Origin of the sequence: Klenkia terrae (genome assembly GCF_900491935.1) — a bacterium.
Classification (GTDB): Bacteria; Actinomycetota; Actinomycetes; order Mycobacteriales; family Geodermatophilaceae; genus Klenkia; species Klenkia terrae.
The window spans coordinates 617,389-675,059 of the sequence record NZ_UEXK01000004.1 but is presented as its reverse complement, the minus strand read 5'-3'; the positions used below and the strand labels follow the sequence as shown (position 1 = coordinate 675,059).

Here is a 57,671-nt window from a genome sequence, read left to right as displayed (position 1 = left end):
CCAGGGATCCACCGGCAACAGCACCGGTGTCCACCTGCACTTCGAGGTCCGCCAGGACGGCGCGCCGCTCGACCCGGTTCCGTGGCTGGCCGATCGCGGCGTGGACCTGAATGCGTCCAACCCGGGCTGACCTGCTCGTGCCCCCTTTTCCGACCCACAGGAGGAGCCATGCACCGGACGCCGTACGGACGGCGGCGATGACCGGCGTCGGCGCGCGCGCAGACGTGGGCCCGGCGAGCTGGGAGGTCCCGGCTGCAGCCGTCAGCGCCTGGCTGGCCGCTGCTGCGCTGCTGCTGCCTGTCGGCCGCGGAGTGGCCGCGGTGCTCGACGGCGGCGGCTGGGTCTGGCCGACCGACGGCGCCGCCCTGACCGCCTCGATCGGCGGCCTGCTGGTCGGGGATCCGGACACCGGCCTCGACGCGAGCCAGGCGGCGGCGCTGCCCGGCACCCCCGCCGTCTACGCCGTCATCGCGGTCCTGCTCGTCGCCTTCCTCGTCGCCAGCGGAGGTGCCGTCTGGGCCGGACGGCGGTTGCTCGGGACGCCGAGCGGAATGGCCGACCGCAGCCAAGTCGAGCAGGTGCTTGGCCGCTCCCGGCTGCGTCGCGCCGCTGCCGTGGTCCGGCCCGACTTTCCCACTTCCGCGGGTCGAGGCGGGCGGTCCCCCGAGTCGGATGGCGTGGGCTGGCGGCTGGGCGTCTGCGCCGTCCCCGCCGGTGGAGAGCTGTGGGTGCCCTTCGACCGGACCACCGGCATCTACGGCCCGCAGGGTTCGGGCAAGACCCTTGACCTGCTCGCACCGGCGCTCCTGGACGCGCCCGGCGCGGCGCTGGTGACGCTGACCAAGGCCGAGGACCTGCTGCTCACCCTCGACGCCCGCGCCGACGGCGGGCGGCCGGTCGCCGTGTGCGATCCGTTCGGCTCGGTCCCGGGCGTGCCGGAGCTGGTGTGGGACCCGGTCGCCGGTTGCGGAGATCCGATGGTCGCCGAGCGTCGGGCGAAGGCGTTCACCGCCGGCACCGTCGCCGGCGCGGTCACCGGGGGGATCTCCGACGGCGCGGCCCGCTTCTACGCCTTCGAGGCGGCCAAGGTGCTGCAGGCCTACTTCCACGCCGCCGCGCTGACCGGTGGCACCGTCGAGCACGTCCTCGAGTGGGCGGCCCATCCGCAGGCCGCGACCGCCCCGGCCGACATCCTGCGGGGCCACCCGCAGGCCGCGCCGTTGTGGGACGGGCTGCTGCACGGCGCCATGCAGGGCGACCCGCGCACCGCCGGGAACACCGCCACGACCGTCCAGCAGGCGCTGGCCTTGTTCTTCCAGGCCGACATCCGCCGCCGCTGCACTCCCGGGCCCGGCCGGCCGGCCACCGAGGTTGCCGGTCTCCTCGCTGCCGGCGGCACCGTCTACCTGCTCGGGCGCGACGACCCCTACGCCTCCGCGTCCCCGCTGCTGACCGCGCTGGCCGAGCACGTCCTCGATACCGCGCTCCAACTCGCCGCCGGCTCGCGGACCGGCCGGCTGTGCCCGCCGCTGCTGGCCTGTCTGGACGAGCTGCCGTCCACCGCGCCGCTGCCCACTCTGCGCACTCGCATGGCCAACGACCGGGCCCTGGGCGTGAGCTACATCTACGCCGCCCAGACCTGGCGGCAGCTGGTGTTGCTCTACGGCGAGCACGAGGCCCGGGCCCTGTTCGGCCTCACCAACGTCGTGATCGCTTTCGGCGGCGGCAAGGACGGCGATTTCTACCGCGAGCTCTCCGAGCTGATCGGCCGGACCCGCGTGCGCCGCTCCTCCTACAGCTACCGGGGCGCCGGCTGGGCGCGGTCCACCCACGGCGAGGACACCCCGGTGCTGCGGCCGGAGGAGATCCGCTTGTTGCCGCCCGGCCGGGCGCTGGTGCTCGCAGAGAACGCGCCGCCGCTGATCGCCCGTCTGACCCGGTGCCTCACGGGGCGCCGGGGCGCCACGCTCTTGGCCGCCCAGGCGGCCGCCCGCGACCGGGTTATGGCCGCCCGCGGCCGCGGCACCGGGGGAGGGGAGCGCCCCCGCCGCCCCTCCGAGCCGACGGCTGAAGCCGCAGGGACCATGCCCGCGAGTTGGGAGGTGTCGTGACCGAGATCCTCCTGGCGCCCCCGTTTCCGCGACCGCCGCGCTGGGTCCGGCACGCGCTGGAGATGCTGCGGCAGGCCGAGGTGTCCGGGCTCGAGCCATCGGCCTACGGGCTGCTAGACCGGCCGTGGGACCCGGCGACCTGCTCTCCCCAAGTGCGCCGGGAGCTGTGGTCGTGGATCGACGACGTCGCCGGCTGGCTCAACCACACCTACGCCTGGCAAACCGCGCACTTCGTCCCCTCCTGCTGGCCGGCCCACCCGGCACTGGTCCGCGAGCTGGCAGTCCTCGCGTGCATGCGGGCCGCGGCGGCCGACGCCACGGTTCCCCATCCGATGGAGGAGTGGCACCGCTACGCCCTGCCCGGCTTCTACGCCCGCATGAACGAGCGACAGGGCCTCGGCTGCCCACCCGGCCGACATGTCGACTGGCCGGCCCGCTCCTGGGACGCCGACTACCGCACTCCGTCCGCCGTCGCGGAGCGGCGCCGCCGCTTCGACGCCGACACCGGGGCCCAGTCATCTGACGGGGCACCGGACACAGTCACACTGGACGACGGCGAGGGAGCTACCCGATGAGTGCTGCTCCGCGCCCTGACCGGTCCGACGACTGGGTCGCGCTGCTCGGCGGCGTCCGGGTCAGCCGGCAGTGGATGACTCGCCACACTCCGGAACTGCTGGCCGCGTGGTGCGAGGCCATGCCCGAGGCCCGGCGGCGCGCCATCGCGGCCGAGATCGTGCGCGTCGCCGCCGAGATGGAGAGCGAGCCGGTCGGCCGCCGGGACGACGAGCCTGCAGACCCGGCGTGGGAGGCCGTCGCCCGGCGGATCGATCCGCGCCTCCTGGACGGCCCGGACTGGTGGCCTCTGTCCGCCGCCCTCACCCGCGCCGCGGCCGCCGGCTACGACGTTGCCGCCGGGCTGCCCGGCCTCGCCGCCGCCCCGCTTCCCGACCGGCATCCGGCGCGGGAGTTGCACTGGCGACTGCTCGACGACTGCCCGGCCGCCTTGCCCGTTCCCGATGCGGACGGCGGCCCAGCCACGCCGCCGCCCAGATGACCGGTCGTAAACAGCCCCGCCGCGATCCACAGGTTGATCGCCACATCCCCACTCACCGGCCGCGGCGACCCAGCCTCGGTGCAGTCCACCAAGTGAAGGAGAGCCGCCGTGACCGTCGAGGCGAGCATCGACCCGCTCAGCTACGCCGCCTCCCTGCTCGACGCCGTCGGCGCCGACCGAGAGCAAGTCCCCGCACACATCGCCCTGGAGTGCATGCAGGCCGCGGAGCTCCTCGAGCTGGCCGGTGGGCACGCCGAGCCTGTCCCACTGGTCGACGACGACCCCCGCGCCAGCATCCGCGCGGCTATGGGCGCGCTCGGCCTCGTCGACCAGGAGGCCTTCGCGACTCGCTACGTCATCGACGCGGCCCGCGCAGCCCGCCGCGCCCTGCGACAGCTGCGTTGATCATGGCCACCAGCCTGCAGCAGCTGCTCGACGCGCTCGCCGAACGCACCGCGGCGCCGACCAGCGTCGCGGCGATCGAGGACGTCACCGGAGCGATGGCCCACCTCGGCCGCGCCATCGCTGGCATGACCCAGGACGGGCTCACTGCTGGCGTCAGCCGTCGGCAGCAGACCGCCGCCCAGATGACCGCTGCCTGCACGACGGTGGGCCGGCTCTGGCCGCGCACCGGAGGACCGCTGACCGACCTGGCCGGCGCCGCCGCCGACGTGATCGGCCGCGACCGCGCCAGCATGGGTCGCGGCCACCGGTGGGCGGTCACCGTCGAACTTGCCGAAGCTGCCGACCACTGCGCCCGGCTGGCGCACCGGCTGCTGCCGCAGGCTGCGGTCGCCGAGCTGGCCGTCGTCCGGAGGCTGGCCGCAGCCGTCGAGCGCGACGCCCAGGCCGACCCGCCGACGGCCAACGGCGCGGCCGTCCTCGATCGCCTGGTGCCGGTGTCCGGCCTGCCACGAGCCGGCGAGAGGCTGACCGCAGTCGATGCCGCAGCGGCGCTGACCGCGGCGGTCGACCGATCCCTGCGCAGCGAAGGCCTGACCTTGCGCGACTTTCGCGCCGCTGTGGCCGCCGCCGAGATCACCAGCGACTGCGCCTCGTCCGTGCTAGCTGCCGCCTCGGGCGACGAAGGCATGCGGCCCCTGCTGGCAGCCGTCGCATGGGAACTCACGGGCCGACTCAGCATGACCTTCGACGACGGCCACCGAGTCGGGCCCACTGACCCCCACGGCGTCGTTCCTTGGGCACGCGCCCTCGCCGACACGCTGCGCAACGACCTCGGGTCCAACGCCGACCGCGGCGCGCTCCGCGACCGGGGCGACCTCCCTCGACTGACTGTGAGGCTGGCAGGGTCGGCTCATCGGTGATGGGCTGATGGCTGGCAGCAGTGGGCGTGACCCTTCGCCTGACTGGCTTCGTGCCTTCGACGGGACTTGTCCGTCTGCTGCTGCCGGCACCGGCCCGGCCGGAGACGTTGGCCTGATCAGGAGCTTGACCGCCAGTTGACGCTGGCGTGTCTCATCACAGTCCTGCCATCTCCGCACCGGACCGGGACCTGCACGCGTCGCCCCGGTCAAGGAGAACAACGCATGTCCATGTTGGCAGAACTGGTCGAGGTCGTCATCGGCGTCGACACCCACAGCCAGACCCACACCGCCGCCGTTGTCGAGGTGGCCACCGGCGGGGTGCTGGCCCGGGCCACGGTGCCCGCCGACCCCGACGGCTACGCCGAACTGCTCGCCCTGGCCGAGCAGCACCCGGGCCTGCGGGCCTGGGCGATGGAAGGAGCCGGCGGCTACGGCGCCGGCCTGGCCCGCCACCTGGCCGAGGTCGGTGAGTGGGTGGTGGAGCTGGACCGCCCCAAGCGCCCGGCGCGGCGTGCCGGGGCCAAGTCCGACCCCATCGACGCCGAGCGCGCCGCCCGGGACGCGCTGGCCCGTACCCAGCTGGCCGCACCCAAGACCGGCCCCGAGCGGGCCGCGCTGCAGATGCGGCTGACCGCCCGACGGATGGCAGTCCAAGCCGCCACCGACGCCGGCCGGCAACTGCTTGCCATGGTCATCACCGCACCAGAGGTCGTGCGCGCCCGGTTCCGCGGCCAGTCCACTCGCACCATGATCACCACCGCCGCAGCGCTACGACCAGGTGCCAGCAGTGGCGCCATCGACGTGCTCACCGCGCTGACGGTGCTGCGGGACCTGGCCCGCCGCGTCCGGTTCCTCGAAGCCGAAGCGCTCGAGCACGAGAAGGCGATCCGGGCCGTCGTGCGCTCCTGGCGACCGGACCTGCTCGAGGTCAGCGGGGTCGGCCCCATCGTGGCCGCCACAGTGCTCACCGCCTGGTCCCACCCGGGGCGTTGCCGCAGCGACGCCGCCTTCGCGATGCTCGCCGGCACCGCACCGATCCCCGCGTCTTCGGGCAAGACGGTGCGCTACCGGCTCAACCGCTCCGGGGACCGCCAACTCAACCGCGCCCTGCACACCGTGGCCCTCAGCCGCCTGCAACGGGACGAGCGCACCCGCGCCTACGCCGACCGCCGCCGAGCCCAAGGCAAGACCGACCGGGAGATCAAACGCTGCCTCAAGCGCTACATCGCCCGAGAACTCTTCCGACGCCTGGAATCAGCACCGGCTGCGGCTTGACGAACCATAGGAGCGACCNCCTACGCCGACCGCCGCCGAGCCCAAGGCAAGACCGACCGGGAGATCAAACGCTGCCTCAAGCGCTACATCGCCCGAGAACTCTTCCGACGCCTGGAATCAGCACCGGCTGCGGCTTGACGAACCATAGGAGCGACCCGCACGGTCCAGCAGGTGACCAACCAGCTTCCCGTCCTCGCCGACCGACTCGCCGCGGCCGTCGACCGTTGGTCACGCACCGGTCAGCTCTACGCCGCCGCCCGCGACCTGCCCCGCATGGACAACATGCCCGACGACCGGGTGCGGGACGTCATCGCCGGCCGCCGCGTACAGGCCCGCGGCGCCGACCTTGACCGCCTCGGTCGCGCGGTCGCCTCGGCCACCGCGCTGTCGAGCAGCCTGGCCGACGCCGTGAACCGTGCTGCACCCGCCGCACCTACGAGCCAGCGCCACCTCGCCGGGCTCTACGCGCAGCGCGCTCGAGCGCCCGGCCCGGGCGAGCGACTGCTCAGCCACGCCGACGACGTGGCCAAGGCAGTCGCACGAGCCCGCTGTGCGCAAGGGATCAACACCCCGGCGCCGGGCGCAGGCGGCCCTGGCCGCTACTGACTAGTGAGAGCTCCGCGAATACGCGCCCACAGCTTTCTGCGGGGCGGTTCGGGTGCGGAGGGGCCTTCGTCGTCGCATCGGTACTCCGCGGCGGTATGGCTGCCGTGTTCCCCCTGTATCGACGTGGGCAGGAGCGGCATCTTGATTGCCAGGCGCGTCGCGCTCTCCTCAGTCCGACGCCCGGGATCGGGGGGCTCGACCACCCTGATGCCGGCGTTCGTGAGGATGCCCAGGTCGAGCCGCCACTCATGGGTCGACCGCTTCTCCCAGAGTGCGAAGGCGCGGTCGATGTGGGCGTCAGCTTCGCCGGGTGACCAGCCGTTGACCGCCCGAAGGTGGGCGGTCGCTTCGGCGGAGGTGCCGGTGACCTCGGCGAAGCCAAAATGCGTCGCCCGATGGCAGGACCAACACAGGGCGATCAGGCGCCGCAGCGTCTGCGTGTAGGTGCTCTCGTCGTACTGCCAGCGCTCGTGGGCTTCCAGTCGCTGACGGTCAGTGCCGCGTGGAGCGCCGCAGGCCTCGCAGCGGTGCCCGGCCCGGCGGTAGACCATGGACCGGAGCGCGTCCCACTGGCCTTCGTCGACGCAACTGCGGACGTTGGTGAACCAGCAAGTCGACGGCACCAGGTCGACAAACAGACCTTGGCCGAAGCTGCGGTCCTCCCCGGGCAAGAGCTCGGGTATCCGTGATTCCCAGCGCGCGAGCTTCGGGAGCAGTGCCACCTGAGGCGCATACCAGCGGCGAACGTCGGGATCCCATCGGGCACCGGCTGCCTTGGCAGCGTCCTTCTCGGCGTACGGCACGTCGAGCCACAAGCGATCCGGCATCGGTACTCCGTACTTACTCGGGGTGCCCTGACTATGCAGCCGGGTACCGACATGACGGTTGCCCCCATTCGGCGGGGGCTTCTCAAGCCAAAGGCAACTCCCTTACTGACCGTTCGGTGATGACGTACCACCATGGCCCTGGGCCCCTGGTGTCAACGATCTCCTCGATGTCGTCCCACCGGCGAACCATCCACGTCAGCCAACCCCACGTCGTTTCATCCCGCTTGCCGCCGATCCGGAAGACACGCAGGCCCGACTCCCGGATCAAGTGCACTTCGGCCGGCCGGGTACGCATTCGCCTGTCCCGGCCAATGGCGATGAGGCCTCGCGCCGCCACAGCTGGCATCCAGTCGGGGTCCAGCGTGCCGTATGGGCATTCGGGGATCAGTGGATGGCCGACATGAACGGTGTCAAAGCGCGCGGCGGTGAGAGCCTTGCCGAGCCCGAGCGCGCTCTCGTCCACGTAGAAGCGCAGACGTTCGCGATCGGCCACCACGAGACGTCAGGCGGCCGCGCGCTTCAGCTCGTACCGGACCGCGGCGTCGACGAGCGAGCGATTCAGCTCGTACATGTCTGCCACAGAGTCAGGCGTTTCTCCCGCACGGATCAGCTCTGCGATGACCTCAGTAGGGACGTTGCGAACAACTGGCTCCCCGTAGCCGCGAAGCGGATCGACCTGTACCTCAGCGATGTCCGGCATGGGATGCAGTAGTCGGGGCTCAGGAACATCGCCGTCTGTCCACTCGAGCGACCCCCGGAACGACTCGGCATGCTGAGACCAGAGAAGACGCTGGTTGCTCCTCACCACGACGAGCTGCAACGCGCTGTCGAGGCCGACCTCGTCTTGCACCGCTCGGACCAGTTCCTGACCCTCCGCGTACAGCCAGGTCCGCGCTGAGGCCAGCGGATACGGCGTTTCGAGCTCTCGGCGCAGGCGTTCCACCGCTGGCCGCATCCGGATCATCGGCACCCCGGCGTCACGGAACTCCGCGAGCAACCGAGTCTCTACAAACTCGCCCCACGTGGCGGTGTCCTCGTTGGTCCGCTCCTGCCTGATGACCGGCGGATACGACTTGGCTCCGCGGTTGTAGCCGTCGATCCACCGGCGGGCTGTCCCGCCATGAAGACCGAGGATGCGATCGACCTGGGCCATCGAGTACACCGGGCGGTCCACCAGCCGGGCGACTCGGTTCATGAGCGCATCTTGTCAGGGAGGTATGACCGAGCGCTGGACAAGCGGCATGCGGCGCAGGACTGTCACCCGACAGTGATGGGACCCAGACCGTGGCGCGTCCTCCCGGCTGCCGGGAGTGAACGCGTCCCGGAAGCCGAACCTCTACCGGGGTTGGTGCAGCTCAGGTGGCGTGCTGTGGGACGGCCGTCCCGTCTGACCCGGCCGCTGAGGATCCGCGTATGGGGGCGTTGAGCGGTGCGCCCGGTGTGGACCAGTCGGGGTCCTGCGAGGCGCCGAGGTGATCGGTTCGGTGTCGAGCACGGCCTTGTGGACGGTGCCAGGCGGCACGCCGAGAGCCTCGGTGACCCGGTCGATGTGTGCCAGCCACCGGCTGGGTGGCAGGGCGACGATGGTGGCGCTGACGTCGTGCAGTGCTGCGCGGAGAGCTGCGGGGCTCCTGTCGGAGAGCGCGGCGGTAAGGCGGGCGTCGAGAAGGTTGTCGGCGAGGCTGCTCGAGGCGTCGATGGCCCTCCGTAGCGCGGTGGCCCCCTCGCGGTGGAAGAGGTCGGCGGGATCGAGCCCGTCGAACAGGGCGAGTCGGCGCGGGTCGTCCCCACGGGTGGAGAGCTGCCAGAAGATGCGCTCTGCGGCCTGCTGTCCGGCGGTGTCGTCGTCGGTGGCCACGAGAATGCCGGGGCCGTGGAGGCGTATGTAGGGGCCGAGGAGGTCTGCTTGTCGGTCGGTCAGGGCGGTCCCGAGGGCGGCGACGCCGACGGTCTGTTCGCCACCGGCCAGAGTGAGGGCGATGGCGTCCAGCGGTCCCTCGACGAGAGCCGGGGTGGCTCCCGCGGCCAGCGCAGCTCGGCTCTCATGGAGCCCGAACAGGTGCTCGCCCTTGCGGTACAGGTCGGTGCCCGGGGTGTTGAGGTACTTGGGTCCGGCGCGTCCGTCGTCGGGTGCGGTGGGGTTGCGGCGGGCGACGAAGCCGACGATGACGCCGTCGCGGCTAAAGATGGGGAAGGTGAGCCGGTCGCGAAACCGATCGATCAGCGCTCCGGTGCGAGCGCGGAGGGCGAGGCCTGCGGCGAGCAGCTCTTGGTCGCTGGCGCCGAGGCCGCGCAGGTGGTCGACGAGCGCGGTCCAGCCGGCGGGGGCGTAGCCCGCGGTGAACCGGGGATCGGCGGTGAGGTCGGTGCCCAGCCGGTCGTGCAGGTAGCCCGCTGCCCAGGAGTGGCGGTAGTGGTCGCTGGAGAAGGCGGCGGCCTGGGCGTTGAGCTCGATGAGCCGGTCGCGGCCAACGATGGCGGTGGCCCAGAAGTGTTGCTCGAGGAGGTAGTCGGCGTCGTCGGCGACATCGACCCCGCCGGTGACGGTGAAGGGGTCCGGCGTGCGATACCGCGGCGGCCACGCCGGCGGAGGGGTGTCGTAGTTGGGGTCGAATGGCGCGTCCTCGTCGCAGGGCAGCCCGTCCGCCGGGTCAGTGGTGGCGGTCTTGGGTGCGTGCACGGGGGCCGGGTCGGTGAGGGCGGCGATCTGGAAGACCAGCGCCTCGGCCAGCCCAACCGCGTCGTCGGTCACTGCGGGCGGCAGGCCGGTGAGTGCGGCGGTGAGCAGGTCGGCGGGACGCCATCCGTTGCGGGTGCCGGTGGTGACCGCGGTGACCAGCGCCGGCCACGCCGGGTCGGCCAGCACACCTTGGGCCTGCTGGTCTGGGAGCAGGTCCAGCAGGGTGGTGCACCAGTCGGGGCGCGGTCCGGCCGTGCCCGGCCCAGCGGGAACGCTGGCCGGGGCGACGTGGGGTGCCATCCGCCACCACAGGGCCGCGGCGGGCAGGTCGTCGGGCAGGGGACGTTGTGCAGCAACGGCGGCGAGCATGCCGGCGGCATCTAGACCGGCACGGTCGGCGGCGGCCAGCCGGTCGCGGAGTGCCGGCCAGTGCTCGTCGCGGCGGATGCGGGGGGCGATGCCGTCGGCGAGGGCGGACCACACGGAGCTGTCCCGGGTGGGGCCGGTAGCGGTTACGGCCTCGTCCAGGCGTGTCTGAGATTGGCGTTCCGCAGCCTGCCGCCGGGGCGGTCCGGTGGGGCGCCGGTCGCTGTCGGGAACACTGAGCGCGGCGCGCCAGACGGCGAGGTCCGCACGCAGCGACCCGTGATCCGGGCCCAGCAGCGGTCTCGCCCAGGTGGGCGCGGTGGCCGCGGTCATGCCGGCGCTGTTCTCTCCGACCCGTGCCGCGCAGGCGATGACGTGATTGGCGCGGGCGGTCAGATAGGGCCCCCAACGCGGATCGTCGACCAGTGCCGCCGGTATCCCGGATAGCCACCGCAGCGGACCTGCCGGACCCGACACGGGCAGCCGGTGATCGAGGACGGCAGCGGGGTCGGTCGCCGTCTCCAGTTCCCGCGCTTCGACCGTCGTCCTCAGTACGGCGGCAGGGTCGCAGCCTTTGAGTGCGAGCAGCGCCAGGTGTCCGCGCAGCGTCGGCCACGCCGGCGCGGCGGTCAACCCGGCGTGCAGGCGCTCGGCGGCGTTCTCCAGTTCTTCTGCAGTCACGGCACCCAGGCGGTGGTCGGCGGCGACGTGTAGCGCGTCGGCGTACCGGGTGGCGGCCTCGTGCAGCAGCTCGGCCGGGTCAGCCAGTGCCCGGCGGGCGCCGGCCGCGGAGGTCTGGGCGCCGTCGCGGGCGAGCATGCCGACCAGCAGGTCGGTGGCCGTGGGCGGGGACACGGCGGCGGGGGTGACGATGCTGTGCGGATCACCGTCGCCGATGGTGGCCAGGTATAGGTGGTTCGCGGCGCGCCCCCGGGACAGCGCCACATAGAGCAGCTGCCGGGACTCGGTGCCGCCGAGAACGGTGTGGCAGACCTCGGCGGTGACGCCCTGGGCGCCGTGCACCGTAGTCGCGTAGCCGAGCTGCACGTGCTCGGCGACGTAGCCCGCCGGCAGGCTGATCCGCCGTCCGGTGTCCGTGTGCACGACGTCGAGGGAGCCGTCGCCGCCGACGGCCCGGACGGCGAACCGGTCACCGTTCTTCACCCACTCGGTGGCAGTGATCGGCAAATGCCGGTTGTTGGTGCGGGTGATGATGGGGTCCCCAGCGCCGACCCGGGTGCCGTCTGCCAGCTCGACCTCCGCACCCGGCGAGGAGGCGGCGCGGGTCAGCCGGTCAGCCCGCGCCCGCTGGTTCAGCTGCGCGACCAGCTCCCGGGTCGCGGCCAGCAGCAGCGCGTCCACACCGCGGTCGCGGTCGGCGGCCCAGGCGGCGTAGGCCTGCTCGGCGCAGGTGGACCGGTCCCCGACGTGGACCCGGCCGGAGTCGAGATAGAAGCCCAGCCCGAGGGTGTCGCCCTCCCGGACGGCGACGGTCGCCGCGGCCTCCGCCGGGTCATCGAAGCGCACCAACTGGGTGAGGGTGACCGCGCCATGGGTGGCGGCGATCTCGGCCAGCAGGCCGCCGGCGGCAACCGAGGTCAGCTGCTGGTGATCGCCGACCAGGCGCACCGATCCGCCCCGCCCCAAGACGTACTCGGCCGCGCGGGCCAGCTCGACAGTGCCGGCCATGCCGGCTTCGTCGAGGACCACCAGCGTCGTCGGCCCGATGCCGGCCACCCAGTCGGGTGCTTGTCCGGCCTCGAGGCACCAGACGAGCTTGGTAAGCGTCTCGCAAGGTGCACCAAGACAAGCCCGCAGCCCGGCGGTGGCCACGGCGGAGGGCGCTAACCCGAGCACCGTCCCGCCGTCGGCGGTCCAGGTGCGGGCCAGGGTGGCCAGCGCGGTCGTCTTACCAGCGCCGGCCGGGGCGAGGGCCAGCTGCATTCGGGCACCGCTGCAGGCCAGCTCACGGACCAGCTGCGCCTGGCCGGGATTGAGCTCCGCGCCGTTGGCCGTCGACTCAAGCAGCGCCAGCTCCACCGTGGCCGGATCGGCGCGGCGTCCCTCACCGCGCCCCGCGGCCGCCAGCAGCAGCGCCTCGGCGTCAAGCACCGCCCGGCTGGTGTAGAGCCGGGATCCGGCGACGGTATAGACGCTGGCCCCGTCCGAGCGGCGCAGCTCCGCCGGCTCGACTACCGGATCCGACTCACCAAGCGGAACGGAAAGAGCGAGGGAGAGCACCCCCTCCGTGACCCGGGTGACCGCCACGTCCACGTCCTCCGGTGCCAGGGCGGCGGCCCGCACCACCCGCTCCGCCTCTGCGCGTACGTGCCAGACCTGCCAGGTGGCCCGCGCTTCCGAGACGGTGTCCAGCACCCGGACGGCGGCCGCCCGGACCCAGGCCTCGGTGGCCTGTGGGCGTGGGGACTCTCGAGCTCCCAGTACGCGGCCGAACATCCGGGTGATGCGGTCGGGGCCGCCGAGGACGGCGGCGGCCTCCCGCCGCCAGGTGGCCCGCTGCTCGGCCAAGGAGCGCGGCTCGTGCTTGGGGCCGCGGGTCTCCAACGTCGCCTGCTGCGCCAGTGCGATCGCCTCCACCGCCGTCGGCGGCCGACCGTGGTCGCGCTGGAAGTCGCCGGCCAGCACAGCGCGGCGGGCGTCGATATCCCGGCGCCGCGACGACCACGCAGTCAGGAGTCCCTGGTCCATGCCGGCGATCTCTCGCACCGTCCGCCGTCCTGGAGCGGGGCCAGGCCGGTCGGCGAACCGAACACCCAGGCGGGTGACCAGGTGTGCCTCCAGTCGGGTGTCGTAGCGCTCGGAGGCGGCGACGGCTGCCTTGTGCAGCACCCGCCCGTCCAGCGCCCGCCAGTGCCCGTCGCGGCTTTGCACCTTGTTGCTCACCGCCACGTGGCTGTGCAGATCGGGATCGCCGGCGCGGGAGTCGCGGTGGGTGAACACCGCAGCGATCAGCCCTGTGGTCTCCACCTGTCGCACCCCGTCGGTGCCTAGCCGGGTGAAGCACGCGTTCTCCTCCAGCCAGGCCAGTGCGTCGGCGACCGCGGCGGCGTGGGCTGCCTCGATTTGCTCAGCCATCTCCCTCGGTGCCAGCGCCCACAACGCCGACACCGACTTGACGGGGGAGAAGGTGAGGTCGTAGCCGGCCACCGCCGTCGTCGCCGGCCGTGAGACGCGGGCGACGAACCCCGACAGCTCGCGGGCATCACGCGGCGCGCGGCCGTGGGTCTCGGCGAACATGGCCCGGGCAAGGTCGCTGCGGATCCGCGCGCGGTCGCCGTCCGGGACCGGGGCTGTGGCGGGCTGCCCGTGGGCGGTGTTGAAGGCGGCGAACTCCTCTGCGCAGCGGGCTCGAAACCCGTCCGCTCGAGGAGCGAAGACGTAGAAGGCCCGCCCCAGAGCCCCTGCCGCCTGCGCCTTCTGCGGTGCCTGTCCCCGGGCCAGGGCCTCCCTCTCGAGCCGCACTGCGTTGGGATGCCGCCCCTCGCCGAAGAGCGCCTTCATTTGATCTTCGGTGACGGGCTGACCGGCGCCCACGCCACTGAGCCCGGCGATGCCGTTGCCCGCCCACCGCCCCGGGGACTCTCCCCGCTGGGAGTAGTAGTCACCCAGGCCCGTGTGACCCCGCTCTGTCGCATCGAACGCTGCGACCTGCCGCGTCAGGTACGTGTAGCCGTCCCCGGCAGTCAGCTTGTGCAACGTCATCACGGCCGCGGACCGTAGGAAGGCGGACTCCACTACGGCTGCCGCACTTCTCCAGTAGCTCGGCGGCGCGAAAGTGTGGGCCAGGGCCACTCGTCGTTCGCGTAGACGGAGACTTGGAAGAGATCCCTGCGCGCGACGACTAAGGCGCCGTCCGGCGTATGTCAGGCCACCACTTGATCACGGACGGCTGTCGTTTGCCCGCAGACCGCCAGCCGAAATGCAAGACGTGTGTCGATCGATGATCTTGGAAACTGCAGTTGGACGATCCCCGGCCGTCTCGCAATGTCACTCGGGATGGAACCGCGTCGGACCAAACCTCCTGCACGAGCACTTAAGGGCGCCTGTGCGCGTGGGACCCCCGACTGCGGCACGCCTTCGAGACCCGCACTGTCCGCGCACGCGCCATGGCCGGCATGGTCGCCGGCCGCACAGGGGGCGAAGGTGGGTCATCACCGGCCATGGCCGAGCGGCCGCGGCAGCCATGCGCGCCAATGGGCTGACGCTTCACCAGATCGCTGCGTCCCTTGGGACGGACGGGATTTCCCTGGTATGCGCCATGGCCGCCATCGCTGCCGGCCCTCGATCCACACAAGTGCGCGGTGAGCACATCCTTGTTGCTCAAGACGTCCCCATAGGGTGACTCGCCGTCTGGTCCTTGGGCGAGAAGTGAATGATTGGGAAGAATCGCGGGCTGTGGCATCCCCCAAGAAGACTCCACGCATGCCGGTGTTGGAACTGCGTCAGTCGTGGGACGTGCTCTTCGACCGCGCCGAGACAGCAGGTGGTGTGCTGACCACAACCATCGCTTCGACGGGAATCCGTTTGACGAAGACCTGGCAAGTCGCGCTGCTGTCGCGGTCGGACAGCCTTGGCGGCGCGGCGCTGGTCCGCCGACGACAGCGGTCGGGGGACTTTGACCTCCTGGTGGAGGTCCTCCACCCCCGGCGCATAACGCCACCGGTTCCCTGGACGGAGGTACTCGAGGGGTTACCCGAAGGTCGCCGCTCTACGGTCACAAGTGCATTGGCGTGGGATTCACTCCTGCCGCCCGGTGCCGCGGATGTCGTGGTAGCCCGACTAGACGAACTTCGCGCCGGCGTCGCGGAGGCAGTTCAGTCGTTGCGCGACCGGCTCCAAGCGGTGCCTGGGCAAATCTCAGCTGCTGTGCGCAATCGGCGTGAGCAGCGGGATGCGGTGGCGCTTGGATTCGAGTTGGCCGGGGTGGACAGCCGCGCCCGGGTGCCTGATGTTGAGAGCGCGATCGACGTTCCCTTCCTGCGTGGCTTGACCACCTCCACCACGCAAGAGGCGGCCTTGATTCGACACGATGCCCAACGATTCGGTCTTTGGGTTGATACCGAGGTTGGCATCCACGATGTTTGGAGGTACACGGACCCGGATGTGCCACAACGAAGGCTGACTGTCCTGTATGCGGACAAGACCGAGCTCGAACTGCTCACTGGTACCGACCTAATTTACTACCGTGAAGAGACGAAGGCATTCGTCTTAGTGCAGTACAAGCGCATGACCGCGGAGGCAAACGGTTCGCGAGTCAGCTATCGACCTGACGCGCAGTTGACCGAAGAACTTAAGCGAATGGCTAGCCTTGGTCTGGTGGACTCGACTCCTGTGCAGGTGGAAGACATGCGGCTATCCGCAGCGCCGTTCTATGTCAAGCTTGTAAATCCTGATATCCGTCGTCCCGACGGCAATCGCCTGGCGAAGGGCATGTACTTCCCCGTCGACCTGTTCGAGCTAGTCCGTCGGGATCGCCGGGTGGAGGGCAGTCGAGGAGGCGTGGCTATTGGTTGGCATAACGCCATGCGCTACCTCACCAATGGTCAGTTCGTGGATCTAGTGGGAGGCTCATGGATCGGGACTCGAGGTGACACGAGCACGGTCGTCTCAAGCTTGATTAGAAATACGCTCGAGAACAACCGAGGCATTGTGGTCGTGATCGACGAGAGTGAGCACTCTCAGATTCCTTCGCGGCGCCCGTGAGATAGCGACGTCGGCCATCGCCGCATGGTCCTACGGCCCGATGTCGGACCGGAGGCGTGGTGACGCCGGCGCACAGTAGATGGCGCGGGAGCGTGTCGGGCGTTCGGTCCCCGGTTCGACGCTGCTTCGAGAATCCCAGATGGCGGGACGGAATCCGAGCAGCTCTTTCCGGACGGCACCTCGCGCATCTCGTGGCGCGACCTAACCAAGTGTTCGCTGTGATGCAGTGGGGACTGTCCGGGATAGACAGGCGGACAGCAAGACGTGTGCCGGCCGATGATCCTGAATCCTTCGGCTACGAGGATGCGCTGGCGCCGGGTGGTGGGACATGGCGTTGTCGGAAAGACATGTTAGGCAACTGGGCCGTGGGACGGAGCAGCAAGTTGGCTCTGATGCACTGCCACAGGTCACGTTGCTGCGCCCCCGAGCGGACACAGCTCCCATCTCGTGCCGAGGCTGCTTCGTCGCGGGGTGGCCGAGGGATGTTCGTGCCGCAAGTCCCACCCGACGGGACCTGACCTGGGTGGCCGTGCATGACTCTCACCGCGGCGGTGCAAACGCCTGCGTCTCCCGTCTGACGCACCCTGTCTCAGGAGCGGCGCCGCACCGACTAACGGTTGTCGTTGCCTGTGGTGTGGTCATTCGGCGCCGTACCAGCTGACCGGGCCAAGGCGGTGCGATGTGTGCGGTCTGCCAGCCTCCGGGCTGCGGTCCAGTCCGAGGAGAGCAGGCTCGCGAGTCGTTGCGGGTCCGTTCTTGGGCGTGCGGGCGTCGTCCAGAGCAGGGCGAAGCGTGAATAGAAGTTGCTGAACATTTCGACGTTGGCTCTCGCTGGTTGGCCGTTCAGGTCGACGAGCTGAGTTTCCCCGGCAACCTCGTTGTCCAGGTGGAGGAAGGAAAAATCCGACGGGCTCATGTGCGTTGGGAATTTTGGAGCACCGAACCGGCTCGTCCACGAGGGGGAGCATGGTTGTTCGCGACGAATCTGTGGTCCCCCCCTGACCTTCGGGAGATCCAACCGTAAAACTAGGACCGCTCGGTCGTGAGTCTCCGCATAACGTCTGAACGCCGCGTGGATCGATGACCCATAGCGAGCGGCGAGCACCTGAACCGATGCCACGGAGAGGCTGAGACTGCGGGCTTCAGCCGCGAAAGCGGCTCTCTGAAAAAGCAGGTGCGCGGCCCCGTAATTCGCCTCGCGCTCGAACATTAGACGCGTGGAAGGGCTCAGCGTCTCGGCGTTGTCTGCGTATATGAGCGCTTGTTGGTGTGGCAGAGCTCCGTGAACGACTTCGTGGAGTTTGACAAACCGACGACGGTTTTCGTTGGTGACGAGGTCTGTTACGCAAAGCGTCCTCGCCTGTCGGTCGAGCATGCCCTCAAGCTGGGGCAGTGCCTGCACGACTAGCGCCCGCTGCTCGGGCGGCATCTGCGCCAGCACAGCGTGGTCCAGTTCGTGGTTCGGCACCTCGACCAGGCCGGCCGCCTCGATGATGTCGTTCACCGGTGTGGGAAAGCGGCCGTACGCGTCCGCTGCACGAAGCAGGTCGTCGACGTGCGCGTCGATCATCTCGGCCGACGCTAGGAGGTCAGCCATGCCCGCGCTGCTGTCGGTAGATCGTTAGGTAGGCGGCTAGCGCAGCGGCCTCGTCGTCAGTTATGCCCTTGGCGCTGAGTGCGTGAGCGAGGCTGCCGCCGGCACCCTGCGCGCCGGGTACGACGTAGCCAGCGCGCCGCATCAGGTCCAGATAGTCCCCGTCTAGAGCTTCGGCGAGGCGGTACAAGACGTGGGGAGAGGGGTTTTGAACGTCGCCGCGCTCAAGCTTCAAGAGGTACGCCGCGCTGATCCCCGCTTGCTCGCCCGCAGCCTTGAGCGATGAGCCGGACAACTCCCGAAGGCGTTGAAGGATCTTGCCGAGCTCGGCGGGCTGGTCCTGCATAGCCACGATAGTACACGCCCGGACACCATAGTTGACAAGCCTGCGACCGCCATGCACTCTAGTGAACGTCCGCCCACCATGGTGGCGGCGATGAGACAGAGGAGGCCGTCATGGCCAAAAACACTGGTCGCGGACATCGCGTTGGAGCAGTGCGCCAGCGGACGCAGACCTACAACCCCAAGACGCATTCGTGGACGAAGCGTGGACCAGGCGGCCAGTTCATGGATGGCAAGGCCGACGCCAAACCGTTCAAGGGCGTCCGCAAAGAGAACTGATTGCCACCTCGCTTGAAAAGAGCGTCGTGCAACTCGCTCCTTTTCAGGCGGTGTCAACCGTCCGGCGGCGTGCAGAACCGCGACTGGGCGGAATTGTCAGAGGTACGTGCCATGGTCAACGGAGTCGCCGACATCGGCGCCGAACGAGAGGAAAACCATGCCTGGACAGCCGCGCAAGCCCGACCACCCGGAGCACCCGGAGCACCCGGAGCACCCGGAGCACCCGCACACCCCGAAGCCGCCGCCGGGCCCCCCGCCGGGCCCGCCGAACCCGCCGCGTCCGCCGAAGGACCGGCCGGTCGGTTGAGCACTCCGCTCTGGGAGACGGAGTTCCCCGGCCGCCTCGAGCACGAGTTGATATGTCTCGAGGCGGCCGGCATCCGCTACGACATCGACGACGCGGCCGGCCGGCTCGGCGTCCTTCAGCTACGCGTGACCGCGATCGGTGACCGGGTCGTCGACCTGACGGTGACCTTCCCCGACCTGTACCCCTTCGTCCGGCCCTCGGTCCGCCTCACTGCCGACCAGTTGGAGCCGATGGCCCACCACGCGCATCCCTTCAGCGGAGACCTCTGCCTGATCGGTCGCTCGACTGCGTTGTGGCACACGGACGACACGCTGGCCTGGCTGCTGACCAACCAGCTGCCCAAGACGGTGCAGGCCGGCCAGGCAACGGCGACGTCCGCCGACGAAGTCGAGGCCCTCACCGGCGTGGAAGAGGCCCAGGCCGAGCCCTGGACCGACTACTACAGCTGCTTCGACGAGGGATCGATGCTTCTCGTCGACAGCGGCTGGACGCTGCCCACCACGAGCACGCATGGGACGCTCGGCCTGCGGCTCTCCCGGCTGGACTTGGCCGGCGTCGATGCGGTGCAGGACGCCGGCCTCCTGCACGGCGCGGTCTTCACGGTCAGCGACGGCAGGGGCCAGGTCCTCTGCTCGCTCTCCGGGCAGAATCCCGACCGCTTCCCGCGACCGGTCACCGGCCGCTGGGCTCGCCTGGACGCCTCCGTCCGGGGCAACACCCCCGAGGCGTTCGTGACCGAACTGAAGAGAGCTGCGCCGCAACTCCTCGACGGGGCGTGGCAGCCCGCTCCCGTCGAAGGCTGGGAACTGCAGGTGTTCGGCCTGACCTTCCCCGAGGAGCGAGTGCACCGCGGCACCGGCGACGGCTGGGTCTTCCTCGTCCGCCTCCGTCCGGCCGGCGGCCGGCCCCGGCAGCAGGCCAAGCGCGGGCGCGGGCAGCGCGGCCTTCCGTCGGCTGGCGGCAGGATCACCACGCATGTCATCCGCGCCGGGTACGCCGGGCAGCCGGACATGGCGGCCCGGGTCCCCGAACTCACCGGCCTGCACGACCGGCACATCGCCGTCTTCGGTGTCGGAGCGCTCGGCAGCACCGTCACCGAGCATCTCGCCCGGGCCGGTATCGGACAGCTCACCGTGGTCGACCGCGACCACCTGGAACCGGGCAACCTGGTCCGGCACGCCGCCCGCCTCGACATGGCGGGATGGAACAAGGCCTTCGCCGCCAGCCAGATCGCCCTTAGCGTCGCGCCCGACATCACCGTCAACGTCATTCCGTACGCGATCGGCGCACCACGTACCGACCCCCAGCCCGACCACCGCAACGAGATCGACGCGTGGATCGAGCTCATCGACAAGGTCGACCTCGTCTTGGACTGCACCGCGGAGAAGGGCCTGCAGCAGGCGCTGGCGTGGCTGGCGCGCCGCCGCCGCAAGCCGTACCTCGCCGCCTCGGCGACCAACGGCGGGTGGGGTGGTCGTGTGACCCGCCTGTCGCCCGTGTCGGGAACGGCGTGCTGGTACTGCCTCGAGTACGGCCTCCACGGCGAGTCCATCCCCTCGCTAGCGGCGGCCCCAGACGGAAGTGGAGTCCAACCGGTCGGCTGCGCCGACCCCACCTTCGCCGGGTCCGGCTTCGACCTCGCCGAGGTCGCCTTGCACGCCGTCCGCGTCGCCGTGGCAACGCTGCAGCAGGGCCGGCCAGGCGGGTACCCCGACAGCGGCCACGACGTGCACGTCCTCGCGTTGAGGACGTCTGACGGGACGCCGATCCCCCCGACCTGGACCGGCCTCGAGCTACCGGTGCATCCGCTGTGCCGCGGCGACCACTGATCGACTTCCGCGCCACCCGCCGGGGCCGCGTGTGGTGGGCCGCGGCGGCCCTGGAGGAGGCGCTCCGCGAGGCCCAGCGCGCCTACCCCTCAGAGACCGGGGGACTCCTTCTGGGCTGGTCCCCTCAACCGGCCGCGGTGGTCATCAGTGAGGTCATCGGCCCCGGGCCCCGCGCCGGCCATCACGCGAGGACATTCACACCGGATAGCGCCTGGCAGGAGGAGCAACTCGCCCAGGCGTACGAGCTGGCAGGCCGACGACTGCAGTACCTGGGCGACTGGCACACCCATCCGCGTGGCACCGTCAGGCTCAGCGGCACCGACCGGGCCACCCTGCGTCATATCGCCGAGCATCCCGACGCGCGCGCCGACTATCCGGTGATGGCTGTGCTCGCTGGCGGTCCGCTGTGGCAGGTCGCCGTCCGCCAGCAAGTCCGCCGTCGCGGCGGCCCTCGTCTCCTATCCCTTGAGGTGTGGGAGTCACCGACCGATCGAAGCGAGTGAGCGGGCGATGGGCTCGGCAGACCTGGCGCTGGAGAAGAGTGCCAAGGCGTCAGATCGGCGTCGATTGTGTGAGCCCGTCCGACGGGAGCCACCCTCGCCGGACGTCCCGTTAGTCGATCTCTCGCCCTGCGATGGGCCGACTTGTCTGGGCGGCGCAACCCTGCCCTGAGGTCCAGTCGGGCAAGATGCGAAGCGTGACGGGGACCATCCACACTGTCCTAGACCGACTTCGCAGCGAAGCGCTGGACGAGCGGGACAAGGGCAGCAAGTTCGAGCGACTGATCAGGGCCTACCTGACCTCCGACCCGGAGTGGAAGTCGCGGTTCTCCGACGTCTGGCTGTGGTCGGACTGGCCCGAGCGCGCTGGCCGGCCTGACACCGGCATCGACCTGGTTGCGGCGAACGCCGACGACGGCGGGCTCACCGCCATCCAATGCAAGTTCTACGCACCGGGTCGCACGGTCGCCAAGGCCGACATCGACTCGTTCGTCTCCGCCTCCGCCTCCGCCCAGTTCACCAGGCGGATCGTGTTCGACACGGCAGCGGGCTGGTCGACCAACGCCGAGGAGACGCTGGCCGGGGGAGTGGCCCAGCGCGTCGACATCGGCTACCTCGCCGACGCCGCCATCGACTGGGACCAGTTCTCCTGGACGACTCCGGAGATCGTCGTCCCGACGGGCAAGAAGGCGCTGCGCCCGCACCAACAAAAGGCGCTGGACGACGTCCGCGCCGGGCTCGCCGAGCACGACCGGGGCCAGCTGGTGATGGCCTGCGGCACCGGGAAGACCTTCACCAGCCTGCGAATCGCGGAGGAGCTGGTCGGCGCCGGCGGCACGGTGCTGTTCCTGGTACCGAGCATCCAGCTGCTGAGCCAGAGCCTGCGGGAGTGGATGGCCAACGCCGAGGTGGACATCGCGCCGTACGCGGTCTGCTCGGACGTCCGGGTCGGACGGCGCACGCCGTCCGACGACGCCGACCAACTCCCGATCGACCTGACCGAGCCGGCCTCGACCGACCCGCAGACGCTGCTGAGCCGGTTCGAGGCAAACACGAACGCCGACGGCCAAATGCGGGTGGTGTTCTCCACCTACCAGTCGATCGACGTGGTCACCCGCGCCCAGGAGCTCGGCCTGCCCTGGTTCGATCTGGTCATCTGCGACGAGGCGCACCGGACGACCGGCGTCACCCTCGCCGAGGGAGACGAGTCCGCGTTCGTGCGGGTGCACGACGCCGACGCCCTGAAGGCGGCCAAGCGGCTGTACATGACCGCGACGCCCAAAGTGTTCGGCGAGGAGGTCCGTCGCAAGGCCCAGAGCGCCGATGCGGTGCTGGCCGACATGGGCGACCAGGACACGTTCGGTCCGAAGCTGCACCGGCTCGGCTTCGGGCAGGCGGTCGAGGCCGACCTGCTGACCGACTACAAGGTGCTGGTGCTGGCCGTCGACGAGAAGTACGTGGCGGAGAACTTCCAGCAGGCCATGGCGAACTCCGGCGAGATCCAGCTCGACCAAGCCGCGAAGCTGATCGGCTGCTGGAACGGCCTGGCGAAAAACTTCGGCCCGTCGGCGACCGATGGCCAGCCGTCGGTCGTCGGCAGGGCGCCGATGCGGACGGCGGTGGCCTTCGCGCAGCACATCAAGGCGTCCAAGACGGCGGCCGCGGCGTTCCCGGATCTGGCCGACCGAGCGCAGATCGACGCCCCGGAGGACCGCCCCCGGCTGCGGGTTCAGGCGGCGCACGTGGACGGCACGATGGGCGTGCACGAACGCAACACCCATCTCGCCTGGCTCAAGGAGCCCGCCCCCGACGGCGTGTGCCGCGTGCTCACCAATGCCCGCTGCCTGTCCGAGGGGGTGGACGTGCCCTCGCTGGACGCCGTCCTGTTCCTCACCCCCCGCGGCTCGCAGGTCGACGTGGTGCAGTCCGTCGGCCGGGTGATGCGCAAGGCGCCGGGCAAGGAGCTGGGCTACATCGTGCTGCCGGTGGTGGTGCCCAGCGGCGTCGCGCCGGAGGAGGCGCTGCGGGACAACGAGCGGTACAAGGTGGTCTGGCAGGTGCTGCAGGCGCTGCGCAGCCACGATGACCGCTTCCACGCGATGGTCAACCAGATCGAGTTGAACAAGCGCAAGCCGGACACCATCGAGATCGTCTCCATCACCGGTCCGACGGACGGCGACGGCGTGGCCGTGCCCGACCCGGATCAGCCGGGGCAGAAGTCCACCGAGCAGTTGCTCATGGAGTTCCCGGCCGACGAATTCCGGGACGCGATGTACGCGCGGATCGTGGCCAAGGTCGGCGAGCGCCGATATTGGGAATCCTGGGCGAAGGACGTCGCCGACATCGCCGCCGCGCACGTCACCCGCATCAAGGGCCTGCTCGCGACGCCGGGGCCGGCGGCCACCGAGTTCGAGCACTTCGTCGCCGGGCTGCGCGGCAACCTGAATGACTCGATCACCGACGACGCCGCGATCGACATGCTGGCCCAGCACCTCATCACCCGGCCGGTGTTCGAGGCGCTGTTCGCGCACTCCAGTTTCCTGGCCGGCAATCCGGTGGCCCGGACGATGGAGAACATGCTGGTGGTGCTCGATGCGCACGCGGTGGGTGCGGAGAACGAGACCCTGGAGGGCTTCTACGACACCGTGCGCAAGCGGGTCGCCGGGGTGGACAACGCCGCGGGCAAGCAGCGGGTGCTCGTGGAGCTGTACGACAAGTTCTTCGCCACCGCGTTCCCGAAGACGGTGTCGAAGCTCGGCATCGTCTACACGCCGGTGGAGATCGTCGACTTCATCCTGCGCTCGGCCGACGAGGTGCTGCGCGCGGAGTTCGGGCAGGGGCTGACCGACGAGGGCGTGCACGTGCTCGACCCGTTCACTGGCACCGGCACCTTCCTGGTGCGGCTGCTGCAGAGCGGGCTGATCGAGCCGCATGACCTGGCCCGCAAGTACGCGAACGAACTGCACGCCAACGAGATCCTGCTGCTGGCCTACTACATCGCCGCGGCGAACATCGAGACGACGTTCGAGGAGCTGGAGGGGACGCCGCAGCCGTTCCCCGGGCTGGTGCTCACCGACAGCTTCCAGTCGTGGGAGGACGGCGACCAGCAGGACATCAGCGTCATGCCGGAGAACAACGAGCGGTTGGAGCGGCAGAAGAAGTTGCCTATCCAGGTGATCGTTGGCAACCCGCCGTACTCGGCAGGCCAGGACTCGGCGAACGACGACAACGCAAACGAGAAGTACCCCACGCTGGACGCCGCCATCCGGGACACCTACGCCGCCCGCTCGACAGCGACGAACAAGAACTCGCTGTACGACTCCTACATCCGGGCGATCAAGTGGGCCACGCTGCGCATCCAGGATCGCGGCATCGTCGCCTTCGTGACGAACGGTGGATTTCTGGACTCGAACACCGCCGACGGCATGCGCAAGACGCTGGCCGAGGAGTTCTCGGCCATCCACGTGTTCAACCTCCGCGGCAACCAGCGCACGGCAGGCGAGCAGTCTCGCCGTGAGGGCGGCAAGGTCTTTGGCGCCGGCAGTCGAGCCACTGTCGCCATCACCGTGCTGGTCAAGAAACGTGGCCAGGCCGGATCGGCCACTGTGCATTACACCGACGTCGGCGACTATCTCACTCGCGAGCAGAAGTTGGCCCATGTCGCCGAGGCGGAAACTCTTGGTGGCTTGGCACCCGTGGTTATCGCGCCGAACGATCATGGCGATTGGCTCGGCCAACGCGCCGACGATTTTGTCAGCTTCCTGCCCATCGAGTCTGTCTTTGCAGTCCAGTCAGGCGGTTTGAAGACCAATCGCGATACATGGTGCTATTCCTTCGGCCGGGAATCAGTGGCTGAGAACATGACCAGGCTGGTCGCCACGTACGAGACGGACCGTGCCCGAGGCGCCACCGCAGCGACCGCAACGACGGACGGCAGTTTGATCAGCTGGAACCGGGGTCTCCTGGCGGATCTGGATCGGGGGCGTCCTCGTGAATTCAAGGGTGAGCGCGTCCAGTTAGCCGTCTATCGACCATTCACGAAGGCGAACGTCTACTTCGACCGCGCGCTGAATGACATGGTCTACAGGCTTCCCACGCTGTTTCCCGGCTCAACGCACGTGAATCGAGGGCTTGTCGTTGTTGCCCCGCGCATTGAAGCAGCGCCAGGGGTGGTCATGGTCGACCAATTGCCGGACCTGAGCTTCTACAGCTACACGGGGCAGTTCTTTGCGCGGTGGCACTACGAGAAGGTCGACGACGCGGGGATGTTCGACGTCCACGAGGGCGACGTCGTCGATGGCTACCGGCAGATCGACAACATCACCGATGAGGCGCTGGCCGCATTCACCGCCGCGTACCAGGGCGAGGCGATCAGCAAGAACGACATCTTCGACTACGTCTACGGGCTGCTGCACTCGTCGGAGTACCGGGAGACCTACGCGGCGGACCTGAAGAAGATGCTGCCTCGGATCCCGTTCGCGGCCGACTTCCGGGCGTTCGCCGATGCTGGCAGGCAGCTGGCCGAGGTGCACCTGGGCTACGAGACCGTGAAGCCGTACCCGCTGGAAGGGCTTGACGTGAGTGGCCCGGGCGGCGAGGCCAACTACGGGTTCTTCGCCGTCGGCAACAAGAAGATGAGCTTCGGCAAGCCCACTGCGGAGCAGAAGACCGAAGGTCTGCGGAGCGACAAGTCGGTCATCCACTACAACGACCGGATCACCCTGCGGGGCATCCCGGAAGAGGCGTACCGGTACACGCTGGGCAGCCGCTCGGCGATCGAGTGGATCATCGACCGCTACTGGGTGAAGACGGACAAGGCGTCGGGCATCGTCAACGACCCCAACGACTGGTCCCGCGAAGTCGGCGATCCGCGCTACATCGTCGACCTGCTGGCGCGCATCGTCACAGTGTCCTTGGAGACGATCAAGGTGGTCGACTCCCTGCCCCCGCTTGATACCCGCCACGACGGGTGAACGACACGGGACGGCCAGGCCGCGATCACGGTGCGCCGGCCGCCCCGATCGGGGCACAGGCCAGCCACGAGATGACACCTGGCCGTCCGTACCCGGCGTCGCTCGTGGGCTGGCGGCCCGTGCCCTGCAGCTGCACGACGCAGAGGTCATCCACGGCCGGGGCGCGCCTTATCCGCGCCTTAAGCACCGGTCAAACCCGGTGGTCAGTGGTCAACAGGGGCGGCACCGGTAAGGCACGGAAGGAGCAGCGCTGCCCGGCTGAGCTGCACAAACGGGCATCGGAGCTGGTCAGGACGTGGAGCGGGTGACCGGGATCGAACCGGCATGGCCAGCTTGGAAGGCTGGGGCTCTACCATTGAGCTACACCCGCGAGATGTCGCCCGCCCAGGGTAGCGGTAGCGCTCAGGCCTAGACTCGGCCCTCGCCACGGGGTGTGGCGCAGCTTGGTAGCGCACCTGCTTTGGGAGCAGGGGGCCGCAGGTTCAAATCCTGTCACCCCGACACGACGTCCGCGCAGTCTCTGGGAGACTGACGGGCATCCCGGCCTGACCAGTGGTCTCGCCGTACCCATCGCTGTCTGCACCGAGGAGCGCTGCACTGTGAAGAGCACCATCGAGAACCTGGGCCCGACCCGGGTCCGGCTCGCCATCGAGGTGCCGTGGGGCGACCTGGACCACGCCTTCGGCGAGGTCTACAAGGAGCTCGGCCGGCAGGTCCGCGTCCCCGGTTTCCGACCCGGCAAGGTCCCCAACCGCATCCTCGACCAGCGCATCGGCCGGGCCGCCGTCCTGGAGCAGGTCGTCCAGCACGCCGTCCCCGAGGTCTACTCCGAGGCGATCCGCGAGAACCAGGTCCGGGTGCTGACCCAGCCCGACGTCGAGGTCACCCGCCTGGACGACGGCGACACCCTCGCCTTCACCGCCACGGTGGACGTCGCTCCGACCCTCGAGCTCCCCGAGCTCGACTCGCTGGCGGTGACCGTCGACGACGTCGAGGTCACCGACGAGGAGGTCGAGACCCAGGTCTCCACCATGCGCGAGCGCTTCGCGATGCTCACCGGCGTCGAGCGGGCCGCGCAGGACGGCGACTACGTCTCCATCGACCTGGAGGCCAAGCTCGACGGCGAGGTCCTCGAGGACGGCACCACCAGCGGCATGTCCTACGAGGTCGGCACCGGCACCCTGATGGACGGCCTGGACGAGGCCGTGCGCGGCCTGTCGGTCGACGAGTCGGCCACCTTCACCTCTGCGCTGCTGTCCGGCGACGCCGCCGGCTCCGACGCCGAGGTCACCGTCACCGTCCGCTCGGTCAAGGCCAAGGAGCTCCCCGAGCTCGACGACGACTTCGCCTCCACCGCCAGCGAGTTCGACACCCTCGCCGAGCTCCAGGACGACGTCCGTACCCGCCTGGGTCGCGTCAAGGTGATGCAGCAGGGCAGCCAGGCCCGCGACAAGCTGGTCGAGCACCTGCTCGAGGTCATCGAGGTCCCCGTGCCCGAGACGCTGGTCGAGCGCGAGCTCGAGTGGCGCACCCGGGCCATGGAGGGCGAGCTGCAGCAGGCCGGCATGGACTGGGACGCCTACTTCACCGCCGCCGGCATCGAGGGTCGCGAGGCCTACGACGCCGACATGAAGGCCAACGTGGAGAACGCCGTCCGCACGCAGTTCGTGCTCGACGCGATCGCCGACGCCCGCGAGGTCACCGTCGACAACGACGACCTGTCCGCGCAGATCATGGCCCAGGCCCAGCGCAACCGGGTGAGCCCGGAGCAGTACGCGCAGCAGCTGCAGCAGGGCAACAACATCTCCGACTTCGTCGCCGACGTCCGCCGCACCAAGGCCCTGGCCCAGCTGCTGGAGTCCACGACCATCACCGACGCCTCCGGCAACGAGGTCGACCTCGAGGGCCTGCGGCCCAAGACGGTGAAGGCCGACGACGCCGAGGCCGAGGACGGCGACGCGGCACCGAAGAAGAAGGCCGCCGCCAAGAAGGCCCCGGCGAAGAAGGCGGCGGCGAAGCCGGCCGACGCCGACGCGCCGGCCGACGACGCGGAGCCCGCCCCGAAGAAGAAGGCCGCCGCCAAGAAGGCCCCGGCCAAGAAGGCCGCTGCCGCGAAGGCCGACGACGCCGCCGAGGGCAGCGCCGACGACGAGGCAGCCGCCGAGTCCTGATCGACCCCGCACCGCCGACGCCCGCCCACCGCACCCGCGGTGCGGCGGGCGTCGTCGTCCCGGGGGGGGTCCGCGGTGGCGCGCTGTGCGCCCTCGGCGAACACCGGCCGTCGAGGGAGTGAGGTGTCGGACGTGCGCGTTAGGGTCGACGTGACACCGAGAAGGGCCCGCCCCGACCAGGGCACGGCCCGCCCCCGGCGGCCCACCTGCACCACCGCACCACAGCCCAGAGACCGCCTGCTCGACAGTCCTACGGAGGTCACCGCACTCGTGAGCACCCCATACCCGACCGCGCCGGTGATGCGCGGCGCCGGGAACATGATGAACCTCGGCGACTCGGTCTACGAGCGCCTCCTGCGCGAGCGCATCATCTTCCTGGGCAGCCAGGTCGACGACCAGATCGCCAACCAGCTCGCCGCCCAGATGCTGCTGCTGTCCGCCGAGGACCCCAAGCGCGACATCCACCTCTACATCAACTCGCCCGGCGGCTCGGTCACCGCGGGCATGGCGATCTACGACACGATGCAGTTCATCGACTGCGACGTCGCCACCTACGGGATGGGCCTGGCCGCCTCGATGGGCCAGTTCCTGCTGACCGCCGGCACCGCGGGCAAGCGCTACGCCCTGCCGCACGCGCGGATCATGATGCACCAGCCCTCCGCCGGCGTCGGCGGCACGGCCTCGGACATCGCGATCCAGGCCGACCTGTTCCGCCGGACCAAGAAGGAGCTCAACGAGCTCCAGGCCCAGCACACCGGCCAGACCGTGGAGCAGATCGCGATCGACTCCGACCGCGACCGCTGGTTCACCGCGGCCGAGGCGCTGGAGTACGGCTTCGTCGACCACGTGGTCACCAAGGCCTCCGCGACCACCGAGACCGACAACCCGGTCACCGAGAACTGACGGTCGGAGGACCTGACATGAGCTTCCAGATGCCGGACAGCCGGTACATCCTGCCCTCCTTCACCGAGCGCACCAGCTACGGGATGAAGGAGTCCAACCCCTACAACAAGCTCTTCGAGGAGCGCATCATCTTCCTCGGGGTGCAGGTCGACGACGCCAGCGCCAACGACGTCATGGCCCAGCTGCTCACGCTGGAGTCCACCGACCCCGACCGCGACATCACGATGTACATCAACTCGCCCGGTGGCTCGTTCACCGCGCTGATGGCCATCTACGACACGATGATGTTCGTCCGGCCCGACATCCAGACCGTCTGCATGGGCCAGGCGGCGTCGGCCGCCGCCGTCCTGCTGGCGGCCGGCACGAAGGGCAAGCGGCTCTCGCTGCCCTACTCCCGGGTGCTCATCCACCAGCCCTCGGGCGAGGCGGGCGGCCAGGTCACCGACCTGGAGATCCACGCGGCCGAGATCGAGCGCGTGCGCACCCAGATGGAGCAGATCCTGGCCCGGCACACCGGCCGGTCCCAGGAGCAGGTCCGCAAGGACATCGACCGCGACAAGATCCTCACGGCCCAGGAGGCCAAGGAGTACGGGATCGTCGACGAGGTCGTGCAGAGCCGCAAGCTCAACGCCCTCATGGCCTGACCGCTCCACCGCACGACCCCGTCCCGGCACTGCCGGGGCGGGCGCAGGACCCCCGGCGCGTGGGCTCCGGGACCCCGTCTGGGGCCCCGGAGCCGCACGGTCGCAGGGAGCCCGAGGGGGCACCCGGGGCTCGTGTGAGTCGGGGGAGGACGACAGCCGCCACCCGGGTGCGTCACTGCCCGGGAACGTCGGTGGTGGCCGGTACGGTCGGCGAACGCCTGATCCCCGGTACCCGCCGGGTCGTGCACGAGGCCCGCCGCCGGCGGGGTGATCAGGACAGATGATCGAGGGACCTGCTCTTCCCAGCAGGCCCGCTGTGACACGGAGGTCAGCCAGGTGGCACGTATCGGTGAGAGCGGCGACCTGCTCAAGTGCTCGTTCTGCGGGAAGAGCCAGAAGCAGGTCAAGAAGCTCATCGCTGGCCCCGGGGTCTACATCTGCGACGAGTGCATCGAGCTCTGCAACGAGATCATCGAGGAAGAGCTCAGCGAGTCCTCGGACCTCAAGTTCGACGAGCTGCCGAAGCCGAAGGAGATCCACGACTTCCTCGAGCAGTACGTGATCGGCCAGGACAAGGCCAAGCGCACGCTCGCCGTCGCGGTCTACAACCACTACAAGCGGATCCAGGCCGGCGGCGAGCGCGGCTCGCGCGACGACAACGTCGAGCTGGCCAAGTCCAACATCCTGCTGATGGGCCCCACCGGGTGCGGCAAGACCCACCTCGCGCAGACCCTCGCCCGGATGCTGAACGTGCCCTTCGCCATCGCCGACGCCACCGCGCTCACCGAGGCCGGCTACGTCGGCGAGGACGTCGAGAACATCCTGCTCAAGCTGATCCAGGCCGCCGACTACGACGTCAAGCGCGCCGAGACCGGGATCATCTACATCGACGAGGTCGACAAGATCGCCCGCAAGAGCGAGAACCCGTCGATCACCCGGGACGTGTCCGGCGAGGGCGTGCAGCAGGCGCTGCTGAAGATCATCGAGGGCACCACCGCCTCGGTGCCGCCGCAGGGCGGGCGCAAGCACCCGCACCAGGAGTTCATCCAGATCGACACCACCAACGTGCTCTTCATCGTGGGTGGCGCGTTCGCCGGGCTCGAAGAGGTCATCGAGGCCCGCATCGGCAAGCAGGGCATGGGCTTCGGGGCGCCGGTCCGCGGCAAGGCCGAGATCGAGGAGGCCAACGCGATCGCCCAGGTGCTGCCCGAGGACCTGCTGAAGTTCGGGATGATCCCGGAGTTCATCGGTCGTCTGCCGGTCATCACCACGGTGCAGAAGCTCGACCGCACGGCGCTGATCAACATCCTCACCGAGCCGAAGAACGCCCTGGTGCGCCAGTACCGCCGGCTCTTCGAGCTCGACGGCGTGGAGCTCGAGTTCACCGACGACGCCCTCGAGGCGATCGCCGACCAGGCGCTGCTGCGCGGCACCGGCGCCCGTGGGCTCCGGGCGATCCTGGAGGAGGTGCTCCAGTCGGTCATGTACGACATCCCCAGCCGGGAGGACGTCGCGACCGTGGTGATCACCCAGGACGTCGTGCTCGAGCACGTCGCCCCGACGATCGTCCCGCGCAAGCCCACCCGCGAGCGCCGCGAGAAGTCCGCCTGACCCGCAGCTAACACCCGAGAGGCCCGGAACCCAGGTGGGTTCCGGGCCTCTTGCGAGCTGTGGTCCTGCTGGGCTGGGTCAGACCCACGCCGTCCAGGCATCCTGTGCCCCTGCGGGCCGGGAGGATCCCTGAACGGCGTGGGTCTGGGGTCCGTGCGCCTACTCGGTCGGGGCGAGGACGACGTCGACGGTGAGCGGGCCCTGGCCGGGCTCGACGGTCAGCGTCGTGATGATCCCGGCGGCGACCAGGTCGCGGCGCACGGCCTCGACCAGGGCGACCTCGGTGGCCGGGGCGTGCACCACCGCGGACTCGACGGGCGCCCGCATCGACACCTTGGCCTCGCTCTTGGCCTTGCGGATCGCGGCCAGCGCCTCGGCCGCGACACCCACCAGGGCCGGGTCGCCGCCGGTCGGCAGCTCCTCGACGGTCGGCCAGGCGGCGCGGTGCACCGACCCGGTCTGCCACCAGGACCAGACCTCCTCGGTGGCGAAGGGCAGCACCGGCGCCAGCAGGCGGTTGAGCACCGACAGCGCGGTCGCCAGGCCGGCCTTGGCCGACGTCGCACCCTCGACCGGGCCGCCGTCCTCGCCGTAGGCGCGGGTCTTCACCAGCTCGACGTGGTCGTCGCAGAACTGCCAGAAGAAGGTCTCGGTGACCTCCAGCGCCCGGGTGTAGTTGTAGGCCTCCATCGCCGCGGTGGCCTCGGTGACCACCCCGCGCAGCCGGGCCAGCAGGGCGGCGTCGACCGGCTCGGAGACCTCGGCGCCCACCAGGTCGGCGGTGGCGCCCAGGCTGCCGAGCACGAACTTGCCCACGTTGAGCAGCTTGATGGCCAGCCGGCGGCCGACCTTCATCTGCACCTCGTCGAAGGGGGAGTCCGCGCCGGGGCGGGCGCCGGCGGCCCGCCAGCGCACGGCGTCGGTGCCGTACTTCTCCAGCACGTCGATCGGCGTCGTGGCGTTGCCCTTGGACTTGCTCATCTTCTTGCGGTCGGGGTCGACCACGAAGCCGGAGATGGCGGCGTGCGTCCACGGCACCTGGCCCTGCTCGTAGTGCGCGCGCACCACGGTGGAGAACAGCCAGGTCCGGATGATGTCGTGCGCCTGCGGGCGCAGGTCCATCGGGAAGACGTGCGCGAACAGCTCCGGGTCGGTGTCCCAGCCCGAGGCCACCTGCGGCGACAGCGACGACGTCGCCCAGGTGTCCATCACGTCGGGGTCGGCCATGAAGCCGCCCGGGACGCCGCGCTGGTCCTCGGTGTACCCGGCGGGCAGGTCGGAGGACGGGTCGACCGGCAGGGACTCCTCGGGGGCCAGCAGGGGCTGCTCGTAGACCGGCTCGCCGGCCTCGTCGAGGGGATACCAGACCGGGAACGGGACGCCGAAGAAGCGCTGCCGGCTGACCAGCCAGTCGCCGTTGAGCCCCTCGACCCAGTTCTCGTAGCGGTGCCGCATGTGCTCGGGGATCCACTGGATCTCCTTGCCGCGGGCCACCAGCGCGGTGCGCAGGTCGGCGTCCCGTCCGCCGTTGCGGATGTACCACTGGCGGGTGGTGACGATCTCCAGCGGGCGCTCGCCCTTCTCGAAGAACTTCACCTGGTGCGTGATGGGCCGCGGGTCGCCCTCGAGGTCGCCGGACTCCCGCAGCAGCTCCACGATCCGCTGCTGAGCGCTGAACACGGTCTTGCCGGCCAGCTCGGCGTACACCTCGGCGGGGACGCCGTCGGGGGCGTCGGGCAGCAGCCGGCCGTCCCAGCCGATGACCGCCCGGGTCGGCAGCTGCAGCTCCCGCCACCAGATGACGTCGGTCAGGTCGCCGAAGGTGCAGATCATGGCGATGCCCGAGCCCTTGTCCTTCTCGGCCAGGCGGTGGGCGACCACCGGCACCTCCACGCCGAACAGCGGCGTGCGCACGGTCTGCCCGAACAGCGGCTGGTAGCGCTCGTCGTCGGGGTGGGCGACCAGCGCCACGCAGGCCGGCAGCAGCTCGGGGCGGGTCGTCTCGATGTGCACCGGTCCGGCCGGGCCGGCGAAGGCCACCCGGTGGTAGGCGCCGGGCCGCTCGCGGTCCTCCAGCTCGGCCTGGGCGACGGCGGTGCGGAAGGTGACGTCCCAGAGGGTCGGCGCCTCCTGCGCGTAGGCCTCGCCGCGGGCCAGGTTGTGCAGGAAGGCGCGCTGCGCGGTGGCCCGGGAGGTCTCGGAGATCGTGCGGTAGACGTTGGACCAGTCGACCGACAGGCCGACCTGGCGCCAGAGCTTCTCGAACTCCGCCTCGTCGACGGCGGTCAGCCGCTCGCACAGCTCGACGAAGTTGCGCCGGCTGATCGGCAGCTGGTCCTTGCCCGGCTTCTCCGGCGGGGTGAACGAGGCGTCGTAGGGCAGCGAGGGGTCGCAGCGCACGCCGTAGTAGTTCTGCACCCGGCGCTCGGTCGGCAGGCCGTTGTCGTCCCAGCCCATCGGGTAGAACACGTGCTTGCCGGTCATCCGGTGGTAGCGGGCCACGATGTCGGTGTGCGTGTAGCTGAACACGTGCCCGACGTGCAGCGAGCCGCTGGCGGTGGGCGGCGGAGTGTCGATGGCGTAGGTCTGCGAGCGCGGCGCGGCCAGCGCGGCGGCCCGGTCGAAGCCGTAGACGTCGTCCTGCGCCCAGGCGGCTACCCACTTGGCCTCCAGGCCGTCGAGGGTGGGCTTGTCGGGCACGGTGCCCGGGGCGGTGACGTCTGTGGACATGCGCCCATCCTAGGAAGCGCCGCGACTGGCATCCTGGGCGGAGTGAGCACCCCCTCGGACGTCGCCCGGGTCGAGGCCGCCCTGCTGGCCCGTTGGCCCGAGAGCCGGCTCGAGCCCAGCCTGACCCGCATCTCCGCGCTGGTCGACCTGCTGGGCTCCCCGCACCGCGCCTTCCCCGTCGTCCAGGTGACGGGCACCAACGGCAAGACCTCGACCGCGCGGATGATCGACGAGCTGCTGCGCGGCTTCGGGCTGCGGGTCGGCCGGTTCACCAGCCCGCACCTGGAGTCGATGAGCGAGCGGATCGTCGTCGACGGCCGGCCGATCCGCCCCGACCGGTTCGTCGAGGTCTACGACGACATCGCGCCCTACGTGCAGATGGTCGACGGCTCCTCCGACGTCCCGATGTCCTTCTTCGAGGTCATGGTGGCGATGGCCTACGCAGCCTTCGCCGAGACCCCGGTCGACGTCGCCGTCGTCGAGGTCGGCATGGGCGGCACCTGGGACGCGACGAACGTGGCCGACGCCCGGGTCGCGGTGGTCACCCCGGTCTCGATGGACCACGCCGAGTACCTCGGGCCCGACGTCGCGACCATCGCGACCGAGAAGGCCGGGATCATCAAGGCCGCACCGCCGACCGAGGACGGCGTCCCGGGTCCCGACGTGGTCGCCGTCCTCGCCCACCAGCCCGCCGGTGCGCTGGAGGCCCTCGTCCGCCGCGCGGTCGAGGTCGACGCCACCGTGGCCCGGGAGGGCACCGAGTTCGGCCTGCTGGAGCGCACGGTCGCCGTCGGGGGCCAGCAGATCCGCATCCAGGGCCTGGGCGGGGAGTACCCCGAGGTCTACCTGCCGCTGTTCGGCGCGCACCAGGCGCAGAACGCCGCCGTGGCGCTGGCCGCGGTCGAGGCGTTCCTCGGGGCCGGGTCGGCCAGCGGGCCGGTGGACCCCGAGGTGGTCCGCGCCGCGTTCGCCGCCGTCCGCTCGCCGGGCCGGCTGGAGCGGGTGCGCACCTCGCCGTCGGTGCTGGTCGACGCCGCGCACAACCCCGCCGGGATGGCCGCCACCGTCGCGGCGGTGCGGGAGTCCTTCGACTTCACCCGGCTGGTGGGCGTCGTGGGGTGCGTCGCCGGCAAGGACGTCACCGGGATGCTCGCCGAGCTCGAGCCGCTGTGCGCCGAGCTGGTCGTGACCCAGAACAGCTCGGCGCGGGCGATGCCGGCCGACGAGCTGGGTGCGCTGGCCGTCGACGTCTTCGGCGCCGACCGGGTCAGCGTGCACCCGCGGCTGGTCGACGCGCTGGAGTCGGCGATCGAGCTGGCCGAGGCCGGCACCGACCACGCCCTGGGCGGGTCCGGGGTGCTGGTGACCGGCAGCGTGATCACCGCCGGGGAGGCCCGCACCCTGATGGGCGGCAAGCGGAAGTGAGCCAGCCCAGGGCGGCCGACCCGGCGCGGGCGGCCAAGGCGCTGTCCGGGGCGGCCGCGGCGACGTTGCTGCTGGAGGGCATCGCGGTGCTCTTCGTGCCGCGGGGCATCGTGCAGTCCGACGGGCTCGGGTGGGTCCGGCTGACCGTGCTGCTGGTGCTCGCCGTCCTGCTGATCCTGTCCAGCGGCATCCAGCGCCGGCCGCGCGGGCTGCTGATCGGCACCGTGCTGCAGGTCCCGCTGCTGCTGACCGGCTTCTACTCCAACGCCATGTGGTTCGTCGGCGGCGTCTTCCTGCTGGTCTGGCTGTACCTGCTGCAGATCCGCAAGGAGCTGGTGGGCACGCCGTTCGGGCCGGTGCCCGACCCGCCGCCCGTGGACTGAGCTCAGCGCTCCAGGTAGGCCAGCACCGCCAGCACCCGGCGGTTGTCCCGGGTGTCGGGCTGCAGGCCCAGCTTGCCGAACACGGTGCTGACCACGGGCTCGACGGTCTTCACGCTCAGGTGCAGCTCCGCGGCGATGGCCGTGTTGGACAACCCGCGCGCCATCAGCGCCAGGACGTCGCGCTCCCGCGGCGTCAGCTCCGGCACCGGGCGGGTGGCCGGTCGGTGCCGGACCGCAGCGGCCAGGCCCAGGTGCTCGACGACCAGGGTGGCCTGCGCCGCCAGGTCGTCCAGCAGCCGCTGCTGGGCCAGCGACAGCGGGTCGTCGCCCGGCTCGACGGCGAGCACCCCGACCCGGACACCACCGCTGACCAGGTCGCGGGTCTCGCCGATGGCGTGCACCGCGGCCGGGGTGGTGGGAGCGAGGTCGGCGTCCGGGTCGGGCCAGACGCCGACCGCGAGCAGGGTGTCGGCCCCGGACCACAGCACGACCCGGGCGGCGTCCAGCGCGGTCCCCGTGGCCTTGGTCAGCTCACCGGCCAGGTCGCCGCCGGGCCTCCGGGCCCGGGAGAGCCAGCTGAGCGCGGCACGTGCCCCGGCGTGCTGGCCGTGCACGACGGCCAGCCCGGCGGCGACCGGCACCAGCGCGGCGGCCAGCACGCCGGCCCGCGGTGAGCCCCAGCCGACCAGCCCCACCAGGAGCGCGACGCCCGCCGGCAGCACCGCGAGCAGCAGCCAGCCGAGCTGGCGGCGGGTGCCCGGGGACGCCGTGCGCCAGCGGGCGGCGACCGCGACCACCCACAGCACCTGGGAGACGACGTAGCTCGGGTGGGCCAGGGCCGACCAGACCGCCTGGACCACCGGCGGCGCCGCGTCCGCGACGGGGTGCGCCGTGAGGACGTCCACCGAGGAGTACTCCACCGGCCACAGCGCGGACAGCACGGCGCACCCCCCGGCGACGGCCACGACGAGTCCGGCCACCGGTCGCCACCGCGGGGAGGGCAGCCGGCCGTCGGGGAAGCACAGCACCGCCAGGGTGGTCAGGGCCAGCACGACCGCGACCGGCCAGACGCCCAGCCAGCCCCACCAGGCGCTGCCCGGACCGCCCGGGGCGTGCCCGACCTGCCGGCCCAGGAAGAGCACCGCCTCGGCGACCCCGGTGGCCAGGAACAGCCGGCCCTGGCGGTGGCCGGGCCGCTGGTGCAGCACGTACCCGCCGACCGCCGTGCAGGCCAGGGCCAGCACCCCGTTGTGCAGGTTGTCCAACCACAGCCCGCGGGCCAGGCCCACGGTCACCAGGACGACGACGAGGGCCAGCGCCGCCGCGGGCACGACACCGCGCGCCGGGGTCCACCGCGGCCGGGTGCGCACCGGGTGAGCCTGGCACGGGAGGGCCCGCTGCGGTCCAGGGTTTCCCCTGGACCTGCGGCGCAGGGTCGCCCCCGTGGTGCCCCGGTCCGGCGCCGGGCGACGGTCGCCGGGTCCGGCCCCGCCCGGGGCCCGCACCGAGGAGTGCCCGTGACCACCACCGCACCGTCCGCCCACGCCGTCGTCCCGGCCTCGCCGACCGACCGGCTGCTCACCGCGTCCCTGCTCGCCGGACCGCTGCTGTCGCTGGCCGCCGACGCCACCTACGCCGTCCGCGGCTGGTCCGACCCGGCCGGCGGGGTGCTGCACGTGCTCGGCGCGATCGCCTACGGGTGGGTCGCGCTGCGCGTGGCGGGCTGGCTGCCGGCCCGCTCCCGGCTGGCCGCCGCGCTGGTGCTCGCCGGCCTGGTCGGCATGGCCGGGAACGTGGCCTACGGCTTCGAGGCGATCCACGGGTCGCTGGGCGACACCCCGCTGGTGGACCAGCCGGGCGCGGCCGGGCTGATCAAGCCGCTGGGCCTGGTCTTCCCGCTGTGCCTGGCGCTGGTCGCCGCGGCGCTGCTGCGCCTGGACCGGCGCTGGCAGGGCGGGCTGGTCCTGCTGGCCGCGGTCGCCTGGCCGGTGGCCCACATCGCCGACCTCGCCGTCCCCGCGGTCGCGATCAACGTCGTGCTGGTCGTCGCCGCCGGCAGCCTGGTGTGGACGCCGCCGGCGCGGGGCTGAGCTCAGGCCGCCCCGCGGGTGGTCAGCCGGCGGCGGAGGTCCAGCGGCTCGACGTCCTGGTCGCGCAGCACGGCGGCCACCACGGCGTCCCGGACGGCGAGCACGCCCAGCAGCACCGACGCGTCGTCCAGCCGGCGGCTGCCCACCGCCACCTCGGCGCGCAACGCCTCGTGCAGCACGCGCTTGGCCGCTCCGGAGAACCGCAGGCGGCCGGTGCGGGACCGGGTGTCCAGCGCGCCGGACCCGAAGCTCTGCTCGGCGCGCTCGCGGACCAGGTCCAGGTCGACCCCGAGCCCGGCGAGCAGGGTGGCCTCGGCCGCGGCGGCCGACGCGGCGGCGCGGTCGGCGTCCAGCCCGGCGGCGCGCAGGGCGCCGGCACCCGGGCCGGTGCCGGCGGCGGCGGACAGCAGCAGGTGGACGGGCTCGATCCGGTCGGCACCGGCCGCGCGGGCGACGTCCTGGGCCCGGACGACGACCGCGCGGGCCTCGTCGGTGAAGCATTCGAACACCTCAGGTCTCCTTCCGGGAGCGGGCGTGCTTCTTGTGGACGGCCTGCCGGCTGACGCCCAGCGCCTCGGCGACCTCCTGCCAGGACCACCCGCGGTCCCGCGCGGCCCGGACCTGGAGGACCTCGAGGCGGTCGGCGAGCTCGCGCAGCGCACGCACCCCGCGCAGCCCGGTGGCCGGGTCGTCGGCGGCGGCCGCGGTGGCGACGGCGTCGGTGGGGGAGGCCATGTGCGTCAACGTAGGTTGACGGGGTGGAGGTGTCAACCCAGGTTGACGGCGGTGGGGCCTCGGCCAGGCACTGCCGATGGGGGAGGGGGACGACCGGGCCCGTGGGAGCGTGTGGCGTGCGAGGAACGGTGCGGGGACGACGACGGGGCGCGGTGCTGGCGCTGACCGCACTGCTGCTGGCCGGCTGCGGCAGCGGCGGCCCGGAGCCGGCCAGCAGCNACTGAGCGCACCCTGATCCTGGTCAAGCCCGACGGCGTCGCCCGCGGCATCGTCGGCGAGGTCGTCGGCCGGCTGGAGGCCAAGGGCCTGCGGCTGGTGGCCGCCGAGCTGCGCACCCTGCCCCGCGAGACCGCCGAGCAGCACTACGCCGAGCACAGCGAGAAGCCGTTCTTCGGCTCGCTGGTCGACTTCATCACCGGGGGCCCGCTGCTGGCCCTGGTCGCCGAGGGCCCGCGGGCCATCGAGGCCTTCCGCGCCCTGGCCGGCGCCACCGACCCGGTGAAGGCCGCCCCCGGCACCATCCGCGGCGACTTCGCCCTCGAGGTGCAGAACAACATCGTGCACGGCTCCGACTCGCCCGAGTCCGCCGCCCGCGAGATCGGCCTGTTCTTCCCCGCCCTGTGAGCCGACGGGGCCCCGGGACACCCTGGGGCCCCCGTCGCAGGCGGTTACCCTCGACCACGCTATGACTGTCGAGAGCTTGTACCCCCGTCTCGAGCCGCTGCTGGCCCAGGTCCAGAAGCCGATCCAGTACGTCGGTGGAGAGCTCAACGCCCAGACCAAGCCGTGGGACGCCGTCGCCGTCCACTGGGCGCTCATGTACCCCGACGCCTACGAGGTCGGCCTGCCCAACCAGGGTCTGATGATCCTGTACGAGGTGCTCAACGAGCGCACCGACGCCCTGGCCGAGCGCACCTACGCGGTGTGGCCCGACCTCGCCGGGCTGATGCGGGCCAACGGCGTCGGCCAGTTCACGCTGGAGAACCACCGCCCGGTCCACGACTTCGACTTCCTCGGCGTCAGCTTCGCCACCGAGCTGGGCTACACCAACCTGCTCGACGCCCTCGACCTCGCCGGCATCCCGCTGCACGCGGTGGACCGCGACGAGCGGCACCCGGTCGTGGTGGCCGGCGGGCACGCGGCGTTCAACCCCGAGCCGGTCAGCGACTTCGTGGACTGCGCCGTCCTCGGCGACGGCGAGCAGGTCGTCGGCGACATGACCGACGTGCACAGCGCCTGGACGGCGGCCGGCCGCCCCGGTGGGCGCACCGAGCTGCTGGCCCGGCTGTCCCGCGTCGAGGGCGTCTACGTGCCGCAGTTCTACGCGGTGACCTACCAGGCCGACGGCACCATCGCGGCCTTCGTGCCCACCCGGGACGACGTCCCCACCACGATCTCCAAGCGCACCGTGATGGACCTCGACGAGTGGCCCTACCCGAAGCAGCCGCTGGTCCCGCTGGCCGAGAGCGTGCACGAGCGGATGAGCGTGGAGATCTTCCGCGGCTGCACCCGGGGCTGCCGGTTCTGCCAGGCCGGGATGATCACCCGCCCGGTGCGCGAGCGGACCATCACCGGCATCGGCTCGATGGTCGACGCCGGCCTCAAGGCCACCGGCTACGAGGAGGTGGGCCTGCTCTCGCTGAGCTCGGCCGACCACTCGGAGATCGGGCAGCTGGCCAAGGAGCTGGCCGACCGGTACGAGGGCACCAACACCGGGCTCTCGCTGCCCTCGACCCGGGTCGACGCGTTCAACGTGACCCTGGCCAACGAGCTGTCCCGCAACGGCCGGCGCTCGGGGCTGACCTTCGCCCCCGAGGGCGGCAGCGAGCGGATCCGCCGGGTCATCAACAAGACCGTGTCCAAGGAGGACCTGGTCCGCACGGTCACCACGGCCTACGCCAACGGCTGGCGCCAGGTGAAGCTGTACTTCATGTGCGGTCTGCCCACCGAGACCGACGAGGACGTGCTGGAGATCGCCGAGCTGGCGGTCGAGGTCATCCGGGCCGGCCGGGAGGCCGCGGGCAACAAGGACATCCGCTGCACGGTGTCCATCGGCGGCTTCGTGCCCAAGCCGCACACCCCGTTCCAGTGGGCGTCGCAGGCCTCGGCCGAGACCATCGACCACCGCCTGCGGGTGCTGCGCGACGCGATCAACGCCGACCGCCGGATCGGTCGCTCCATCGGGTTGCGCTACCACGACGGCAAGCCCGGCGTGATCGAGGGACTGCTGTCCCGCGGCGACCGCCGGGTCGGCCGGGTCATCGAGCGGGTGTGGCGCGACGGCGGGCACTTCGACGGCTGGAGCGAGCACTTCTCCTACGACCGCTGGGCCACCGCCGCGGCCGAGGAGCTCGCTCCCTTCGGCGTCGACCTGGCCTGGTACACCACCCGCGAGCGCGGTGAGCACGAGGTGCTGCCCTGGGACCACCTGGAGTCCGGCCTGGACAAGGAGTGGCTCTGGGACGACTGGCAGGAGGCGCTCAACGAGGACGAGGTCGCCGACTGCCGCTGGACCCCCTGCTACGACTGCGGCGTCTGCCCGACCATGGGCACCGAGATCCAGATCGGCCCCACCGGCCGCTCGCTGATCCCGCTGGCCGTCGTCGGTGCCGGGCCGCGGCCCGACGTCCGCGCGCAGGTCGACGTGGACGTCGACGCCGCGGTGGCCGACCCGGTCCACACGCACTGATGGCCCGCCAGCCCGACGGCCCCCCGCCGCCGCCCACCGTGCAGAAGCTGCGGCTGCGCTACACCAAGCGCGGTCCGCTGCGGTTCGCCTCCCACCGCGACCTCGCCCGGGCGCTGGAGCGTGCCCTGCGGCGCGCCCAGGTGCCGATGGCGTTCTCGGCCGGGTTCAGCCCGCACCCCAAGATCAGCTACATGGGTGCGGCCCCGACCGGCGCGGCGTCCGAGGCGGAGTACGTGGAGATCGGGCTGGCGGCCCGGTGCGACCCGGAGGCCGTGCGGGTGGCGCTGGACGCCTCCCTGCCGCCGGGCATCGACGTCCTGGAGTGCGTGGAGGCCGCGGAGGGCACCGGTGGCCTGGCCGAGCGCCTCGACGGCACCCGCTGGCGGATCGACCTGGCCGGCGTCGACCCCGACGAGCTGGGCCGGGCCGTCGAGGCGCTGCTGGCCGCCGAGGTCGTGACGGTCTCCAAGCGCACCAAGAACGGGCCCCGGGACATCGACGCCCGGGCCGCCGTGGTCTCGGCCGCGGCCTCCGGGGAGACCGGGCGTGCCATACTGCACGTGGTCGTACGGCAGGTGACGCCTACCGTCCGACCGGACGACGTGTTGGCCGCACTGGCTGCCGTCGCCGACCTGCACCCGCCGTTGCCCCCCCGGGCCGTGCGTGAGGCGCAGGGCCGGCTCGACGACAGCGGTGAGGTGGCCGACCCGCTCGGCCCGGACCGCGAGGCCGGCTCCCGCTGCCAGGGGGAGCCCCAGCCGGTCTGAGCCGGTGGGGCCGGACGCCCGGGCCGACGCAGGACGTCGCCCCGCACCGCGAACTGCCAGCCGCGGCGCACAACAGCCTTCGCACCACCGCTCCACCCAGCGAGCCAGCACCGAGAACCTGCACCAGCACCACCGGGACCCGATCACGTGGCCGGGTCCTGGCACCAGACTTCAGCGGGCCCCGGCACGCCACCTCGGCGGACCGACCCGCCCGACCCGTACCCCTGTGCGGCCGCCGACCGTCGACGACGGTCGGCGCCCGGGGGTGCACCAGGAGGCGAGCCCTTCGTGGCCGACACCGACGACACCACCACAGAACCCCTGACCGGGGAGGTCTCCCCGGAGACCGAGCCGCAGGACACCACACCCCCGGACACCGCCGCCGGCGACCCGGCCCCGGACGAGGTCGCGGAGCCCGAGCTCGAGGACCCCCAGCCCGAGGACCCGCAGCCCGAGGTCACCGGCGAGCTGCGCCTCCAGGCCGACGCCGAGACCCTCGAGGCGGCGGCGATCCCGCCGACCCGCCCGCAGGACGACGCCGTCGAGGCCCCCCGCTTCGGGGCCCAGTTCAGCTCGCCCGAGCCCACCACCGTCACCGCCCGGCCGCGTCGCCGGGCCACCCGGCCGGCGCAGCCGCCGCACCCAGGCCGAGACGCCGGCCGAGCCGGTCGAGGTCGCCGACGCCGTCGAGGAGCCGGTGGAGGAGCAGGAGGAGACCGGCGGCCGCCCGCGCCGCAGCCGCTCCCGGCGCAAGCCGGCCGCCGAGGTCGAGCGCCCGGCCGAGGACGAGGCCGACGACGAGGCCGTCGTGCTGCCGGCCCCCGACGCCGAGGACGACACCGACGACGACGCCGAGGACGGCGAGGACCGCGACGACGCCGGTTCGAGCAGCCGTCGCCGGCGCCGCGGGCGCCGTGGCCGCGGCCGCGGTCGCACCGGCGAGGACGACGAGGACCGCGACGACACCGACACCGCGCAGGACGACGCCGCCACCGACCCCGAGGACGGCGAGACCTCCGACGAGGACGCCGACGACTCCGGCGAGGCCGCCGGCTCCGGCACCCGTCGGCGCCGCCGTCGCCGTCGGCGCGGGAGCGAGTCCACCGGCACCGACACCACCGACAGCACCGACGACGACCGCCCCGAGCGCGCCGGGCGCAACGGCCGGGACTCCAGCGACGACGCCGTCAAGGGCGTCGCCGGCTCCACCCGCCTGGAGGCCAAGCGCCAGCGCCGCCGCGACGGCCGGGACACCGGTCGCCGCCGCGCGCCGATCCTGAGCGAGTCGGAGTTCCTGGCCCGCCGCGAGGCCGTCAACCGCACGATGGTCATCCGCCAGCAGGGTGAGCGCACCCAGATCGCCGTCCTCGAGGACGACGTGCTGGTCGAGCACTACGTCACCCAGGCGCAGTCGGCGTCCTTCGCCGGCAACGTCTACCTGGGCCGGGTGCAGAACGTGCTGCCCTCCATGGAGGCCGCCTTCGTCGACGTCGGCAAGGGCCGCAACGCCGTGCTGTACGCCGGCGAGGTCAACTGGGAGACCGCCGGGCTGTCCGGCAAGTCCCGCTCCATCGAGCAGGCGCTGAAGTCCGGGGACAAGGTCCTGGTGCAGGTCACCAAGGACCCGATCGGCCACAAGGGTGCCCGGCTGACCCAGCAGATCAACCTGCCCGGCCGCTTCCTGGTCTACGTGCCCGGCGGTTCGATGACCGGGATCAGCCGCAAGCTGCCCGACAACGAGCGCCAGCGGCTCAAGGACATCCTCAAGAAGATCGTCCCCGAGGACGCCGGCGTCATCATCCGCACCGCGGCGGAGGGCGCCTCCGAGGAGGAGCTCACCCGCGACGTGGCCCGGCTGCAGGCGCAGTGGGAGGTCATCCAGACCAAGGCGAAGTCGGTCAGCAACGCACCGACGCTGCTGTACGGCGAGCCCGACCTGGCCATCCGGGTCATCCGCGACGTGTTCAACGAGGACTTCTCCAAGCTCGTCGTCCAGGGCGACGACGCGTGGGACACCGTCGAGGCCTACGTCGCGCACGTCTCCCCGGAGCTGTCCGGCCGGCTGGAGCGCTTCGTCGGCACCGGTGACGCCTTCCGCGAGCTGCGGATCGACGAGCAGCTGCTCAAGGCCCTGGACCGCAAGGTCTGGCTGCCCTCGGGCGGGTCGCTGGTCATCGACCGCACCGAGGCCATGACCGTCGTCGACGTCAACACCGGCAAGTTCACCGGCTCCGGCGGCAACCTGGAGCAGACGGTCACCCGGAACAACATCGAGGCCGCCGAGGAGATCGTCCGCCAGCTCCGGCTGCGCGACATCGGCGGCATGATCGTCATCGACTTCATCGACATGGTGCTGGAGAGCAACCGGGACCTGGTCCTGCGCCGGCTCACCGAGTGCCTGGGCCGGGACCGGACCAAGCACCAGGTCGCCGAGGTCACCTCGCTGGGCCTGGTGCAGATGACCCGCAAGCGGGTCGGCCAGGGCCTGCTCGAGGTCTTCAGCGAGAACTGCGAGCACTGCCGCGGTCGGGGCGTCATCGTGCACCTGGACCCGGTGGACGAGAAGAAGCGCTCCGGCGGCCAGGTCGGCGGCAACGGGGGACACCCCGTGCCCGGCGGCGGCAACCAGGGCAACCACGGCGGCGGCAACCCGGGCACTGGCAACCAGGGCAATGGCAACCAGGGTGGCGGCAACCAGGGTGGTCGCGGCCGGGGCGAGGACCGTGCGGTCGAGGCCGCGGCGGTCGAGGCCGACGCCCCGACCACCGGGCCCGAGGGCGACGCGGAGGCCCCGCAGGAGCCCACCGGCCGGTCCGGGCGCCGCAACCGCGGCCGCCGCAACCGCGGCCGCACCGGCGACGACCAGGTCGTCGAGGACGCCGCCGCGCTGGCCGCGAGCCACGGTGCGTCGGAGGACGGCGACGACGAGCCGGACGCCGTCGATGACGTCGTCGACGTCGTCGACGACGTCGCCGTCGTGGACGAGCCGGCCGACGGCGGCCAGGGGGAGAAGGCCGGGGTCGTCGAGCCCGACGAGGTCGCCCAGGCCGTCGCCGAGGTGAGCGGGACCGAGGCTCCGGCCGAGCCGGTCGTCGAGCTGGACCTGCCCGAGCCGGCGGCCACGGTCGTCGAGGAGACCCCGGCGGGCTCCGTCGAGGGCGACGCTGCCCCCGAGCCGGATGTCGCCCCCGAGGTCGAGACCGTCCCCGAGCCCGAGGCGGCCCCCGAGGTCGTCGCCGAGCCCGAGGCCGTCGTCCCCGAGCCCGTCGCGGTGGAGGAGGCCCCGGCTGCCCCGGTGGCCCGTCCGCGCCGTCGCCGGGCCGCCAGCCGGCCGGCCGGACCGCCCGTCGAGTGACCTGCTCCGCGGCCGGGGGCGACCAGCTCGCCCCCGGCCGCGGAGCACGGACCCGGGACCCGGCGAGAGGTCGGGCACAGGGGTTCGACCGCGGCAGGCGGGCCCGGGCACGCTAGCCGGGCTGCTCCCCTCCGGAGTGGCTGCTGCCCCGCGCCTCGTGCGCCGGGGAGGGCGGGCCCCGGGTGTGCGAGCAGCCCGTCCCGCACACCGGTTCGCGCCGGGGGGCGCCCAGGACAACGAAGACCTATCGAGGAGTCAGTGGTGTACGCAGTCGTCAAGGCCGGTGGGAAGCAGCACAAGGTGGCTGTCGGTGACCGGTTCACCGTCAACCGTCTCGCAGGAGCTGCCGGCGACACCGTCGCGCTCCCCGTGGTGCTCCTGGTCGACGGCGACACCGTCACCAGCGACGCCGACGCGCTGGCGAAGGTCACCGCGACCGGCGAGATCGTCGAGCACGGCAAGGGCCCGAAGATCAAGATCCACAAGTTCAAGAACAAGACCGGTTACCACAAGCGCCAGGGGCACCGTCAGCCGCTGAGCGAGGTCGTGGTGACCGCCATCGGTTCCGAGAAGAAGGGCTGACGCCGCCATGGCTCACAAGAAGGGCGCATCGTCGTCCCGCAACGGTCGCGACTCGAACGCCCAGCGCCTCGGCGTGAAGCGCTTCGGCGGCCAGGTCGTCAAGGCCGGCGAGATCATCGTCCGCCAGCGCGGCACCCACTTCCACCCCGGCCTGGGTGTCGGCCGCGGCAAGGACGACACGCTGTTCGCCCTGACCCCGGGTGCGGTCGAGTTCGGCCGTCGCGGCGGCCGTCGGGTCGTCAACGTGCAGCTCGTCGAGCCCGCTCTCGAGCCGGCCGTCTGAACCTGATCCACCAGCACCACCTGTTCCATCCGGGCCCGGCGGGAGATCCTGCCGGGCCCGGTCCCATCCGTACGGCCGTTTGACGTAGAGAGGCGGCGATCATGGCCGCTTTCATCGACCGGGTGACCGTGCACGTGTCCGCAGGCAACGGCGGGCACGGGGTCAGCTCCGTGCACCGCGAGAAGTTCAAGCCCCTCGGTGGCCCCGACGGCGGCAACGGCGGGGACGGCGGCGACGTCGTCCTGGAGGTGGACAGCAGCGTCCACACGCTGCTGGACTTCCACCACCACCCGCACCAGAAGGCCCCCAACGGCAAGCCCGGCGGCGGCAGCAACCGCAACGGCGCCCGCGGCGAGGACGCCGTGCTCCGGGTCCCCGAGGGCACCGTGGTCACCACCGCCGACGGCGAGGTGCTCGCCGACCTGATGGGCGTGGGCACCCGCCTGGTGCTGGCCGCCGGCGGCCGCGGCGGGCTGGGCAACGCGGCGCTGGCCAACGCCCGCCGCAAGGCCCCCGGCTTCGCGCTGCTCGGCGAGCCCGGCGAGGCCGTCGACGCGGTGCTGGAGCTCAAGAGCGTCGCCGACGTCGGCCTGGTCGGGTTCCCCTCGGCCGGCAAGTCCTCGCTGGTCGCCGCGATGAGCGCGGCCAAGCCGAAGATCGCCGACTACCCGTTCACGACGCTGGTCCCCAACCTGGGCGTGATCCGCTCCGGCGACGTCACCTACACGATGGCCGACGTCCCCGGCCTGATCCCCGGTGCCTCCACCGGCCGTGGGCTGGGTCTGCAGTTCCTCCGGCACGTCGAGCGCTGCGCCGTCCTGGTGCACGTGGTCGACATGGCGACGATGGAGCCCGGGCGCGACCCGGAGAACGACATCGCCGCCCTGGAGCACGAGCTGCGGGAGTACGACGACGAGCTCGACCTGGTCGGCCGGCTGAAGATCGCCGTGCTCAACAAGATCGACGTCCCCGACGGCCGGGAGCTCGTCGACCTGGTCCGGGCGACGCTGGAGGCCCGCGGCCTCGAGGTCTTCCCGATCAGCGCGGTCACCGGCGAGGGCCTGCCCGAGTTCGGCTACGCCCTGGCCCGCGAGGTGGAGGCACACCGTGCCTCGCTGCCCGCGCCGGACGCCGTCCGGATCACCCTGAGCCCCAAGGCCGTCGACGACGGCGGCTTCACCGTGCAGCCCGACCCGCGGACCGACGGCTGGATGGTCGTCGGCGTGCGCCCCGAGCGCTGGGTGCGGCAGACCGACTTCAGCAACGACGAGGCCGTCGGCTACCTGGCCGACCGGCTCAACCGGCTGGGCGTGGAGATCGAGCTGGCCAAGGCCGGCGCGAAGCCGGGCGACGCGATCACCGTCGGCGACGTCACCTTCGACTGGGAGCCCACGCTGCCGGCCGGCACGCTCACCGTCGAGGAGACCGCGGGCCTGGGCGGGCGCGGCACCGACGTCCGGCTGGAGAACAACTCCCGGCCCCGCGCCGACGAGCGGCTGGCCGCCAAGCGCCGCCGGCGCACGCCCTACGAGCTGCTCGAGCCGGAGGACGACGACCCCAGCTGGGACGACACCCCGTGACCCGGGCGGCCGTCGCGGCGGCCCACCGGGTGGTGGTGAAGGTCGGCTCCTCCAGCCTGACCACCCTCGAGCACGGTCTCGACGAGGCGCGGCTGCAGGCCCTGGTCGACGTGCTCGCCGGGCTCCGGGCCGCCGGTCGGGAGGTCGTGCTGGTGTCCTCCGGCGCGATCGGCGCCGGCCTGGCGCCGCTGGGCATCGGCGGCCGTCCACGCGACCTGGCGACCGCGCAGGCCGCCGCCAGCGTCGGCCAGCTGCGGCTGATGCGGGCCTACGCCGACGCCTTCGCCGGCCACGGCATCACCGTCGGCCAGGTGCTGCTGACCGCCGACGACCTGACCCGGCGCGGCCACTACCGCAACGCCCGCCAGACGGTGGACCGGCTGCTGGCCCTCGGCGTGCTGCCGGTGGTCAACGAGAACGACACTGTGGCCACCGAGGAGATCCGGTTCGGCGACAACGACCGGCTCGCCGCACTGGTGGCGCACCTGTCGGTGGCCGACGCGCTGGTGCTGCTGTCCGACATCGACGCGGTCTACGACGGCGACCCCCGGGTGGGCCCGGCGGCCCGGATCGACACCGTGGCCGACCCCGGTGACCTCGCCGCGGTCGTGCTGGGCTCGGCCGCCCGCAACGGCGTCGGCACCGGCGGCATGGCCACCAAGGTGGAGGCCGCCTTCATCGCCGCGCAGGCCGGCGTCCCCGTCGTCGTCACCTCGACGACGCAGGCGGCCGCGGCGCTGGCCGGCGAGCCGGTCGGCACGCTGTTCACCGCGCGCGGCCGTCGTCCCTCCGCGCGGCAGTTCTGGCTGCGGTACGCCTCCCGCCCGCGCGGCCAGGTGCTGCTGGACGCCGGCGCGGTCGCCGCCGTCCGCGACCGCGGCGCCTCGCTGCTGGCCGCGGGCATCACCGGGGTGGCCGGGGACTTCCTCGCCGACGACCCGGTCGAGCTGGTCGACCCCGACGGCACCGTGGTCGCCCGCGGCCTGGTCTCCTACGACGCCCGCGAGATGCCGGGGCTGCTGGGCCGGTCCACCGGCGACCTCGAGCCCGAGCACCGCCGTCCGGTGGTGCACCGCGACGAGATGGTGCTCGTCCGGGCGCCCGTCGGCGCCTGAGAAGATCTGCCCGTGGCTGTCCGTCCCATCCGTGAACTCGGCGACCCGGTGCTGCGCACCCCCTGCGACCCGGTGCGTGCCTTCGACGCCGCGCTGGCCGGGCTGGTCCGCGACCTCGAGGAGACCGTCGACCACCCCGGCCGTGCGGGCCTGGCGGCCAACCAGATCGGCGTCTCGCTGCGGGTCTTCTCCTACAACATCGACGGCGTGATCGGCCACCTGGTGAACCCGGTGGTCGTGGAGCGCTCCGACGAGGTGCAGGACGGCGACGAGGGCTGCCTGTCGGTGCCGGGCCTGTACGCCCCGACCGTGCGGGCGCTGTGGTGCGCCGCCGAGGGCTTCGACGTCGAGGGCAACCCGCTGCGGCTGGAGGGCGAGGGCCTGATGGCCCGCTGCCTGCAGCACGAGGTCGACCACCTCGACGGCATGGTCTTCCTGCAGCGCCTCACCGGCGACGCCAAGAAGGCCGCCTTCCGCGCCCTCCGCGGCTGAGCAACTCGCTGGCGATCATCGCCATCCGCAGGTGGGGCACGCGGATGGGCGGCGTGTCCCACCTGCACCCGCCGATGATCAACTCGGCGCAGGTCGTAACGGTCAGCGCTGACGGCTGCGTATCCTCGGGCGCGTGCCTGCCGACCTGCCGCTGATCGGGGACGCCGCCCGCCGCGCCCGCACCGCCGCCCGGGTGCTGCGCACGCTGCCGTCGTCCACCAAGGACGCCGCCCTGCTGGCCATGGCCGACGCCCTCGTCGCGCACACCGAGGACGTGCTCGCCGCCAACGCCGAGGACGTCGAGGCCGCGCGGGTGGCCGGCACCGCGGAGTCGGTGCTCGACCGGCTGCGGCTGGACGCCGACCGGGTCGCCGCGGTGGCCGAGGCGCTGCGCCAGCTGGTCGAGCTGCCCGACCCGGTGGGTGACGTCGTGCGCGGGTCGACCCTGGAGAACGGGCTGCAGCTGCGCCAGGTCCGGGTGCCGCTCGGGGTCGTCGGGATCATCTACGAGGCCCGGCCCAACGTGACCGTCGACGCCGCCGGGCTGTGCCTGAAGAGCGGCAACGCCGCGCTGCTGCGCGGGTCCGCCTCGGCCTTCGGCACCAACACCGCCCTGGTCGCCGTCCTCACCGAGGCCGCCGAGAAGGCCGGGCTGCCCGCCGGGTGCATCGCCCTGCTGCCCGCCGACCGGGCCAGCGTCGGCGAGCTGCTGGGCGCCCGCGGGCTGGTCGACGTGGTGATCCCGCGCGGGGGAGCCGCGCTGATCCAGCGGGTGGTCGCCGAGTCCACCGTGCCGGTCATCGAGACCGGGGTGGGCAACTGCCACGTGTACGTCGACGCCTCCGCCGACGCCGGGATGGCCGAGGCGATCGTGCTCAACGCCAAGACCCACCGGGTCAGCGTCTGCAACTCCGCCGAGTCGCTGCTGGTGCACCGGGACTCCCCGCACCTGGCCCGGCTGCTCACCGCGCTCGTCGACGCCGGGGTGACCCTGCACGGCGACGAGGCCGCCCGCGCCGCGCACCCGGCCGTCGTCCCGGCGACCGACGAGGACTGGGCCACCGAGTACCTGTCGATGGACATGGCCGTGCGGGTCGTGGACGACCTGCCGCAGGCGCTGGACCACATCGCCGCCTGGGGGAGCGGGCACTCCGAGGCGATCGTGGCCGACTCCGCCGCCGCGATCGCCGACTTCGTCGCCGGGGTGGACGCCGCTGCCGTGCTGGTCAACGCCTCCACCCGGTTCACCGACGGCGGCGAGTTCGGCTTCGGCGCCGAGATCGGCATCTCCACCCAGAAGCTGCACGCCCGCGGACCGCTGGGCCTGCCGGAACTGACCTCCACCACCTACGTCGTGACCGGCAACGGCCACACCCGATAGGAGCCCCGTGCCCCCGCAGCAGCCAGCCCGTTTCGCCGACGTCGCCGACGTCACCGCCCGGCTGTCCGCCGCGGGGTACCTGCCCGACGCGCAGATCGCCACGACGGTCTTCCTGGCCGACCGGCTGGGCAAGCCGCTGCTGGTCGAGGGCCCGGCCGGTGTCGGCAAGACCGAGCTGGCCAAGGCGCTGGCGACGGCGACGTCCTCGGACCTGATCCGCCTGCAGTGCTACGAGGGCCTCGACGAGGCCCGCGCGCTGTACGAGTGGAACTACAAGAAGCAGCTGCTGCGCATCCAGGCCTCGCAGAACTCCGCGGACGGCGGGGACTGGGGCGACCTGCACGACGACGTCTTCGGCGAGGAGTTCCTGCTCTCCCGGCCGCTGCTGACCGCCATCCGGCGCACCGAGCCCACCGTGCTGCTGATCGACGAGACCGACAAGGCCGACGTCGAGGTCGAGGGCCTGCTGCTGGAGGTGCTCAGCGACTTCCAGGTGACGATCCCCGAGATCGGCACGATCGTGGCGACCCGCCGTCCGATGGTGGTGCTGACCTCCAACGCGACCCGCGAGCTGTCCGAGGCGCTCAAGCGGCGCTGCCTCTACCTCGCCCTGGACTACCCGAGCGCCGAGCGCGAGCGGGAGATCGTGCTGTCCCGGGTGCCCGAGCTGGCCCCGGCCCTGGCCGAGCAGCTGGTCCGCACGGTGCGGGCGCTGCGGGCCATGGAGCTGAAGAAGTCGCCGTCGATCTCGGAGACCCTGGACTGGGCGCAGACCCTGCTGGCGCTGGGGATGGACACCCTGGGCACCGACGAGGTGCGGCAGACCCTCGGCGTGGTGCTGAAGCACGGCAGCGACCAGACCCGCGCCGCGGCCGAGCTGCGGCTGAATTGATGGACGGGATCACGCCGGGCGGCCTCCCCGCGCACCTGGACGGCTTCGTCCGGGCGGTGCGCGAGGCCGGCATCCCGGTGGGGATCTCCTCCGCCGTCGACGCGGCCCACGTGCTCACCGCCGTCGACCTGCTGGACCGGGAGCAGCTGCGGCACGGGCTGGCCGCCGTCCTGCTGCACCGGGCCGCGCAGCGCCCCACCTACGACGTGCTGTTCGACCTGTGGTGGCCGCTGACCGACCGCCCGTCGGTCCCGTCGGAGGCCGAGCCGGCGCAGGACGGCGCCCCGGACGACGGGGTGCCCGACGCCGACCGGCAGGCAGCGCTGGCCGCCGAGCTGCGCGCGGAGCTGCTCCGCAAGCTGCTGGACGGCGACGAGGAGGCCCTGCGCCGCTTCGCCCGGCAGGCCGTGGAGCAGCTCGGCCAGGGCCAGCCCTCGCCGTCGGGCCAGTCCTTCTTCTCCTACCGGGTGCTGCGCGCGCTGTCCCCGGACACCCTGGTCTCCCAGCTGCTGGACGGGCTGCTGGGCGGGGCCGACCGCGGCGGGCTGGCCGAGCAGGTCGCCCGGCAGACCGTCCGCGAGCGGCTGGCCGCGTTCCGGGCCGCCGTGGAGGCCGAGGTGCGCCGCCGGTCGGCCGCCGAGCGCGGCCGCGAGCGGGTCGCCCGGACGGCGGTCAAGCCGCTGGCCGACCAGGTGGACTTCCTCCGCGCGCAGTCCGCGGACCTGGCCGAGCTGCGCCGCTCGGTCGCACCGCTGGCCCGGCGGCTGGCCGCCCGGCTGTCGGCCAAGCGCCGGCTCGGGCGGGCTGGCCGGCTGGACTTCCGGAAGACGGTGCGGGCGTCGCTGGCCACCGGCGGCGTCCCGGTGGTCACCCACCACAAGCCGCGGGCGGTGCACAAGCCCGAGCTGGTCGTGCTGTGCGACATCAGCGGCTCGGTCGCCGGGTTCAGCCACTTCACGCTGATGCTCACCCAGGCGCTGCGCGAGCACTTCTCCGGTGTGCGGGCCTTCGCCTTCGTCGACTCCACCGACGAGGTCACCCGGTTCTTCACCCCCGGCGCCGACGTCGCCGACGCCGTGCAGCGGATCGGCCGGGAGGCCGACGTCGTCTCCTTCGACGGGCACAGCGACTACGGGAACGCCTTCGGGGTGTTCGCCGAGAGGTGGGCGTCCGCGGTCGGGCCGAAGACGTCGCTGCTGGTGCTCGGCGACGGGCGGACCAACTACCGGCAGCCCGGCCTCCCGGTGCTCGCCGACCTGGTGCGGCGGTCCCGCTCGGCGTACTGGCTCAACCCCGAGCCGGCCCGGCTGTGGGGGAGCGGTGACTCGGCTGCCGACAAGTACAAGCAGTTCATCCCCATGATCGAGGTCCGCAACGCGGCCCAGCTGGCGGAGTTCGTCACCACCCTCTGAGGCGGTGTGACGGGACCCACGTCGGCCCGTCCAGAATTGTTCGCCGTTCGGCCGTAACCGAGTCGTCCCGGTGCCGTTGGTCCATGCGGAGGCAGCGAGACCGCCTCCGCGCGCCGGCCGGGGAGACCCGGCCGGGTGGCCGGCGACACGGGGGCGCCGGTCCAGCAGGCCGGACGGTCCTGCCACCGAGAGGTGGGGGACGGCCGGCCCGCTCGTGCGCCCGCAGCGCCCCGGCCTGCACGATCGCGGCGGTGGCACCGCCGGGGGCGGGCTACGCTCGGCAGGTGGCGGGCAAGCGACTGGGCGTGATGGGTGGCACCTTCGACCCGGTGCACCACGGTCACCTGGTCGCCGCCAGCGAGGTCGCCAGCCTGTTCGGGCTGGACGAGGTGGTCTTCGTGCCCACCGGCGAGCCGTGGCAGAAGGCCGACCGCGAGGTCAGCCCGGCCGAGGACCGGTACCTGATGACGGTGATCGCGACCGCGTCGAACCCGCGCTTCTCGGTCAGCCGGGTCGACGTCGACCGCGGCACCACGACCTACACGATCGACACCCTCACCGACCTGCGCCGGCTGCGCCCGGACGCCGAGCTGTTCTTCATCACCGGGGCCGACGCGCTGGCCCAGATCGTCGGATGGCGGGACACCGCCCACCTGTTCGACCTGGCCCACTTCGTCGGCGTCACCCGGCCGGGGTACCAGTTCGCCGAGCTGCCAGCCGGGCTGCCCCCGGACGCGGTGAGCCTGGTGGAGATCCCGGCGCTGGCGATCAGCTCGACCGACTGCCGCGACCGGGTGCGCCGCGGGATGCCGGTCTGGTACCTCGTCCCCGACGGCGTCGTGCAGTACATCGAGAAGAGCGGTCTCTACCGCGACGGCCTGCCCGTCGTCCCGACCGGGCAGCTGCTGCCCGGGACCGGGGTGCGCCACCTCGGCGCACCGACGGTCACCCATGCCTCCCCGTCGGGACCGGTCCGCGGTCCCGACACCCCCGAGCTCCAGGAGATACCCCGATGACCGCCTCGACAGAGGCCCGCGAGACCGCGCTGTGGGCCGCCCAGGCCGCGGCCGACAAGCTCGCCACCGACGTGTCCATCGTCGACGTCAGCGACCGGCTGGCCATCACCGACGCCTTCGTGCTGGCGTCGGCGCCCAACGAGCGGCAGGTGCAGTCCATCGTCGACGAGGTCGAGGACCGGCTGCGCGAGCACGGCATCAAGGCCGTCCGGCGCGAGGGCGTGGCCGAGTCCCGCTGGGTGCTGCTGGACTTCGTCGACGTCGTGGTGCACGTCCAGCACGCCGAGGAGCGGGCCTACTACTCCCTCGAGCGGCTCTGGAAGGACTGCCCCACCATCCCGTTCACCGACAGCACGCTGCCCCCGGCGGCGCGCGTCGCCGGCACCCCGGTGACGCCGTCGGCGCAGGACGCCGACGCGGTGCCCGGCGGGTTCTCCGGCGAGGGCGAGGCCGCCCCGCAGGCGCTGGACCCGGCCACGTCGGACGCCCCGCAGGCCGACACCACCCGGTGAGCGCTGCGGCCGAGGCGCCCACCCTGCCCACCGTCGAGCGCGTGCTCGTCTGGCGGCACGGGCGGACCGAGTGGAACGCCAGCGGTCGCTTCCAGGGGCAGCTGGACCCGCCGCTGGACGACACCGGCCGGGCCCAGGCCCGGCGCGCGGCCGACGCCCTGGCCCGGGAGCTCCCGGCCGGGACGCTGGTGGTCTCCAGCGACCTGGTGCGCGCCCGCGACACCGCGCAGACCCTGGCCGACGCGCTCGGCACGCCGCTGCGCGTCGAGCCCCGGCTGCGGGAGCACGGGCTGGGCAGCTGGGAGGGTCTGACCCGGGAGGACGTCGCCCGGGACCTGCCCGAGCAGTACGCCGACTGGGTCGAGGGCCGGCCCGCCCGCGGGCGCGGCGGCGAGGACCCGGCCGCGGTGGCCCGCCGGGCGCTGGCCGCACTGTCCGACCTGCCGCCGGCCCCGGTCGCGGGGCTGGTCACCCACGGTGGCACCGGTGGCCGGCTGGTCGGGGCGCTGCTGGGGCTCGGTCCGGAGCACCGCCGCATCTTCGGCCCGCTGGGCAACTGCCACTGGACCGAGCTTGCGCACCAGGGCAGCCGCTGGCGGGTGCTGCGGCACAACGCCTCGGCCACCGGCGGCGCCCCCGGGCTGCCGCGCCGCTCCGGCGCGGAGACCGGTCCGGACGTGGCCGAGGCGGCCGGCGTGGCCGAGCCGGCGGTAGCGGCCGGTGCTGCCCCGCTGCCCGCCGGGGCCACCCCGGACGACGCCGCGCCGGCCCCGACGGACGCCGACGCCGCCCTCTGAGCTGCTCCTGCGCTGCCCGGGCGGGTGCCGGTCGGGGCTGACCAGCCGGTTCTCGTCGGGGCCCGGCAGGGTCCGTCGGGGTTCCGGTTAGCCTCGCGCCCATGTCCGTCGCCGTGGTCACCGATTCCACGGCCTACCTGCCGGCCGAGCTGGTGACCGACCTCGGGATCGAGGTCGTCCCCCTCTACGTCGTGCTGACCGGTCGCTCCGGCCGGGAGGGCCTCGACGTCGGCCCGGCCGAGGTCGCCAGGACGCTGGCCGTGCGGGGCCAGCAGGTCACCACCTCGCGGCCGACACCGGGGGACTTCGTCGGGGCCTACCGCCGGTGCCTGGACGCCGGCGCCGACCGGGTGGTCTCGGTGCACCTGTCCCGCGAGCTGTCCGGGACCTGGGACGCCGCCCGCTCCGCTGCCAACCAGGTCGGCGAGCACGTGGTGTCCGTGGTCGACAGCGGCACGGCGGCGATGGGCACCGGGTTCGCGGTGCTCGCCGCCGCCCGGGCCGCGGCGGCCGGCGCCGGGGCCGACGAGGTCGCAGCCGTCGCCCAGGGCACCGCGGACGGCAGCAGCACCCTGTTCGTGCTCGACACCCTGGAGCACCTGCGGCGCGGTGGCCGGATCGGGTCCGCGGCCGCGGTGCTCGGCACCGCCCTGGCGGTGCGCCCGGTGCTGCACGTCCTGGACGGCCGGATCGTGGTGCTGGAGAAGGTGCGCACCACCACCCGGGCGGTGGCCCGGATGGTGCAGCGGGTGGTGGACCTGGCCGGGGACCGGCCGGTCTCCCTGGCCGTGCACCACCTGGCCGCTGCCGCCCGGGCCGACGCGCTGGCCGACCAGCTGCGCGAGCGGGTGCCGACCCTGCGTGAGCTGTACGTGAGCGAGCTGGGTGCGGCGATCGGGGCGCACGTCGGCCCCGGCGCACTGGGGGTCGTCGTCGACCCGAGCGGCACCCGGGCGGCCGGGCCGACCTGATCCGACGTCGGCAGGGCCGGTCCGGTCCCGGTCAGCAGTGCCCGGCCGGCCGCCACCCGCTGGTCAGGGTGACCGGGCCCGCCGAGGTCACCCGCAGCCGCACCGTGCCGGGCAGCTCACCGGGCTCCACGCAGCCGTCGCCGTCGAGCACCAGGCGCTCGTCCCAGAACACCGACAGCAGCACGTCGCCGGGCCGCTGCACGGACACGGTCAGCCCACGCCGGTCGCTGTCGACCAGCTCCGCCGGTCCGGCCAGCACGACGCCCGGCCCGTCGACGGCGTACAGCGACCAGGAGGCGTCGGACCAGACCAGGTCCACCCCCGGGACCCCCGCCCGGACCAGTGCGGCCTCCGCCCGGCCGGCCCAGTCGGGCCGCTGCGCGGCCAGCACGACGTAGGAGACGCCCCGCGCGCGCAGCCAGGCCAGGTAGGAGGCGGCGTCCAGCGAGCCGTCGTAGAAGAGGCCGTTGCGGGCGACGTCGAGCTGGCGGGTCCAGCCCCGGGCCAGCGGCACCTGCGCGCCCATCGTCGCGTCCGAGTGGGCGGCCAGCGGCACCACCTCCACCCGGCCCACCCGGCCCCGCCGAGCCAGCTCCGCCAGCACCGGGGCGCCCGCCCGGGCCTGGGCCGCGGTGTCCCGCGGGCCCAGGTCCTGCGGCACCAGCGGCGGGAGCAGCCAGGTCACCAGCGCGGCCGCCAGCCCCACCAGGAGCGCCGGCCGGTGCGGCACCGCGACCAACACCGGGGCGGCGAACAGCAGCACCAGGCGGGTCGCGTTCGAGCCCACCGGGTCCGGCAGCAGCCAGGTCCCCACCATCAGCGTCGCCGTCAGACCCGCGCCCGCTCGCACCAGCGGCAGCCGAGGCCCGGCCACGGCCGCCACCACCCCGCTGGCCAGCGTCGCGGCCAGCGCCTGGTGCGCACTCGCCGTCATCGGGCCGCTCGCGGCGTCCAGGGCCACCATCGCCACCAGCGGCGTCGCCGTCCCGGCCAGCAGCGCCGCGACCTCCCACCCGGACCGTGACCTCCTGGCGCCGGCCAGCCACCACGCCCCGGCAGCCACGGCGAGCAGCACGGCGGACACCGGGCTCAGGGCCCCCGCCAGCGCCGCCAGCAGGCCCGCCCCGGTCCGCCGCACCGGCGGCCGCATCGTTGGGTCGCCGGCCACCAGCAGGGCCAGCAGCGCCGCCGCCGTCCCCGTCGCGAACGTCGTCCGGCCCGAGAGCTGGTCGGCCAGGAACACCAACACCGCCGTGACCGCCACCGTCCGGGTCCGGGTCGCCCCCGCCCGGACCAGGAGGGCGGTGGTCGCCGCCGCCCCGGTCCTGTCCCTTATACACATC

The 57,671-nt window shown here is 72.3% G+C and carries 46 protein-coding genes and 2 tRNA genes (1 of these 48 running past the window's edge); 36 read left to right on the top strand and 12 right to left on the bottom strand.

Annotated elements, in window-relative coordinates:
• From LFA75_RS03490 to LFA75_RS03455, 8 genes are all read left to right on the top strand, one after another.
• Positions 1 to 130 carry the 3' end of a M23 family metallopeptidase gene (locus LFA75_RS03490; protein WP_097197037.1) on the top strand. It extends 1,025 nt beyond the left edge of the window, so the window shows 130 of its 1,155 coding nt (coding positions 1,026-1,155); the start codon falls outside the window, past its left edge; the stop codon is at positions 128 to 130.
• Between the two features lie 67 nt (positions 131 to 197).
• Positions 198 to 2,111, top strand: coding sequence for a type IV secretory system conjugative DNA transfer family protein (locus LFA75_RS03485; protein WP_097197038.1), 1,914 nt, complete (start codon positions 198 to 200; stop codon positions 2,109 to 2,111).
• On the top strand, positions 2,108 to 2,686 hold the full coding sequence (locus tag LFA75_RS03480) for a hypothetical protein (protein ID WP_097197039.1): 579 nt from the start codon (positions 2,108 to 2,110) through the stop codon (positions 2,684 to 2,686). Before LFA75_RS03485 ends, LFA75_RS03480 begins: the two co-directional genes overlap by 4 nt.
• Positions 2,683 to 3,165: a hypothetical protein gene (locus LFA75_RS03475; protein WP_097197040.1), complete on the top strand. Its 483-nt coding sequence runs from the start codon at positions 2,683 to 2,685 to the stop codon at positions 3,163 to 3,165. Before LFA75_RS03480 ends, LFA75_RS03475 begins: the two co-directional genes overlap by 4 nt.
• A 108-nt stretch (positions 3,166 to 3,273) precedes the next feature.
• Complete coding sequence (locus LFA75_RS03470; protein WP_097197041.1) at positions 3,274 to 3,570, top strand: hypothetical protein; 297 nt, start codon at positions 3,274 to 3,276, stop codon at positions 3,568 to 3,570.
• 2 nt (positions 3,571 to 3,572) lie between these two features.
• Positions 3,573 to 4,490 (top strand): hypothetical protein, encoded by a 918-nt coding sequence (locus LFA75_RS03465; protein ID WP_225232358.1) that lies wholly within the window; start codon positions 3,573 to 3,575, stop codon positions 4,488 to 4,490.
• Positions 4,491 to 4,712: 222 nt separating this feature from the next.
• Complete coding sequence (locus tag LFA75_RS03460; protein WP_225232357.1) at positions 4,713 to 5,765, top strand: IS110 family RNA-guided transposase; 1,053 nt, start codon at positions 4,713 to 4,715, stop codon at positions 5,763 to 5,765.
• A gap of 171 nt (positions 5,766 to 5,936) precedes the next feature.
• Positions 5,937 to 6,371, top strand: a complete 435-nt coding sequence (locus LFA75_RS03455) for a hypothetical protein (protein WP_225232356.1) — start codon at positions 5,937 to 5,939, stop codon at positions 6,369 to 6,371.
• On the opposite strand, the gene LFA75_RS03450 is transcribed toward LFA75_RS03455, so the two are convergent.
• The 4 genes from LFA75_RS03450 to mobF all read right to left on the bottom strand — a co-directional run bounded on the left by LFA75_RS03450 (position 6,365) and on the right by mobF (position 14,000).
• A complete protein-coding gene (locus LFA75_RS03450; protein WP_097197043.1) occupies positions 6,365 to 7,198 on the bottom strand; it encodes a DUF5710 domain-containing protein in 834 nt (277 codons plus the stop codon). The two genes, LFA75_RS03455 and LFA75_RS03450, sit on opposite strands and share 7 nt — an antisense overlap.
• A gap of 82 nt (positions 7,199 to 7,280) precedes the next feature.
• Complete coding sequence (locus LFA75_RS03445) at positions 7,281 to 7,691, bottom strand: PIN-like domain-containing protein (protein ID WP_097197044.1); 411 nt, start codon at positions 7,689 to 7,691, stop codon at positions 7,281 to 7,283.
• 9 nt (positions 7,692 to 7,700) lie between these two features.
• Positions 7,701 to 8,393 carry a DUF433 domain-containing protein gene (locus LFA75_RS03440; RefSeq protein ID WP_097197045.1) on the bottom strand — a complete coding sequence of 231 codons (693 nt, stop codon included), beginning with the start codon at positions 8,391 to 8,393 and terminating at the stop codon, positions 7,701 to 7,703.
• A gap of 141 nt (positions 8,394 to 8,534) precedes the next feature.
• Positions 8,535 to 14,000, bottom strand: a complete 5,466-nt coding sequence (gene mobF, locus LFA75_RS03435) for a MobF family relaxase (RefSeq protein ID WP_225232355.1) — start codon at positions 13,998 to 14,000, stop codon at positions 8,535 to 8,537.
• A 660-nt stretch (positions 14,001 to 14,660) separates the two neighbouring features.
• On the opposite strand from mobF, the gene LFA75_RS03430 reads away from it, so the two are divergent.
• Complete coding sequence (locus LFA75_RS03430; RefSeq protein ID WP_225232354.1) at positions 14,661 to 15,968, top strand: hypothetical protein; 1,308 nt, start codon at positions 14,661 to 14,663, stop codon at positions 15,966 to 15,968.
• A gap of 610 nt (positions 15,969 to 16,578) precedes the next feature.
• Here LFA75_RS03430 and LFA75_RS03425 read toward each other — a convergent pair.
• Positions 16,579 to 17,538 carry an ImmA/IrrE family metallo-endopeptidase gene (locus LFA75_RS03425; protein WP_176523075.1) on the bottom strand — a complete coding sequence of 320 codons (960 nt, stop codon included), beginning with the start codon at positions 17,536 to 17,538 and terminating at the stop codon, positions 16,579 to 16,581.
• A 19-nt stretch (positions 17,539 to 17,557) separates the two neighbouring features.
• Entirely contained in the window at positions 17,558 to 17,908 is a 351-nt protein-coding gene (locus tag LFA75_RS03420) for a helix-turn-helix domain-containing protein (RefSeq protein WP_097197070.1), read from the bottom strand.
• A 578-nt stretch (positions 17,909 to 18,486) separates the two neighbouring features.
• Here LFA75_RS03420 and LFA75_RS03415 point away from each other — a divergent pair.
• The 3 genes from LFA75_RS03415 to LFA75_RS03405 all read left to right on the top strand — a co-directional run bounded on the left by LFA75_RS03415 (position 18,487) and on the right by LFA75_RS03405 (position 25,792).
• Positions 18,487 to 20,319, top strand: coding sequence for a ThiF family adenylyltransferase (locus LFA75_RS03415; RefSeq protein ID WP_097196963.1), 1,833 nt, complete (start codon positions 18,487 to 18,489; stop codon positions 20,317 to 20,319).
• Complete coding sequence (locus tag LFA75_RS03410; RefSeq protein WP_176523077.1) at positions 20,301 to 20,822, top strand: Mov34/MPN/PAD-1 family protein; 522 nt, start codon at positions 20,301 to 20,303, stop codon at positions 20,820 to 20,822. The genes LFA75_RS03415 and LFA75_RS03410 overlap by 19 nt, the downstream gene beginning before the upstream one ends.
• 194 nt (positions 20,823 to 21,016) lie before the next feature.
• Positions 21,017 to 25,792: a DEAD/DEAH box helicase gene (locus LFA75_RS03405; protein ID WP_225232353.1), complete on the top strand. Its 4,776-nt coding sequence runs from the start codon at positions 21,017 to 21,019 to the stop codon at positions 25,790 to 25,792.
• A gap of 296 nt (positions 25,793 to 26,088) precedes the next feature.
• Here LFA75_RS03405 and LFA75_RS03400 read toward each other — a convergent pair.
• Positions 26,089 to 26,162, bottom strand: a tRNA-Gly gene (locus LFA75_RS03400).
• Between the two features lie 57 nt (positions 26,163 to 26,219).
• Here LFA75_RS03400 and LFA75_RS03395 point away from each other — a divergent pair.
• From LFA75_RS03395 to clpX, 5 genes are all read left to right on the top strand, one after another.
• Positions 26,220 to 26,293, top strand: a tRNA-Pro gene (locus LFA75_RS03395).
• A 98-nt stretch (positions 26,294 to 26,391) separates the two neighbouring features.
• Complete coding sequence (gene tig, locus LFA75_RS03390; protein ID WP_225232352.1) at positions 26,392 to 27,963, top strand: trigger factor; 1,572 nt, start codon at positions 26,392 to 26,394, stop codon at positions 27,961 to 27,963.
• A gap of 270 nt (positions 27,964 to 28,233) precedes the next feature.
• On the top strand, positions 28,234 to 28,866 hold the full coding sequence (locus LFA75_RS03385; RefSeq protein WP_455428449.1) for an ATP-dependent Clp protease proteolytic subunit: 633 nt from the start codon (positions 28,234 to 28,236) through the stop codon (positions 28,864 to 28,866).
• Between the two features lie 17 nt (positions 28,867 to 28,883).
• Positions 28,884 to 29,510 (top strand): ATP-dependent Clp protease proteolytic subunit, encoded by a 627-nt coding sequence (locus tag LFA75_RS03380; RefSeq protein WP_225232351.1) that lies wholly within the window; start codon positions 28,884 to 28,886, stop codon positions 29,508 to 29,510.
• Positions 29,511 to 29,846: 336 nt separating this feature from the next.
• Positions 29,847 to 31,121: an ATP-dependent Clp protease ATP-binding subunit ClpX gene (clpX, locus tag LFA75_RS03375; RefSeq protein ID WP_225232350.1), complete on the top strand. Its 1,275-nt coding sequence runs from the start codon at positions 29,847 to 29,849 to the stop codon at positions 31,119 to 31,121.
• A 159-nt stretch (positions 31,122 to 31,280) separates the two neighbouring features.
• On the opposite strand, the gene valS is transcribed toward clpX, so the two are convergent.
• Entirely contained in the window at positions 31,281 to 33,851 is a 2,571-nt protein-coding gene (valS, locus tag LFA75_RS03370) for a valine--tRNA ligase (RefSeq protein WP_225232349.1), read from the bottom strand.
• Between the two features lie 42 nt (positions 33,852 to 33,893).
• On the opposite strand from valS, the gene LFA75_RS03365 reads away from it, so the two are divergent.
• Both LFA75_RS03365 and LFA75_RS03360 read left to right on the top strand, forming a co-directional pair.
• Complete coding sequence (locus LFA75_RS03365; RefSeq protein ID WP_225232348.1) at positions 33,894 to 35,276, top strand: bifunctional folylpolyglutamate synthase/dihydrofolate synthase; 1,383 nt, start codon at positions 33,894 to 33,896, stop codon at positions 35,274 to 35,276.
• On the top strand, positions 35,273 to 35,659 hold the full coding sequence (locus LFA75_RS03360; RefSeq protein WP_225232347.1) for a DUF4233 domain-containing protein: 387 nt from the start codon (positions 35,273 to 35,275) through the stop codon (positions 35,657 to 35,659). The genes LFA75_RS03365 and LFA75_RS03360 overlap by 4 nt, the downstream gene beginning before the upstream one ends.
• A 2-nt stretch (positions 35,660 to 35,661) precedes the next feature.
• On the opposite strand, the gene LFA75_RS24050 is transcribed toward LFA75_RS03360, so the two are convergent.
• Positions 35,662 to 37,029 carry a helix-turn-helix transcriptional regulator gene (locus LFA75_RS24050; protein WP_263639347.1) on the bottom strand — a complete coding sequence of 456 codons (1,368 nt, stop codon included), beginning with the start codon at positions 37,027 to 37,029 and terminating at the stop codon, positions 35,662 to 35,664.
• A 147-nt stretch (positions 37,030 to 37,176) separates the two neighbouring features.
• Between LFA75_RS24050 and LFA75_RS03350 the strand changes: the two genes are divergently transcribed.
• The gene (locus LFA75_RS03350) at positions 37,177 to 37,749 is read left to right on the top strand and encodes a hypothetical protein (RefSeq protein WP_225232346.1); all 573 of its coding nucleotides are present in this window, start codon (positions 37,177 to 37,179) and stop codon (positions 37,747 to 37,749) included.
• A gap of 2 nt (positions 37,750 to 37,751) precedes the next feature.
• On the opposite strand, the gene LFA75_RS03345 is transcribed toward LFA75_RS03350, so the two are convergent.
• On the bottom strand, positions 37,752 to 38,258 hold the full coding sequence (locus LFA75_RS03345; protein ID WP_225232345.1) for a Clp protease N-terminal domain-containing protein: 507 nt from the start codon (positions 38,256 to 38,258) through the stop codon (positions 37,752 to 37,754).
• Position 38,259: 1 nt separating this feature from the next.
• Complete coding sequence (locus tag LFA75_RS03340; RefSeq protein ID WP_225232344.1) at positions 38,260 to 38,484, bottom strand: helix-turn-helix domain-containing protein; 225 nt, start codon at positions 38,482 to 38,484, stop codon at positions 38,260 to 38,262.
• 231 nt (positions 38,485 to 38,715) lie between these two features.
• Here LFA75_RS03340 and ndk point away from each other — a divergent pair, with 231 nt between their 5' ends.
• The 16 genes from ndk (at position 38,716) to LFA75_RS03260 (ending at position 56,328) form a co-directional block, all read left to right on the top strand.
• Positions 38,716 to 39,108, top strand: a complete 393-nt coding sequence (gene ndk, locus LFA75_RS03335; RefSeq protein WP_225235999.1) for a nucleoside-diphosphate kinase — start codon at positions 38,716 to 38,718, stop codon at positions 39,106 to 39,108.
• 61 nt (positions 39,109 to 39,169) lie between these two features.
• Positions 39,170 to 41,173, top strand: a complete 2,004-nt coding sequence (locus LFA75_RS03330; RefSeq protein WP_225232343.1) for a TIGR03960 family B12-binding radical SAM protein — start codon at positions 39,170 to 39,172, stop codon at positions 41,171 to 41,173.
• Positions 41,173 to 41,940 (top strand): TIGR03936 family radical SAM-associated protein, encoded by a 768-nt coding sequence (locus tag LFA75_RS03325; RefSeq protein WP_225232342.1) that lies wholly within the window; start codon positions 41,173 to 41,175, stop codon positions 41,938 to 41,940. The genes LFA75_RS03330 and LFA75_RS03325 overlap by 1 nt, the downstream gene beginning before the upstream one ends.
• A 697-nt stretch (positions 41,941 to 42,637) precedes the next feature.
• Positions 42,638 to 45,295 (top strand): Rne/Rng family ribonuclease, encoded by a 2,658-nt coding sequence (locus LFA75_RS03320; RefSeq protein ID WP_225232341.1) that lies wholly within the window; start codon positions 42,638 to 42,640, stop codon positions 45,293 to 45,295.
• 261 nt (positions 45,296 to 45,556) lie between these two features.
• Positions 45,557 to 45,877, top strand: coding sequence for a 50S ribosomal protein L21 (gene rplU / locus LFA75_RS03315; protein ID WP_091244639.1), 321 nt, complete (start codon positions 45,557 to 45,559; stop codon positions 45,875 to 45,877).
• Positions 45,878 to 45,884: 7 nt separating this feature from the next.
• Positions 45,885 to 46,160, top strand: coding sequence for a 50S ribosomal protein L27 (rpmA, locus tag LFA75_RS03310; protein ID WP_091244642.1), 276 nt, complete (start codon positions 45,885 to 45,887; stop codon positions 46,158 to 46,160).
• A 101-nt stretch (positions 46,161 to 46,261) separates the two neighbouring features.
• On the top strand, positions 46,262 to 47,740 hold the full coding sequence (obgE, locus tag LFA75_RS03305; protein WP_225232340.1) for a GTPase ObgE: 1,479 nt from the start codon (positions 46,262 to 46,264) through the stop codon (positions 47,738 to 47,740).
• Positions 47,737 to 48,855: a glutamate 5-kinase gene (gene proB / locus LFA75_RS03300; RefSeq protein ID WP_225232339.1), complete on the top strand. Its 1,119-nt coding sequence runs from the start codon at positions 47,737 to 47,739 to the stop codon at positions 48,853 to 48,855. Before obgE ends, proB begins: the two co-directional genes overlap by 4 nt.
• A 12-nt stretch (positions 48,856 to 48,867) precedes the next feature.
• Positions 48,868 to 49,347 carry a peptide deformylase gene (gene def / locus LFA75_RS03295; RefSeq protein ID WP_225232338.1) on the top strand — a complete coding sequence of 160 codons (480 nt, stop codon included), beginning with the start codon at positions 48,868 to 48,870 and terminating at the stop codon, positions 49,345 to 49,347.
• A 133-nt stretch (positions 49,348 to 49,480) separates the two neighbouring features.
• A complete protein-coding gene (locus tag LFA75_RS03290) occupies positions 49,481 to 50,728 on the top strand; it encodes a glutamate-5-semialdehyde dehydrogenase (protein ID WP_225232337.1) in 1,248 nt (415 codons plus the stop codon).
• 7 nt (positions 50,729 to 50,735) lie between these two features.
• Positions 50,736 to 51,620 (top strand): AAA family ATPase, encoded by an 885-nt coding sequence (locus LFA75_RS03285; RefSeq protein WP_225232336.1) that lies wholly within the window; start codon positions 50,736 to 50,738, stop codon positions 51,618 to 51,620.
• Positions 51,620 to 53,032: a vWA domain-containing protein gene (locus LFA75_RS03280; protein ID WP_225232335.1), complete on the top strand. Its 1,413-nt coding sequence runs from the start codon at positions 51,620 to 51,622 to the stop codon at positions 53,030 to 53,032. The genes LFA75_RS03285 and LFA75_RS03280 overlap by 1 nt, the downstream gene beginning before the upstream one ends.
• Before the next feature lie 284 nt (positions 53,033 to 53,316).
• Positions 53,317 to 54,048 carry a nicotinate-nucleotide adenylyltransferase gene (gene nadD / locus LFA75_RS03275; RefSeq protein ID WP_225232334.1) on the top strand — a complete coding sequence of 244 codons (732 nt, stop codon included), beginning with the start codon at positions 53,317 to 53,319 and terminating at the stop codon, positions 54,046 to 54,048.
• Positions 54,045 to 54,560: a ribosome silencing factor gene (rsfS, locus tag LFA75_RS03270; protein WP_225232333.1), complete on the top strand. Its 516-nt coding sequence runs from the start codon at positions 54,045 to 54,047 to the stop codon at positions 54,558 to 54,560. The genes nadD and rsfS overlap by 4 nt, the downstream gene beginning before the upstream one ends.
• Positions 54,557 to 55,357, top strand: coding sequence for a histidine phosphatase family protein (locus LFA75_RS03265; protein ID WP_225232332.1), 801 nt, complete (start codon positions 54,557 to 54,559; stop codon positions 55,355 to 55,357). The genes rsfS and LFA75_RS03265 overlap by 4 nt, the downstream gene beginning before the upstream one ends.
• A gap of 101 nt (positions 55,358 to 55,458) precedes the next feature.
• Complete coding sequence (locus LFA75_RS03260) at positions 55,459 to 56,328, top strand: DegV family protein (protein ID WP_225232331.1); 870 nt, start codon at positions 55,459 to 55,461, stop codon at positions 56,326 to 56,328.
• Between the two features lie 31 nt (positions 56,329 to 56,359).
• Here LFA75_RS03260 and LFA75_RS03255 read toward each other — a convergent pair.
• On the bottom strand, positions 56,360 to 57,671 hold a 1,312-nt coding region (locus LFA75_RS03255; RefSeq protein ID WP_225232330.1), incomplete at its 5' end, for a hypothetical protein.

What these genes read in the sequence shown, in the direction of transcription:
- LFA75_RS03260 (WP_225232331.1), top strand. Translation starts at nt 55,459, where the DNA reads ATGTCCGTCGCCGTGGTCACCGATTCCACGGCCTACCTGCCGGCCGAG.
- LFA75_RS03475 (WP_097197040.1), top strand. Translation starts at nt 2,683, where the DNA reads ATGAGTGCTGCTCCGCGCCCTGACCGGTCCGACGACTGGGTCGCGCTG.
- LFA75_RS03450 (WP_097197043.1), bottom strand. Translation starts at nt 7,198, where the DNA reads ATGCCGGATCGCTTGTGGCTCGACGTGCCGTACGCCGAGAAGGACGCT.
- LFA75_RS03460 (WP_225232357.1), top strand. Translation starts at nt 4,713, where the DNA reads ATGTCCATGTTGGCAGAACTGGTCGAGGTCGTCATCGGCGTCGACACC.
- valS (WP_225232349.1), bottom strand. Translation starts at nt 33,851, where the DNA reads ATGTCCACAGACGTCACCGCCCCGGGCACCGTGCCCGACAAGCCCACC.
- LFA75_RS03280 (WP_225232335.1), top strand. Translation starts at nt 51,620, where the DNA reads ATGGACGGGATCACGCCGGGCGGCCTCCCCGCGCACCTGGACGGCTTC.
- obgE (WP_225232340.1), top strand. Translation starts at nt 46,262, where the DNA reads ATGGCCGCTTTCATCGACCGGGTGACCGTGCACGTGTCCGCAGGCAAC.
- LFA75_RS03420 (WP_097197070.1), bottom strand. Translation starts at nt 17,908, where the DNA reads ATGCAGGACCAGCCCGCCGAGCTCGGCAAGATCCTTCAACGCCTTCGG.
- LFA75_RS03465 (WP_225232358.1), top strand. Translation starts at nt 3,573, where the DNA reads ATGGCCACCAGCCTGCAGCAGCTGCTCGACGCGCTCGCCGAACGCACC.
- LFA75_RS03330 (WP_225232343.1), top strand. Translation starts at nt 39,170, where the DNA reads ATGACTGTCGAGAGCTTGTACCCCCGTCTCGAGCCGCTGCTGGCCCAG.
- LFA75_RS03340 (WP_225232344.1), bottom strand. Translation starts at nt 38,484, where the DNA reads ATGGCCTCCCCCACCGACGCCGTCGCCACCGCGGCCGCCGCCGACGAC.
- LFA75_RS03380 (WP_225232351.1), top strand. Translation starts at nt 28,884, where the DNA reads ATGAGCTTCCAGATGCCGGACAGCCGGTACATCCTGCCCTCCTTCACC.
- LFA75_RS03425 (WP_176523075.1), bottom strand. Translation starts at nt 17,538, where the DNA reads ATGATCGACGCGCACGTCGACGACCTGCTTCGTGCAGCGGACGCGTAC.
- LFA75_RS03485 (WP_097197038.1), top strand. Translation starts at nt 198, where the DNA reads ATGACCGGCGTCGGCGCGCGCGCAGACGTGGGCCCGGCGAGCTGGGAG.
- LFA75_RS03440 (WP_097197045.1), bottom strand. Translation starts at nt 8,393, where the DNA reads ATGAACCGAGTCGCCCGGCTGGTGGACCGCCCGGTGTACTCGATGGCC.
- LFA75_RS03325 (WP_225232342.1), top strand. Translation starts at nt 41,173, where the DNA reads ATGGCCCGCCAGCCCGACGGCCCCCCGCCGCCGCCCACCGTGCAGAAG.
- rsfS (WP_225232333.1), top strand. Translation starts at nt 54,045, where the DNA reads ATGACCGCCTCGACAGAGGCCCGCGAGACCGCGCTGTGGGCCGCCCAG.
- rpmA (WP_091244642.1), top strand. Translation starts at nt 45,885, where the DNA reads ATGGCTCACAAGAAGGGCGCATCGTCGTCCCGCAACGGTCGCGACTCG.